The sequence below is a fragment of the Massilia aurea genome, assembly GCF_040790145.1.
GTDB lineage: Bacteria > Pseudomonadota > Gammaproteobacteria > Burkholderiales > Burkholderiaceae_D > Telluria > Telluria aurea_C.
The window spans coordinates 285687-342011 of sequence record NZ_JBFMMP010000002.1; the positions used below are offsets into that span (position 1 = coordinate 285687).

General features: G+C 65.5%; 55 protein-coding genes (1 of these 55 cut by a window edge). 34 read left to right on the forward strand and 21 right to left on the reverse strand.

Annotated elements, in window-relative coordinates; genetic code table 11:
- Positions 1–122: 122 nt before the first annotated feature.
- The 3 genes from trxA to hutC all read right to left on the reverse strand — a co-directional run bounded on the left by trxA (position 123) and on the right by hutC (position 1912).
- Positions 123–449 (reverse strand): thioredoxin TrxA, encoded by a 327-nt coding sequence (gene trxA, locus AB2N08_RS05825; RefSeq protein WP_367609686.1) that lies wholly within the window; start codon positions 447–449, stop codon positions 123–125.
- Between the two features lie 233 nt (positions 450–682).
- A complete protein-coding gene (locus tag AB2N08_RS05830) occupies positions 683–1078 on the reverse strand; it encodes a response regulator (protein ID WP_367609687.1) in 396 nt (131 codons plus the stop codon).
- 93 nt (positions 1079–1171) lie between these two features.
- Complete coding sequence (gene hutC, locus AB2N08_RS05835; RefSeq protein ID WP_367609688.1) at positions 1172–1912, reverse strand: histidine utilization repressor; 741 nt, start codon at positions 1910–1912, stop codon at positions 1172–1174.
- 129 nt (positions 1913–2041) lie between these two features.
- Between hutC and ada the strand changes: the two genes are divergently transcribed.
- From ada to hutI, 8 genes are all read left to right on the forward strand, one after another.
- On the forward strand, positions 2042–3145 hold the full coding sequence (gene ada, locus AB2N08_RS05840) for a bifunctional DNA-binding transcriptional regulator/O6-methylguanine-DNA methyltransferase Ada (RefSeq protein ID WP_370662398.1): 1104 nt from the start codon (positions 2042–2044) through the stop codon (positions 3143–3145).
- Between the two features lie 97 nt (positions 3146–3242).
- A complete protein-coding gene (locus AB2N08_RS05845) occupies positions 3243–4910 on the forward strand; it encodes an amidohydrolase (protein ID WP_367609689.1) in 1668 nt (555 codons plus the stop codon).
- 92 nt (positions 4911–5002) lie between these two features.
- Positions 5003–6724 carry a urocanate hydratase gene (hutU, locus tag AB2N08_RS05850; protein ID WP_367609690.1) on the forward strand — a complete coding sequence of 574 codons (1722 nt, stop codon included), beginning with the start codon at positions 5003–5005 and terminating at the stop codon, positions 6722–6724.
- A 4-nt stretch (positions 6725–6728) separates the two neighbouring features.
- Positions 6729–8261 (forward strand): histidine ammonia-lyase, encoded by a 1533-nt coding sequence (gene hutH / locus AB2N08_RS05855; protein ID WP_367609691.1) that lies wholly within the window; start codon positions 6729–6731, stop codon positions 8259–8261.
- 16 nt (positions 8262–8277) lie between these two features.
- Positions 8278–9066: an N-formylglutamate deformylase gene (hutG, locus tag AB2N08_RS05860; RefSeq protein ID WP_367609692.1), complete on the forward strand. Its 789-nt coding sequence runs from the start codon at positions 8278–8280 to the stop codon at positions 9064–9066.
- 2 nt (positions 9067–9068) lie between these two features.
- The gene (locus tag AB2N08_RS05865; protein ID WP_367609858.1) at positions 9069–10433 is read left to right on the forward strand and encodes a formimidoylglutamate deiminase; all 1365 of its coding nucleotides are present in this window, start codon (positions 9069–9071) and stop codon (positions 10431–10433) included.
- Positions 10434–10444: 11 nt separating this feature from the next.
- Positions 10445–11050 carry a HutD/Ves family protein gene (locus AB2N08_RS05870; protein WP_367609693.1) on the forward strand — a complete coding sequence of 202 codons (606 nt, stop codon included), beginning with the start codon at positions 10445–10447 and terminating at the stop codon, positions 11048–11050.
- Positions 11043–12245, forward strand: a complete 1203-nt coding sequence (gene hutI / locus AB2N08_RS05875; RefSeq protein WP_367609694.1) for an imidazolonepropionase — start codon at positions 11043–11045, stop codon at positions 12243–12245. Before AB2N08_RS05870 ends, hutI begins: the two co-directional genes overlap by 8 nt.
- Before the next feature lie 328 nt (positions 12246–12573).
- On the opposite strand, the gene AB2N08_RS05880 is transcribed toward hutI, so the two are convergent.
- The 4 genes from AB2N08_RS05880 to AB2N08_RS05895 form a co-directional block, all read right to left on the reverse strand.
- Positions 12574–13068, reverse strand: coding sequence for a GNAT family N-acetyltransferase (locus tag AB2N08_RS05880; protein ID WP_367609695.1), 495 nt, complete (start codon positions 13066–13068; stop codon positions 12574–12576).
- On the reverse strand, positions 13065–14003 hold the full coding sequence (locus AB2N08_RS05885) for a DMT family transporter (RefSeq protein WP_367609696.1): 939 nt from the start codon (positions 14001–14003) through the stop codon (positions 13065–13067). Before AB2N08_RS05885 ends, AB2N08_RS05880 begins: the two co-directional genes overlap by 4 nt.
- An 81-nt stretch (positions 14004–14084) precedes the next feature.
- The gene (locus AB2N08_RS05890) at positions 14085–14531 is read right to left on the reverse strand and encodes an Mpo1 family 2-hydroxy fatty acid dioxygenase (protein ID WP_367609697.1); all 447 of its coding nucleotides are present in this window, start codon (positions 14529–14531) and stop codon (positions 14085–14087) included.
- Positions 14532–14590: 59 nt separating this feature from the next.
- Entirely contained in the window at positions 14591–15547 is a 957-nt protein-coding gene (locus tag AB2N08_RS05895; protein WP_367609698.1) for a LysR substrate-binding domain-containing protein, read from the reverse strand.
- Positions 15548–15687: 140 nt separating this feature from the next.
- On the opposite strand from AB2N08_RS05895, the gene AB2N08_RS05900 reads away from it, so the two are divergent.
- The 6 genes from AB2N08_RS05900 to AB2N08_RS05925 all read left to right on the forward strand — a co-directional run bounded on the left by AB2N08_RS05900 (position 15688) and on the right by AB2N08_RS05925 (position 23621).
- Positions 15688–15906 (forward strand): hypothetical protein, encoded by a 219-nt coding sequence (locus AB2N08_RS05900; RefSeq protein WP_367609699.1) that lies wholly within the window; start codon positions 15688–15690, stop codon positions 15904–15906.
- Complete coding sequence (locus AB2N08_RS05905) at positions 15903–16748, forward strand: alpha/beta hydrolase (protein WP_367609700.1); 846 nt, start codon at positions 15903–15905, stop codon at positions 16746–16748. The genes AB2N08_RS05900 and AB2N08_RS05905 overlap by 4 nt, the downstream gene beginning before the upstream one ends.
- 381 nt (positions 16749–17129) lie before the next feature.
- Complete coding sequence (locus AB2N08_RS05910; RefSeq protein ID WP_367609701.1) at positions 17130–18317, forward strand: efflux RND transporter periplasmic adaptor subunit; 1188 nt, start codon at positions 17130–17132, stop codon at positions 18315–18317.
- Between the two features lie 6 nt (positions 18318–18323).
- The gene (locus tag AB2N08_RS05915; protein ID WP_367609702.1) at positions 18324–21506 is read left to right on the forward strand and encodes an efflux RND transporter permease subunit; all 3183 of its coding nucleotides are present in this window, start codon (positions 18324–18326) and stop codon (positions 21504–21506) included.
- Positions 21506–22999, forward strand: a complete 1494-nt coding sequence (locus AB2N08_RS05920) for an efflux transporter outer membrane subunit (protein WP_367609703.1) — start codon at positions 21506–21508, stop codon at positions 22997–22999. Before AB2N08_RS05915 ends, AB2N08_RS05920 begins: the two co-directional genes overlap by 1 nt.
- A 100-nt stretch (positions 23000–23099) precedes the next feature.
- Positions 23100–23621, forward strand: a complete 522-nt coding sequence (locus tag AB2N08_RS05925) for a DNA-deoxyinosine glycosylase (RefSeq protein ID WP_367609704.1) — start codon at positions 23100–23102, stop codon at positions 23619–23621.
- A 384-nt stretch (positions 23622–24005) separates the two neighbouring features.
- Here the strand turns inward: AB2N08_RS05925 and AB2N08_RS05930 are convergent, their stop codons facing one another.
- Positions 24006–24758, reverse strand: coding sequence for a glucose 1-dehydrogenase (locus tag AB2N08_RS05930; RefSeq protein ID WP_367609705.1), 753 nt, complete (start codon positions 24756–24758; stop codon positions 24006–24008).
- Positions 24759–24981: 223 nt separating this feature from the next.
- Complete coding sequence (locus AB2N08_RS05935) at positions 24982–25839, reverse strand: HDOD domain-containing protein (RefSeq protein WP_367609706.1); 858 nt, start codon at positions 25837–25839, stop codon at positions 24982–24984.
- Between the two features lie 161 nt (positions 25840–26000).
- Between AB2N08_RS05935 and AB2N08_RS05940 the strand changes: the two genes are divergently transcribed.
- Complete coding sequence (locus tag AB2N08_RS05940) at positions 26001–26573, forward strand: DNA-3-methyladenine glycosylase (protein WP_367609707.1); 573 nt, start codon at positions 26001–26003, stop codon at positions 26571–26573.
- 9 nt (positions 26574–26582) lie between these two features.
- Here AB2N08_RS05940 and AB2N08_RS05945 read toward each other — a convergent pair whose 3' ends face one another.
- Entirely contained in the window at positions 26583–28283 is a 1701-nt protein-coding gene (locus tag AB2N08_RS05945) for a methyl-accepting chemotaxis protein (protein WP_367609708.1), read from the reverse strand.
- Between the two features lie 83 nt (positions 28284–28366).
- Positions 28367–28822 carry a cache domain-containing protein gene (locus AB2N08_RS05950; RefSeq protein ID WP_367609709.1) on the reverse strand — a complete coding sequence of 152 codons (456 nt, stop codon included), beginning with the start codon at positions 28820–28822 and terminating at the stop codon, positions 28367–28369.
- A 289-nt stretch (positions 28823–29111) separates the two neighbouring features.
- On the opposite strand from AB2N08_RS05950, the gene AB2N08_RS05955 reads away from it, so the two are divergent.
- The 3 genes from AB2N08_RS05955 (at position 29112) to AB2N08_RS05965 (ending at position 33167) form a co-directional block, all read left to right on the forward strand.
- Complete coding sequence (locus tag AB2N08_RS05955; protein WP_367609710.1) at positions 29112–30488, forward strand: KamA family radical SAM protein; 1377 nt, start codon at positions 29112–29114, stop codon at positions 30486–30488.
- Between the two features lie 21 nt (positions 30489–30509).
- On the forward strand, positions 30510–31772 hold the full coding sequence (locus AB2N08_RS05960) for an MFS transporter (protein ID WP_367609711.1): 1263 nt from the start codon (positions 30510–30512) through the stop codon (positions 31770–31772).
- Positions 31773–31850: 78 nt separating this feature from the next.
- Positions 31851–33167, forward strand: a complete 1317-nt coding sequence (locus AB2N08_RS05965; protein WP_367609712.1) for a PQQ-dependent sugar dehydrogenase — start codon at positions 31851–31853, stop codon at positions 33165–33167.
- 74 nt (positions 33168–33241) lie between these two features.
- On the opposite strand, the gene AB2N08_RS05970 is transcribed toward AB2N08_RS05965, so the two are convergent.
- Genes AB2N08_RS05970 through AB2N08_RS05985 form a run of 4 tightly spaced genes read right to left on the reverse strand, consistent with a single transcriptional unit; the run spans position 33242 to position 37421 of the window.
- Positions 33242–33568, reverse strand: coding sequence for a hypothetical protein (locus AB2N08_RS05970; RefSeq protein WP_367609713.1), 327 nt, complete (start codon positions 33566–33568; stop codon positions 33242–33244).
- Between the two features lie 4 nt (positions 33569–33572).
- Entirely contained in the window at positions 33573–36077 is a 2505-nt protein-coding gene (gene ctaD, locus AB2N08_RS05975) for a cytochrome c oxidase subunit I (RefSeq protein ID WP_367609714.1), read from the reverse strand.
- On the reverse strand, positions 36074–37036 hold the full coding sequence (gene coxB / locus AB2N08_RS05980) for a cytochrome c oxidase subunit II (protein ID WP_367609715.1): 963 nt from the start codon (positions 37034–37036) through the stop codon (positions 36074–36076). Before coxB ends, ctaD begins: the two co-directional genes overlap by 4 nt.
- A gap of 10 nt (positions 37037–37046) precedes the next feature.
- Positions 37047–37421: a c-type cytochrome gene (locus AB2N08_RS05985; RefSeq protein WP_367609716.1), complete on the reverse strand. Its 375-nt coding sequence runs from the start codon at positions 37419–37421 to the stop codon at positions 37047–37049.
- 156 nt (positions 37422–37577) lie between these two features.
- Between AB2N08_RS05985 and AB2N08_RS05990 the strand changes: the two genes are divergently transcribed.
- From AB2N08_RS05990 to AB2N08_RS06000, 3 genes are all read left to right on the forward strand, one after another.
- Positions 37578–38144, forward strand: a complete 567-nt coding sequence (locus AB2N08_RS05990; RefSeq protein WP_367609717.1) for a c-type cytochrome — start codon at positions 37578–37580, stop codon at positions 38142–38144.
- Positions 38141–38497: a c-type cytochrome gene (locus AB2N08_RS05995; RefSeq protein WP_367609718.1), complete on the forward strand. Its 357-nt coding sequence runs from the start codon at positions 38141–38143 to the stop codon at positions 38495–38497. Before AB2N08_RS05990 ends, AB2N08_RS05995 begins: the two co-directional genes overlap by 4 nt.
- A gap of 78 nt (positions 38498–38575) precedes the next feature.
- Positions 38576–39427, forward strand: a complete 852-nt coding sequence (locus AB2N08_RS06000) for a fumarylacetoacetate hydrolase family protein (protein WP_367609719.1) — start codon at positions 38576–38578, stop codon at positions 39425–39427.
- A 117-nt stretch (positions 39428–39544) separates the two neighbouring features.
- Here the strand turns inward: AB2N08_RS06000 and AB2N08_RS06005 are convergent, their stop codons facing one another.
- On the reverse strand, positions 39545–40132 hold the full coding sequence (locus tag AB2N08_RS06005; RefSeq protein WP_367609859.1) for a carboxymuconolactone decarboxylase family protein: 588 nt from the start codon (positions 40130–40132) through the stop codon (positions 39545–39547).
- A 142-nt stretch (positions 40133–40274) separates the two neighbouring features.
- On the opposite strand from AB2N08_RS06005, the gene AB2N08_RS06010 reads away from it, so the two are divergent.
- Positions 40275–41600 carry an aspartate aminotransferase family protein gene (locus AB2N08_RS06010; protein ID WP_367609720.1) on the forward strand — a complete coding sequence of 442 codons (1326 nt, stop codon included), beginning with the start codon at positions 40275–40277 and terminating at the stop codon, positions 41598–41600.
- A gap of 159 nt (positions 41601–41759) precedes the next feature.
- On the opposite strand, the gene AB2N08_RS06015 is transcribed toward AB2N08_RS06010, so the two are convergent.
- The 3 genes from AB2N08_RS06015 to yjgA are packed head-to-tail and all read right to left on the reverse strand — an operon-like array spanning position 41760 to position 43637.
- Positions 41760–42428, reverse strand: coding sequence for an alpha/beta hydrolase (locus AB2N08_RS06015; protein WP_367609721.1), 669 nt, complete (start codon positions 42426–42428; stop codon positions 41760–41762).
- Complete coding sequence (mog, locus tag AB2N08_RS06020; protein WP_367609722.1) at positions 42425–43054, reverse strand: molybdopterin adenylyltransferase; 630 nt, start codon at positions 43052–43054, stop codon at positions 42425–42427. Before mog ends, AB2N08_RS06015 begins: the two co-directional genes overlap by 4 nt.
- A complete protein-coding gene (gene yjgA / locus AB2N08_RS06025; protein WP_367609723.1) occupies positions 43032–43637 on the reverse strand; it encodes a ribosome biogenesis factor YjgA in 606 nt (201 codons plus the stop codon). The genes mog and yjgA overlap by 23 nt, the downstream gene beginning before the upstream one ends.
- A gap of 93 nt (positions 43638–43730) precedes the next feature.
- Between yjgA and pmbA the strand changes: the two genes are divergently transcribed.
- Genes pmbA through AB2N08_RS06040 form a run of 3 tightly spaced genes read left to right on the forward strand, consistent with a single transcriptional unit; the run spans position 43731 to position 46247 of the window.
- Positions 43731–45083 (forward strand): metalloprotease PmbA, encoded by a 1353-nt coding sequence (gene pmbA / locus AB2N08_RS06030; protein ID WP_367609724.1) that lies wholly within the window; start codon positions 43731–43733, stop codon positions 45081–45083.
- 9 nt (positions 45084–45092) lie between these two features.
- On the forward strand, positions 45093–45332 hold the full coding sequence (locus AB2N08_RS06035; protein WP_367609725.1) for a hypothetical protein: 240 nt from the start codon (positions 45093–45095) through the stop codon (positions 45330–45332).
- Between the two features lie 18 nt (positions 45333–45350).
- On the forward strand, positions 45351–46247 hold the full coding sequence (locus tag AB2N08_RS06040; protein WP_367609726.1) for a DUF4214 domain-containing protein: 897 nt from the start codon (positions 45351–45353) through the stop codon (positions 46245–46247).
- 77 nt (positions 46248–46324) lie between these two features.
- Here the strand turns inward: AB2N08_RS06040 and AB2N08_RS06045 are convergent, their stop codons facing one another.
- Positions 46325–47458 carry a M14 family metallopeptidase gene (locus tag AB2N08_RS06045; protein WP_367609727.1) on the reverse strand — a complete coding sequence of 378 codons (1134 nt, stop codon included), beginning with the start codon at positions 47456–47458 and terminating at the stop codon, positions 46325–46327.
- Between the two features lie 57 nt (positions 47459–47515).
- A complete protein-coding gene (paaX, locus tag AB2N08_RS06050) occupies positions 47516–48436 on the reverse strand; it encodes a phenylacetic acid degradation operon negative regulatory protein PaaX (RefSeq protein WP_367609728.1) in 921 nt (306 codons plus the stop codon).
- A gap of 90 nt (positions 48437–48526) precedes the next feature.
- On the opposite strand from paaX, the gene paaA reads away from it, so the two are divergent.
- The 9 genes from paaA to paaK form a co-directional block, all read left to right on the forward strand.
- The gene (gene paaA / locus AB2N08_RS06055) at positions 48527–49513 is read left to right on the forward strand and encodes a 1,2-phenylacetyl-CoA epoxidase subunit PaaA (protein ID WP_367609729.1); all 987 of its coding nucleotides are present in this window, start codon (positions 48527–48529) and stop codon (positions 49511–49513) included.
- Positions 49514–49592: 79 nt separating this feature from the next.
- Positions 49593–49877, forward strand: a complete 285-nt coding sequence (paaB, locus tag AB2N08_RS06060) for a 1,2-phenylacetyl-CoA epoxidase subunit PaaB (protein ID WP_258835708.1) — start codon at positions 49593–49595, stop codon at positions 49875–49877.
- A 20-nt stretch (positions 49878–49897) separates the two neighbouring features.
- Positions 49898–50650, forward strand: a complete 753-nt coding sequence (gene paaC, locus AB2N08_RS06065) for a 1,2-phenylacetyl-CoA epoxidase subunit PaaC (protein ID WP_367609730.1) — start codon at positions 49898–49900, stop codon at positions 50648–50650.
- On the forward strand, positions 50647–51162 hold the full coding sequence (paaD, locus tag AB2N08_RS06070; protein WP_367609731.1) for a 1,2-phenylacetyl-CoA epoxidase subunit PaaD: 516 nt from the start codon (positions 50647–50649) through the stop codon (positions 51160–51162). Before paaC ends, paaD begins: the two co-directional genes overlap by 4 nt.
- Positions 51163–51167: 5 nt before the next feature.
- On the forward strand, positions 51168–52244 hold the full coding sequence (paaE, locus tag AB2N08_RS06075) for a 1,2-phenylacetyl-CoA epoxidase subunit PaaE (protein WP_367609732.1): 1077 nt from the start codon (positions 51168–51170) through the stop codon (positions 52242–52244).
- A 152-nt stretch (positions 52245–52396) separates the two neighbouring features.
- Positions 52397–53194: a 2-(1,2-epoxy-1,2-dihydrophenyl)acetyl-CoA isomerase PaaG gene (gene paaG, locus AB2N08_RS06080; protein WP_367609733.1), complete on the forward strand. Its 798-nt coding sequence runs from the start codon at positions 52397–52399 to the stop codon at positions 53192–53194.
- 2 nt (positions 53195–53196) lie between these two features.
- The gene (paaH, locus tag AB2N08_RS06085) at positions 53197–54723 is read left to right on the forward strand and encodes a 3-hydroxyacyl-CoA dehydrogenase PaaH (protein WP_367609734.1); all 1527 of its coding nucleotides are present in this window, start codon (positions 53197–53199) and stop codon (positions 54721–54723) included.
- Positions 54716–55144 carry a hydroxyphenylacetyl-CoA thioesterase PaaI gene (paaI, locus tag AB2N08_RS06090; RefSeq protein WP_367609735.1) on the forward strand — a complete coding sequence of 143 codons (429 nt, stop codon included), beginning with the start codon at positions 54716–54718 and terminating at the stop codon, positions 55142–55144. Before paaH ends, paaI begins: the two co-directional genes overlap by 8 nt.
- Before the next feature lie 19 nt (positions 55145–55163).
- Positions 55164–56325, forward strand: partial view of a phenylacetate--CoA ligase PaaK gene (paaK, locus tag AB2N08_RS06095; protein ID WP_367609736.1) — the 5' portion only. 152 nt of this gene lie beyond the right edge of the window; the window shows 1162 of its 1314 coding nt (coding positions 1–1162); the start codon lies at positions 55164–55166; its stop codon lies beyond the right edge, outside the window.

A 56325-nucleotide genomic window follows, 5' to 3' on the forward strand; every position in this document is an offset into this window, starting at 1 on the left:
AAAAGGTAGGGGAGGGAACTGCGTGGGTTAATCAAGGCGGGAAGGTGGCGATGGGCCGTGGGCCCTCCCGGCCGGGAGGCGACAACGCGGGCGCGTCGTCGCCGCTTATTGTATCAGGTGAATCAGATGTTGCCGTCGATGAAAGCGGTCAGTTGGCCTTTTGCCAGTGCGCCGACTTTCTGCGCAGCGACTTCGCCATTCTTGAACAGGATCAGGGTCGGGATGCCGCGGATGCCGAACTGGGCTGGAACAGCCTGGTTGGCGTCGACGTCCATCTTGGCGATCGTGATCTTGCCGCCGTATTCCTTGGCTACTTCTTCCAGGATTGGGGCAATCATCTTGCAAGGACCGCACCACTCGGCCCAGAAATCGACCAGCACCGGCAGCTCGGATTTGAGCACGTCGGAGTCAAAGGATGCGTCACTGATGTGTTTGATGTTTTCGCTCATGGTTTCCTCAATGAGAGGTAGTAACTGTGATTAACGCCTGGAGACAGGACATGCGGAACGTCTCGACCGGCTACCGGGTTTCTTCCTGTGTTGCTAAATATTGTTACTACACAATGGTGGAGGCACTGTGTGCGAAATTCAATATTGGAAGAACGGCTAGAGGGTGTCAGGCGGGGAATGAGCCGAATAATACCGCATTTTTTTAAAAAGTGTTTAGCCGCTTGTACAAAATCTTAACAAGCCAGCGCCGTACTCAATTGGTTTTGTTCGAGGGGCTTGCGAAATGAGCCGACCACTTGCAATCCCAGAGCGCGCGCCAGTTCGCCGGCCGCTTCACGCACGCCGTCTTCCAGCGCCGAGATCAGGATCACCTTGCCCTGATACCCTTGCGCCGCTGCAGCCTGCAGGAATTCGATGCCATCCATTTCAGGCAGCATCAGGTCGCAGATCAAGACGTCGGGCAAGGCCTCGTCAAGCCGTGCCAGCGCCTGGCGCGCTTCGGTTTCAAGGACGATCTTGCATGGCCCGCAAGCAAGCAGCATTTCTTGCATCATTTCGAGCAACAGCGGGTCGTCGTCCAGGACCAGGACGTTCAGGAGCGTGCTGTCAGCGTGCGAAGATGAGGGCATGTGGGTCGCTGATGGTAAATGTGCTGGCGACGAGTCGCTCGGCATGACCGTCTCAGTGTGACATGGATTATTGTCTTTACGCATAGTTATTCTCTAAACGCTGCCGGTGAAGCGCGCCAGATGGCCCGGATGCCACATGGTGGCCACCGAGGCAATCCGGCCGGCCGACGTGGTGCGCCGGTGCAGCACCAGACACGGCGCGCCTGGCGCGATGCCCAGGCGCCCGGCGGTGTCGCCCGATGCCGGCAGGGCTTCGATGGTATAGGTGGCGCCTTGCAGCGGGGCGCTCGCCATCAGGTGTTCATTGGGCGTGATGCTGGAAAAATCCTGTTCCAGGTAGGCCGGGGCGCAGGCCGGATTGACCCAGCGGGCTTCGAGCTGGATCGGCACGTCGTTTTCGAAGTGGACGATCAGCGAGTGGTACAGCGTGCCGCCTGCCTCCAGCGCGAATTCGGCGGCCAGCATGTCGTCCGCCGCCTGGGCCTCGAGCACCAGCACACGGCTGGTGTGCTGCTTGCCGCGCTCACGGATTTCGTCGGCGATGTTGCGGATCTCGACCAGCGTGGCCTGGTACTTCTGCGGCGCGACATAGGTGCCCGAGCCCTGGCGCCGCACCAGTATCTGCTCGGTGGTCAGTTCGCGCACGGCGCGGTTGACTGTCATCCGCGAGACGCCGAACAGCCGCACAAGGGCCTGTTCGGACGGCACCAGGTCGCCTTCCTTCCAGCGCCCAGCCGCGATTTCGCCAACCAGGTACTCCTTGATTTGCCGGAAAATGGGCGCTTTATCCGGGGCGGTCTGTTGCAACTGGTCGTGTGCGGTCCGTGCTTCCAAGCTTCTCTCCGAAGTGCCTGGCCTGTCTGACCAGCCCAGATTCTAGCACTGCGATTCGAAAGCAAGACCCGGAGTGCATAGCGTGAGCCATGGGACTACGATACATTGCCAACGACGAAGGAGACGATTGTGACCTGCATTGCCCCGGATTTTGAACAACGCCCCGACAGCACCCACACCAACACCGACGATCTGCGCTGGGCCGCCGTGCAGCGGCGCGACCCGGCCTTCGACGGCCGCTTCGTCTACTCGGTGCGCACTACCGGCGTGTATTGCCGGCCGTCGTGCCCGTCGCGCGCCGCCGGCCGGGCCAACGTCGCCTTCCATGCCAGCACCGGGGATGCCGAAGCGGCCGGCTTTCGGCCTTGCCTGCGCTGCGCGCCGCACCTGCCGCCGCTGGCGCAGCGCCAGCGCGAAGCGGTCGCGCGCGTCTGCCGCCTGATCGACGCCGCCGCCGAAGCGCCGGACCTGGACAGCCTGGCGCAGGCCGCCGGCATGAGCCGCTTTCACTTTCACCGCGTGTTCAAGGCGCATACCGGGATCACGCCCAAAGCCTATGCGGCGGCGAGGCGCGGCGAGCGCGTACGCCACGAATTGGCGCAGGGCGCGCCGGTGCTCGACGCGATCTTTGACGCCGGCTACGGCTCCAGCGCGCGCTTCTATGCGGGCTCGAACGCGGTGCTGGGCATGCAGCCGACGCACTACCGCGCTGGCGGGCGCGGTGAGACGATCCGCTTCGCAGTGGGCCAGTGCTCGCTGGGCGCGATCCTGGTCGCGGCGACCGCGCGCGGTATCTGCGCGATCCTGATCGGCGATGCGCCGGCGCCGCTGCTGGACGATCTGCAGGCGCGCTTTCCGCAGGCGGTGCTGGAAGGCGCCGACAGCGACTTCGAGCGAACCGTGGCGCAGGTGGTCGGCCTGGTCGAAGCGCCGCGCATTGGCCTCGATTTACCACTCGACGTGCGCGGCACCGCATTCCAGCAGCGCGTGTGGCAGGCGCTGCGCAGCATCCCGGCCGGGCGCACCGTGAGTTACGCCGAACTGGCCGACATCGTCGGCGTGGCCGGCGGTGCGCGCGCCGTCGCGGGGGCCTGCGCCGCCAATCCGGTGGCGGTGGCGATTCCGTGTCACCGCGTGGTGCGCACGGGCGGGGCGCTGTCGGGCTATCGCTGGGGGATCGAGCGCAAGCGCACGTTGCTGGCGCGCGAACAGGAACAATCCGCGCCGGGTTGAACGCGCTCCGGAGCTATGCCGGGCATGCGAATTTCTATACACTCTCCCGAGCCGCGCCCACGATGCGCGGGCCCCCAACCGACGGAGAAAACCACGCATGCGCGCACGCTTGACCCCCCTGTGTTCCCTGTTCGTCCTGGCCTGTGCCGGCAGCCTGTCGGCCCATGCCGCCACCTTGATCGACAACGCCAACGGCTACACCCTCAACACGCGGGGCGACCTGGTGCAGTTCAGCGCCATTGCATTTGACGACGCGGGCCGCATCATCGCGGTGGGCGCCAGCGCGGACGTCGCGGCCAAGGCGCCGCAGGCCAAGCGCATCGACATGGGAGGGCGCACGCTGCTGCCTGGCCTGATCGACGCCCACGGCCACGTGTTCGGCCTGGGCCAGCAACTGACGCAGCTCGACCTGTTCAACAGCACCTCGCTGGCCGGCGCGCTCAAGTCCATCGGCGACTACGCGCGCGCCAACCCGGGGCACCCATGGCTGCGCGGGCGCGGCTGGAACCAGGAGAACTGGAAGCTCGGGCGCTTTCCCACCGCGGCCGAACTCGACGCCGTCGTGAGCGATCGCCCGGTGTGGCTCGAACGCGTCGACGGCCACGCCGGCTGGGCCAACAGCCGCGCACTCGCGCTGGCCGGCATCACGAAAGCCACGCCGGATCCAGTGGGCGGCAAGATCGTGCGCGACGCCAATGGCGAAGCCACCGGCGTCCTGGTCGACACCGCGCAGGAGCTGCTGACGAAAGTGCTGCCGGCGCAGACCGAGGCTGAAGCGCGCACGATGTTGGACCGCGCGCTGGGCGAGCTGGCGCGCGTGGGCCTGACCAGCGTGCACGACGCCGGCGTGGACGTCACCCAGGACCGCCTGTACCGCGCCTACGCCGATGCCGGCAAGCTGACCACGCGCGTATACGGCATGATCGGCGGCGCTGGCGACGATTTCGATACCCTGGCCAAGAACGGGCCATTGAAAGACTACGGCAACGGCATGTACGCGCTGCGCGCCGTGAAGCTGTATTCAGACGGCGCGTTGGGCAGCCGCGGCGCGGCGCTGATCAAACCGTATAGCGACGACACGCACTCGCACGGCCTGCTGTTCTTCAAGAGCGCGCAGATGGACGCCATGATGACCAAGGCGATGCGGCGCGGCTACCAGGTCAATGTGCACGCCATTGGCGACGCCGGCAACAAGCAGATCCTCGACATCTATCAGAAGGAAGTGGGCGCAACGAAGAGTGGCGCACAGCGGCACCGCATCGAGCACGCGCAGGTCGTGCAGCTGGCCGATATCCCGCGCTTCAAAGCGATCGGCATCATCCCGTCGATGCAGCCGACCCACGCGACATCGGACAAGAACATGGCCGAGACCCGCGTCGGGCCGGAGCGCATCAAGGGCGCGTATGCCTGGCGCACGTTCCTGCAGCAGGGATCAAGCATTGCCTGTGGCTCGGACTTCCCGGTCGAAGCGCCCAACCCGTTCTTCGGCCTGCACGCCGCCGTCACGCGCCAGGATGCGCAGGGCCAGCCGATCGCCGGGTGGTATCCGAACCAGGCGATGTCACTGAAGGAAGCGTTCCGCTGCTTCACGTTGGACGCCGCCTATGCCGGGCACCGCGAAGACAGCCTCGGTTCGCTCGAGGCGGGCAAGCAGGCCGACTTCATCGTGATCAACCAGGACCTGTTCAAGATGCCGACCTACGACATCCACAAGACGGGCGTACTCGAGACGTGGGTGGCGGGCAAGCAGGTCTTCAAGAAATGATTTGACGAAGTTGTATAGACAACCTAGACTTCAGAGCAGCTAACGGCGCGCCTTTCTTGGGCGCGCCGTATCCCTTACCCGAAGGAGCCGCCATGTCTCAAGATGCCCGTCTTATCGACGAATCTCGCGTCGATCCACGATTCGACCCCTCGCGCGTGATCCGGGCGCCGCGTGGTACAGCCCTCAGCTGCAAGAGCTGGCTGACCGAAGCGGCCTACCGCATGATCCAGAATAATCTCGACGCCGAAGTCGCGGAAAACCCGCAGCGGCTCGTCGTCTATGGCGGCATCGGCCGCGCCGCCCGTAACTGGGCCTGCTACGACCAGATCCTGGCCTCGTTGCGCGACCTGGAAGACGACCAGACCCTCCTGATCCAGTCCGGCAAACCGGTGGGCGTGTTCCAGACCCACCCGGACGCGCCGCGCGTGCTGCTGGCGAACTCCAACCTGGTACCCAAGTGGGCCGACTGGGAGCATTTCAACGAACTCGATCGCAAGGGTCTTTTCATGTACGGCCAGATGACGGCCGGCAGCTGGATCTATATCGGCACCCAGGGCATCGTGCAGGGTACCTACGAAACCTTTGCCGAAGCAGGGCGCCAGCACTTTGGCGGCGACATGCTCGGGCGCTGGATCCTGACGGCGGGCCTGGGCGGCATGGGCGGCGCGCAGCCGCTGGCGGCAAGCTTCGCCGGCGCAGTATCGCTTACCGTCGAATGCCAGCAAAGCAGCATCGATTTTCGCCTGCGCACGCGCTACCTCGACAAGCAGGCGCGCGATATCGACGAGGCGCTGGCGCTGGTCGCGCATCACACTGAACGGCGCGAAGCCGTCTCCATTGGCTTGCTCGGCAACGCGGCCGACGTGCTGCCCGAACTGGTGCGACGCGCCCGCGCGGGCGGCATCAAGCCCGATCTGGTCACCGACCAGACCTCGGCCCATGACCTGATCAACGGCTACCTGCCGCTCGGCTGGAGCGTCGAACAGTGGCAGGCCGCGCAGCATGACCCGGCGCAGCACGCGCGCCTGAAGGCCGAGGCGGCGGCATCGTGCGCGCAGCACGTGCGCGCCATCCTCGACTTCAAGGCCATGGGCTGCCACGCGGTCGACTACGGCAACAATATCCGCCAGGTGGCCAAGGATGAGGGCGTGCAGGATGCCTTTGATTTCCCGGGCTTCGTGCCGGCGTATATCCGGCCGCAGTTCTGCGAAGGGCGCGGCCCGTTCCGCTGGGTGGCGCTGTCGGGCGACCCGGAAGACATTTATAAAACGGACGCCAAGATCAAGGAACTGTTCCCGATGGATGCGCGCGTGCACCGCTGGCTCGACATGGCGCGCGATCGCATCGCGTTCCAGGGCCTGCCGGCACGCATCTGCTGGCTGGGCCTGGGCGAGCGCCACCTGGCCGGCCTGGCGTTCAACGAGATGGTACGCACGGGCGAACTGAAGGCGCCGATCGTGATCGGGCGCGACCATCTGGACACCGGCTCGGTCGCCAGCCCGAATCGCGAAACGGAAGCGATGCGCGACGGGACCGACGCGGTGTCCGACTGGCCGCTGCTGAACGCGTTACTTAATACCGCCGGCGGCGCGACCTGGGTCTCGCTGCATCACGGTGGCGGCGTGGGCATGGGTTATTCGCAGCACTCCGGGGTGGTGATCGTTGCCGACGGCACCGACGCCGCCGCCAAGCGCCTGGCGCGCGTGCTGGTCAACGACAGCGGCTCGGGCGTGATGCGCCACGCCGACGCCGGCTACGACACCGCCATCGACTGCGCCCGGCGCAATGGCCTCAACCTTCCCATGATCAAGTAAACACATGAACGAATTCACATTGCAACCGGGCCAGCTGGCCTTGAGCGACCTGCGCGCCGCCTGGGCCGCACACGCACCGTTGTCCCTCGCTGTAGATGCCTGGGCCGGCATCGAAGCCTCGAACGCCGCCGTCGAAGCCATCGTCGCCAAGGGCGACCCGGCATACGGCATCAACACGGGTTTCGGCATCCTGGCCAAGGCCCACATCCCGGTCGAGCAACTGGCGACGCTGCAGCGCAACCTGATCCTGTCGCATGCGGTGGGCACGGGCCCGCTGATCGACGACCACATCGTGCGGCTGATTTTACTGACCAAGATCGGCAGCCTGGCGCGCGGCTACTCGGGCGTGCGGACGCTGATTATCAAGACCTTGCTTGCCCTGTACAACGCCAACATCATGCCGGCCATTCCCGTGCAAGGGTCGGTGGGTGCGTCGGGCGACCTGGCGCCGCTGGCGCACATGACGCTGGCGATGCTGGGCGTGGGCCAGGTGCGCCACAACGGCGTGCTGGTCGATGCCGTCGATGCGCTGGCGGCGGCCGGCATCGCGCCGGTCGTGCTGGGCGCGAAAGAAGGGCTGGCGCTGATCAACGGCACGCAGGTGTCCACTGCGCTGGCGCTGCACGGTCTGTTCATGGCCGAGCGCCTGCTCGAAGCGGCAATGGTCACCGGCGCGCTGTCGGTCGACGCCGCACGCGGCAGCGATGCGCCGTTCGACGCCCGCATCCACGCGGTGCGCGGCCAGCCGGGCCAGATCGCGGCGGCCGCCATCTACCGCGAACTGGTGGCCGGCAGCGCGATCCGCGCCTCGCACCTGGTCGGCGACGAACGCGTGCAAGACCCGTACAGCCTGCGCTGCCAGCCGCAGGTGATGGGCGCCGTGATGGACCTGATCGCCAACGCGGGGCGCACGCTGCTCATCGAAGCCAATGCCGTCACCGACAACCCGCTGCTATTCGACGGCGGCGTGATCCTGTCAGGCGGGAATTTCCACGCCGAGCCGGTGGCGTTTGCCGCCGACTCGCTGGCGCTGGCCATTGCCGAAATCGGCGCGCTGGCCGAGCGCCGCATCGCGCTGCTGATCGACGCCAACCTGTCCGGCCTGCCGGCGTTCCTCGTGCGCGAGCCGGGCCTGAATTCCGGCTTCATGATCGCCCACGTGACGGCGGCGGCGCTGGCGTCCGAGAACAAGTCGCTGGCCCATCCGGCCAGCGTCGACAGCCTGCCGACGTCGGCCAACCAGGAAGACCATGTCAGCATGGCCACCTTCGCGGCGCGCCGTCTTCATCAGATGGCGCACAATACCTGTGTAATCGTCGGCATCGAGTTGCTGGCCGCGTGCCAGGGCATCGAGTTCCACCGTCCGCTGCGCAGTTCGCCCACGCTCGAAACCGTCCACGCGCAGTTGCGCGAGCAGGTCGCGGCGTACGACGCCGACCGCTTCTTCGCGCCGGACATCGAGGCGGCGCGCGCGATGGTGTGGCAGGGCGCACTGTCGGCGTCGTGCAAGGCGCTGTTCGCGGTGCTGCACCCATAACATTCAAGGAGTAGCGATGGCGTTCCGGTTCAAGGCAGGCAGGCTTCCCATGCTGGTATCGATGCCGCATGCGGGCACCGATATCCCCGATGACGTGGCGGGCAGCCTGGCGCCGTGCGCCGCGGCGCGCGCCGACACCGACTGGCACTTGCCGGAGCTGTACGATTTTCTCGCCGAGATGGGCATCTCGACCATCTCGGCGCGCTGGTCGCGCTACCTGATCGACCTGAATCGCCCACCCGAAAACACCAACCTGTATCCGGGCCTGGACACGACGGGCCTGTGCCCGCTCGATACCTTCGGGCGCGAACGCCTGTACCGGGCCGGGATGGAGCCCGATGAAGCCGAGGTGCAGCGGCGCCTGGCGCTGTACTGGCAGCCGTATCACACGCAGCTGCGCGCGGAGCTCACGCGCTTGAAAGCTGAACATGGGCGCGTGGTGCTGTGGGAAGCGCATTCCATCGCCTCGATCGTGCCGCGCTTTTTCGAGGGCAAGCTGCCCGACCTGAACTTCGGCACGGCCGAAGGCACATCGTGCGATCCGGGCCTGGAGGCTGCCGTGCTGGGCGTGGCGCGGGCACAAGACCGCTTCTCGATTGCCCTGAACGGCCGCTTCAAGGGCGGCCACATCACGCGCCATTACGGCGAACCGGCACTGGGCGTGCACGCGATCCAGCTCGAGAAATGCCAGTACCTGTACATGAACGAGGCGCCCCCGTTCGAATACCGCCCCGAGGTTGCCGCTACGCTGCAGCCGCTGCTGCGCGACATGATAGGCGCCGCTGTCGACTGGGCGCGGCCATGAGCATGAACAACGGCGCGCTGTTCGCGCGCCATGCGCTGCTGCCGCAGGGCTGGCAGCGCGACGTGCTGCTCGAATGGGACAGCCACGGCGACCTGACGCAGGTCGCGCCCGGTGTGCGCCCGCCCTTGAACGTGGCGCGCGCCGAGTACGTGCTGCCGGGGATGATCAACCTGCACTCGCATGCGTTCCAGCGCGCGCTGGGCGGCTTGACCGAGCAGGGCAGCGAAGGCCCGGACAGCTTCTGGACCTGGCGCGACCTGATGTACCGCTTCGCCGCGCGCATCACGCCGGACCAGATCGAAGCCATCGCCGCGCAGCTGTTCGCCGAGTGCCTGCGCCATGGCTACACGTCGGTGTGCGAATTTCATTACCTGCAGCGCGACATCGATGGCGCCAGCTATGCGCGGCCAGCCGAAACCGCCGAACGCGTGGCCGCCGCCGGGCAACTGGCCGGCATGGGCGTGACGCTGCTGCCGGTGCTGTACAGCCACGCCGGTTTCGGCGCGCAGCCGCTCACGCCCGGCCAGGCGCGCTTTCGCACGAACGTCGACGACGTGCTGGCCATCGCCGATGCACTGGCGCCGCTGCGGAGTGGCCAGCTCGAAGTGGGCGCCGCGCCACATTCGCTGCGCGCGGCCGGCATCGATGCGATCCGCGCGCTGGCCGCCGGCTTGCCCGCCGAACGGCCGTTGCACATCCACATCGCCGAACAACAGGCCGAGGTGACGCAGTGTCTCGCGCACACGGGCCAGCGCCCCGTCGCCTGCCTGTTCGACCAGATCGCGCTCGATCCACGCTGGTGCCTCGTGCACGCAACGCACCTGGACGAGCATGAAGTGACGGCGCTGGCCGCCAGCGGCGCGGTCGCCGGCCTGTGCCCGACCACCGAAGCCAATCTGGGCGACGGCCTGTTTCCGCTGGCGCCGTACATCGCCGCCGGCGGGCGCTTCGGCATCGGCAGCGACAGCCATGTATCGCAGAGTCCCGTCGAAGAATTGCGCTGGCTCGAATACGGCCAGCGCCTGCAGCACCGGCAGCGCAATGTGGCGCACGTGCCAGCGCAGCGCAGCGTCGGCGACTTTTTGTGGCAAGCTGCGTTAGCCGGCGGTGCGCAGGCGACCGGCCGGCGCGTTGGCGCATTGGCGCCAGGGCGGCGCGCCGACCTCCTGGTGCTGGATGCGAACCATCCGAACCTCGATGGCGTCGACCACGCCGAAGTGCTGAGCCGCCTGGTATTTTGCGGTAACGACAATCTCGTGCGCGACGTGCTGTGCGGCGGGCGCTGGGTGGTGCAGGCCGGCCGCCACCGTGCGCAGGAGGCGATTGCGCTGCGCTACCGCCAGGCGCTCCGGGATTTGCGCTCTTAAAAGGTGACCACATGACTGTCTTGATTCCGTTTGCAGGCCTGGCCCCGGTACCGTGGAAGAACGGCGGCGGCAACACGACCGAGATCGCGATCGGCCCGCTCGACGCCGGCTTCGACAACTTCGACTGGCGCGTCAGCCTGGCGACCATCGCCGAAGACGGCGCGTTCTCGCAGTTCGAGGGCGTCGACCGCACGCTGGCGCTGGTCGAGGGCCATGGCATGACCTTGCAGATCGACGGCGAGCCCACCCTGATCACGGCCGCCGAACCGGTGGTGGCGTTCGACGGCAGCTCGGAGGTGCGGGCCAGGCTCAATCGCGGGCCGACGACCGACTTCAATGTGATGTCGCGCAGCGAGCGCTGTTATCACCAGTTCGGCCGGCGGCGCCTGAGCGGTGACTCGACCTTCATTGCGCGCGCCGAGGTCACGGTGCTGTTTCTGGCCGAAGGCGACAGCCTGCAGCTGGCCAGCGACAGCGAGCGCATTGGCCTGGTGCGCTACGACGCCGTGGTGCTCGACCAGGGCACCGTATGGACGCTCGAAGCGGGGCAGGCCACCATCTATATCGTCGACGTCCATTATTATTCCGAGGACGACGACGAAGCGATGTATGACTGACCTGCTGCTGTCCAACGTGCGCCTGGCCACGATGGAACACGGCTACGGCGAATTGCACGACGCCGCGCTGGCCGTCAAGGATGGCCGCATCGCCTGGATCGGCGCACGGCGCGACGCGCCAACGGCCGCGCACGAACACGATTGCGGCGGCGCCTGGATGACGCCCGGCCTGGTCGACTGCCACACGCACATCGTGTATGGCGGCAACCGCAGCAATGAATGGGAAGCGCGCCTGAACGGCGCCACCTACGAAGACATCGCGCGCCAGGGCGGCGGCATCATGGCCACGGTGCGCGCCACGCGCGCGCTCGACGTCGATGCATTGGTCGCGGCCAGCCTGCCGCGTGTAAAAGCCTTGCTGGCCGAGGGCGTGACGACGCTCGAGATCAAATCGGGCTACGGCCTGGCATTCGATGGCGAAGAGCGCATGCTGCGCGCGGCGCGCCGGATCGGCGAATTGTTGCCGGTGCGGGTCGTCACCACCTTCCTTGGCGCGCACGCGCTGCCGCCCGAATTCGCGGGGCGCCAGAACGATTACGTGACCGAAGTGTGCGAGGTCATGCTGCCAGCGCTGGCGGGGCAGGGCCTGGTCGACGCGGTCGACGCGTTTTGTGAGCGCATTGGTTTTACACCGGCGCAGACCGAGCGCGTGTTCGCGAAAGCACGCGCGCTGGGCTTGCCAGTCAAGCTGCATGCAGAGCAGCTGTCCGACCAGGGCGGGGCCGAACTCGTGGCGCGCTACGGCGGCTTGTCGGCCGATCATCTGGAACACCTGAGCGAGCAGGGCATCGCCGCGATGGCGCGCGCCGGCACCGTTGCCGTGCTGCTGCCCGGCGCGTATTACTATCTGCGTGAAACGACGATGCCGCCGATCGCAGGATTGCGCGCCGCCGGCGTGCCGCTGGCCGTGGCCACCGATTGCAATCCCGGCACGTCGCCAATGACGTCGTTGCTGCTGGCGATGAATATGGCGTGCACGCTGTGGCGCCTGACGCCGCAAGAAGCGTTGCTGGGCGTGACCGCGCACGCGGCGCGCGCGCTGGGTTTGCAAGACGAGCTCGGTACGTTAAAGGTCGGCAAGCGCGCCGACCTGGCGCTGTGGAACATCGCGCGCCCCGCCGACCTCGCCTACGCGATCGGCTTCAATCCCTGCCAGGCCGTCATCCAGGGCGGCATCCTGCGTACCATCGGTTGAGCCTGCAGCTGCTGTCCCGCGCACGCAACACGCGTGTACACAGTGGGTATGCGATTGATCGCCCTCAAGCCCGTTATTTCCGCGTCAGGGAAGATGAATCTCGCGATTTGTACTTACCGACGTAACGGCGACGCCGACTACCGTAAGCAAATGTAAAGCTTAATGGATCGTTAAGAATCGCTGGCTATAGTCCATCTCGTGATTCAACTTCTCCCCTCCCCATTTGCCAAAATGGGTTTGCCCACGGCGCCAACGCGTCGTGGGTTTTTCTTTGTCGGTCGGGTTTAGCGCGCAGCCGCGCTTTCAGCCGCGTTTTTCAGTCCCACTATCAGCCGCGCTCTGCCAGCGCCGTCAGGCTGTCGCCCGTCACGCGGCAGATACGCCAATCGGGCATCACATCCGCGCCCATCGCCTTGTAAAAATTGATCGCAGGCTCGTTCCAATCCAGCACCGACCATTCGAAGCGCCCGCAGCCGCGTTCGACCGCCAGCTGTGCCAGGCGCTGCAGCATGCGCGTGCCGATATTCTTGCCGCGATGCGCCTGCTTCACATACAGGTCTTCAAGGTACAGACCTTTCTTGGTGAGGAAGGTCGAGAAGTTATGGAAGAACAGGGCGAAGGTGACCACTTCGCCGTTCTCTTCGCCGACGATCGCCTCGCACGACGGCTGCGCGCCGAACAGGCCTTCGTGCAGCAGCGCTTCGGTGGCCACCACCAGGTGTTCGAGTTTTTCAAAGACGGCCAGTTCCACGATCATGGCGTGGATGTGCGTGACGTCATCGGGACGGGCAGGGCGGATGGAAAACGTGGTGTCAGGTTTCATGGGGATTCGATGGGATTGTTCAGGTTAGCCGATTGCACGCTCCTGAAAGCAGGGGCGCGCACGGCCCAGGCGACGCTCGCCAGGCACACGAGCATGCCCAGAAATTCGAGCGCGCCGGGCCGGTAGTCTTCCAGCAGTACCGACAGCAGCACGGACAGTACGGGCGTGACGACGCCGATGTACACGGCCTTGTTGGCGCCAATGCGGGCGATCAGCGTGAAGTAGGCGAAGAAGGCGATGACCGAGCCGAAGATCGACAGGTAAAACAGGCCCGCCCAGTAGGTGCCGCTGTCGGGCAAGGTAAAGGCGTCGCCGGTGGCGAGCGACCATACGGCCACCATCGACGCGCCCCACAGCATCGACCATGCCATCGTCAACGGCAGGTTCGATGATTGTTCCTTTACTTTGGCGACGACGATGCTGCCGGCCGAGCTGGCCATGGTGGCAGCCAGCGCCAGCACGACGCCGGCGATGAAGTGGTCGTTGCCGCCGGCCTGGATCGCGGCCCAGGCGTCGCCGATGGCGTGCCAGAACAGCAGTGCGACGCCCACCGTGGCGGCCGCGCCGCAAGCCCAGGTGCGGCGGTTGATGGCGGTGCCGAAGAAGATGCGGCTCCAGATCGGCGTCCAGAACACCATCAGCGCGAACATCACGGCCACCAGGCCGGACACCACGTGCTGCTCGGAATGATAGGTGCAGATGTACGAGATGCCGAAGGTCAGGCCGCCCTGCAGCGCCATCCAGCGGTGCGTGCGCCATGGCAGGCTCAGGCGCTCGCGGCGCGCCAGGCACACGGCGAACAGCGCAGCGGCGGCGAGGAAGAACCGGTAGGCCACCGACACGGCCGGCGCGGTGTGCCCCAGTTGCAACGTGATGGCCCAGAAGGTCGAGCCCCAGATCAGGGACGCGATGATGAAGAGGACGGGAGAAGACATCGCGGGAGTATAGATGGCCCGCCTGGTTCCTGCCGGCATCGATTGCTTGAACGGCTCAGCCGATGTAGTAGAAAAGCAACATCACCAGGCGACCCGGATACGCCGGTACAGAATGCTCAGCACGAACAGTGGCCCGATCAGCAGAAAGCGCAGATCGTCGAAGAACGATGGCTTCTTGCCCTCGATATGGTGCCCGATGAACTGGCCGATCCAGGCGGCGACGAACACGCCGATCGATGTCGGCAGCACGGTGCCATCCGGCAGCATGGCCAGCAGTACCAGCATGGCACCGGCCATGACGCCCATGCCCAGTGCGAACGGGCGCGACAGGGTGACGTAATACGCCAGCGCTCCCGCCACGACCAGCAGCGCCACGGCCGGATGGACCGCCCACAGGATGCCCAGCAGACTGAACACGATCGCCGGAATGCAGACGATGTGGATCAGCTCATTGACGGGATTGCGGTGACTCTCGCCATAGCGCGCCAGCAAGTCATCGATGGCGCGGGGCGTGGATGCGGTGTGCATGGGCGTCTCCTCTTTATTGTAAAGACGATTCTACCGCCGCTTTCAACCGGCTGGCTGGCTCATCGCGTCCCTGGCAGCGCCGGCGTGGGCGCCGTGGTATCGGCGGGCTGCACCCGCAGATGGGGATTGTTCGCGAACAGCTCGGACACCCATTCGACGAACACGCGCACCTTGGCCGACAAATGGCGGTTGTGCGGGTACACCACGTGCACGGGAATCGGATCGCAGCGCCATTCCGGCAGCAGTCGCACCATCTGTCCGGTAGCGAGTTGCTCGGACAAAAGGTAGTCGGTCATATTGATCACGCCCAGACCCGCCAGGCCTGCCTTCACATAGGCGTTCGAGTCGTTGAGCGCGATGGCGCCGGGCAGCATGACCTCGATCCGTTCCCCGTCGCGGGTGAAATCCCACCCGCTGACCTTGCCCGACTTGGACGAAAAATAATTGACACAGCGATGTCGCTCCAGATCGTTCGGATGCAGCGGCATGCCGAAGCGCTCGATATACGATGGCGCCGCGCACGTGACGAAATTGATCACGCCGACGCGGCGCGCGATCAGGTTGCTGTCGATCAGGTCGCCGCCGCGCACGGCGCAGTCGACGCCTTCCTCGATCAGGTCGACCGGCCGATCGGTGCTGCCCATCTCGAGGGTAATATCAGGATAGCGCTCGAAGAAGTCGGGCAACGCCGGAATCAGGATTTCGCAGGTCAGGCCCGTCGGTGCGTCCACGCGCAGCCGGCCGCTGGGGCTGAAGCGGTGGCGCGTGAGCGATTCTTCGGCGTCGCGTACGTCCGACAGGATCCGCACGCAGCGCTCGTAATAGGCGGCGCCGTCCGATGTGACGGACACATGGCGCGTCGTGCGATGCAGCAGGCGCGAGGCGAGGGACGTTTCCAGCGATTGGATCAGCGTGGACACCGTCGCCTTTGGCATTTGCAGGCTGTCGGCGGCGCGCGTAAAGCTGCCGGCATCGACTACTTGCACGAACACTTCCATGGCTTGCAGCTTGTTCATCGAGCTTTCAGATCAAAAATCGCGTCATTGTTCAGGAATCTGAACAATCAATTCGGTATTGCCATCTTTATCTGATTGTAGATGAAGACTATTATGTGTGCATCGCAACAAAGTAATTACTTGAGAAGACGGAGCAGGCCATGAGTATTCGAGACGGCATTTTTACCACGGTTGCAGTTGCGCTTAGCGGCGTCGCGCTGGCGGGATTGCTGTGCACGGATGCTTATTCCCGCGCCGCCGGTGCCGAAGCGCGCGGCGTGCGGGCGCTGTCGATGCAGATGCAGATGAGCTGCATCGGCGATTGCGCCGTCGTCGACGAACGCATCGTCGAGCTCCAGGTCGGGCAGGTCGCGCCATGAATACTGTCAGCGATATCCCGGACCGCGCGCTGAAGGTGCGTGACCTGGAAGTCGTCGGCGCGGCCGGTCCGCTGCCTGCGCGCCTGTACGCCGCCGGCCCGCCCACCAAGCGCGACATGCTGGTCGTGTTCTACCACGGCGGCGGCTTCGACAGCGGCGACCTCGACGAGGCAGATGACTTTTTGCGCTCGCTGGCCGAATGCGACCATCTGCCGCTGGTGCTGGCGCCAAGCTACACGCTGGCCACCGTCAGCCCGTTCCCGGCCGCCGTCGAGGATGCGCATGCGGTCTTGCAATGGGCCAAGAAGAACAAGACCAAGCTCGGCTGGAACGGCAAGTTGCTGGTGACCGCCGGCATCGAAGCCGGCGCCAATCTGGCGGCCGTGTGCGCGCTGATGTCGCGCGACCGTGGCGGCCCGGCGCTGGCCGGCCAGATCCTGGTCATGCCGATGCTCGATCCGGCCCTCAGCACCTGCTCGATGCGCCAGCTGACACAATGCTCCAACCGCGAAAAGGCCGCCACGATCTGCGCCGAAGCCTATCGCGGCTACCTGCCCCATGCGGCCGACCGCTCGCATCCGTATGCGGCGCCGCTGCATTCGAGCCGCCTGAAGAACCTGGCGCCGGCGCTGATCCTGTCGGCCGAAGACGATCCGCTGCGCGACGAAGCCGAGCTGTATGGCGCAAAACTGATCAATGCCGGCATCTGCACCACCGTGCGGCGCATGGCGCCAGCCGATCTGGAAGACCCGAACGGCCGCAATGAATGCGCCTGCAAGTGGCAGGCGATGGGTGAAATCGCCAACTTCCTGGCACGCCTGGAGGGGCGCCAGGTCACCTGACCGGGTAACGCCAAGGTCTATCGATCACGAATAATCGCAAGAGAGACACCGTGCCACACGCACGGCGGGGGACCGGCTGTCTCTGCATTTTTGCCGGCACAAGGGTAAGTAAGAGTCGATCATCAAGCGGGAGTGCTCATGAATCACGGCGCCCAGGCGCAGCACCGGCCTTGCCGGTAACGCGCAGCCGCCTGCCGGGATAAGCCACCCGGCACTGTGCGGCTCCACATCAGATAACGGGAATTCTTTCCTCGCTCCGGCGCGGAAGGGGATTCGTTTTGCCTGCGTTTCGTCCGGTCCGACATGCCAGCGACGCGGGACGGGGTTTTATTGTCTTTTTTTATCGTTGTCTTTTATCGTTTTTAATAAGAAAGGTTAATCATGAATAACCAATTAGGGATGGGCAAACTGCGCGTCATCATCGCCGCGCTGGCAATCGCAGGTCTCGCGGGCGCCGGTTTGACCGGCTGCGCCGACGCCAACAGTGACGACGCACCGGCAGCGGCCGCACCGGCCGCGCCGCCGGTCACGAGCGCCGTCGTCGTCCAGCGGGCCGTGACGGAAACGCAGGAATTCTCCGGTCGCCTGGAAGCGATCGAGGTCGTCTCGATCCGGCCGCGCGTGTCGGGTTACATCACCGCCGTGAACTTCAAGCCGGGCGCCGAAGTGAAAAAGGGCGACGTGCTGTTCGTGATCGATCCACGGCCCTACCAGGCCGAAGCCGACCGCACAAAAGCCGTTGCCGCCGCCGCGCAGGCGCGCGCCGACCTGGCCCGCCTGGAACTGCAGCGCGCCGAGCGCCTGGTGGCCGACAAGGCCATCGCCCAGCGCGAGCTCGACGAACGTTCGGCCGGCCAGAAAGAACTGGACGCCAGCGTGCGCGCAGCGCAAGCCGAGCATGAAACGGCGCGCCTGAACCTGGCCTACACCCGTGTCACGTCGCCGATCGACGGGCGCGTGTCGAAGGCCGAAATCACCCTCGGCAACCTGGTCGACGCCACCGCAGTGTTGACGTCCGTCGTCTCGCTCGAGCGCATCTACGCCAGCTTCGACGGCGATGAGTCGACCTATCTGCGCGTTTCGCGCCGCACCCACGCCGGCCAGCCGGTCGACGTGAAAGTGGGCCTGGCCGGCGAACCGGGCTTCCCGCACAGCGGCAAGCTCGAATTCGTCGACAACCAGCTCGATAGCCGCAGCGGCAGCGTGCGCATGCGCGCCACGCTGGCCAATGCCGACCGCGCGCTGGCGCCGGGCCTCTTCGCCCGCGTGCAGATCGCTGGCGGCGCGCCGACCCAGCAGATCCTGATCGTCGACCGCGCCATCAACACCGACCAGGACCGCAAGTTCGTGTACGTGGTCGACAAGGACGGCAAGGCCGAATACCGCAGCGTCAAACTGGGCCCGCTCGACGATGGCTTGCGCATCGTGCGCGAAGGCCTGAAGCCGGGCGAGAAGGTCGTCGTGAGCGGTCTGCAGCGCGTGCGCCCCGGCGCACCGATCGCCGCCCAGGTCGTGCCGATGGTGGCCAAGGCCGCACCGGCTACCCCAGCGGCCGCAACTGGAGCATAAATCGCCATGAACTTCCCTAAATTCTTTGTCGATAAACCGATCTTCGCGGTCGTGCTGTCGGTGATCATTTTTGTCGCCGGCCTGATCTCGATTTTCATGCTGCCGATTTCCGAGTACCCGGAAGTCACGCCGCCATCCGTGGTGGTGCGCGCCCAGTATCCGGGCGCGAACCCCAAGGTCATCGCCGAAACCGTGGCCACGCCGTTGGAGGAACAGATCAACGGCGTCGAAGACATGCTGTACATGTCGTCGCAAAACACGTCCGACGGCGCGCTGGCGCTGACCGTCACCTTCAAGATCGGCACCGATGTCGAGCAAGCCGAGACCGCGGTGCAGAACCGCGTGCAACGCGCGCTGCCACGGCTGCCCGAAGAAGTGCGCCAGATCGGCGTGACAACCGTGAAGTCGTCGCCCAACCTGACGATGGTGGTCCACCTGAATTCACCGGACGGCCGCTACGACGACCTGTACCTGCGCAACTACGCGGTGCTCAACGTGAAGGACCAGCTGGCCCGGATCAAGGGCATGGGCGAGGTCCAGCTGTTCGGCTCGGGCGACTACGCGATGCGTGTCTGGCTCGATCCACAAAAAGTCGCTGCGCGCGGCCTGACTGCTGGTGACGTGATCGATTCGATCCGCGAGCAGAACGTGCAGGTCGCGGCCGGCGTGATCGGCCAGGGCCCGGCGAAGGACGCCGACTTCCAGCTGACGGTCAATACCCAGGGCCGTCTGCAAAGCACCGACGAATTCGGCGACATCGTCCTGAAGACCAACGCCGAGGGTGGCACCACGCTGCTCAAGGACGTCGCGCGCATGGAGCTTGGCTCAAGTTCCTATGCACTGCGCTCGCTGCTGAACAACAAGTCGGCCGTGGCGATCCCGATCTTCGCCGCACCTGGCGCGAACGACCTGCAATTGTCGGCCGACGTGCGCACGACCATGGAAGCGCTGTCGGGCGACTTCCCGGAAGGCGTGAAGTACTCGATCGTGTATGACCCGACCCAGTTCGTGCGCGAGTCGATCAACTCGGTCATCGTGACGCTGTTCGAAGCAGTGGTGCTGGTCGCCCTGGTGGTGATCATCTTCCTGCAGACCTGGCGCGCCTCGATCATTCCGCTGCTGGCCGTGCCGGTGTCGGTGGTCGGTACCTTTGCCGTGATGCTGGCGTTTGGCTTCTCGATCAATACGCTGTCGCTGTTTGGCCTCGTGCTGGCCATCGGTATCGTGGTCGACGATGCGATCGTGGTGGTGGAAAACGTCGAGCGCAATATCGCCGATGGCTTGAACCCGCGCGACGCCACCATCCAGGCGATGAAAGAGGTCAGCGGTCCGATCATCGCCATCGCACTGGTGCTGTGCGCCGTGTTCGTGCCGATTGCATTCGTATCGGGCCTGACCGGCCAGTTCTATCGCCAGTTCGCACTGACGATCGCGATTTCGACGGTGATCTCGGCCTTTGCGTCGCTGACGCTGGCCCCGGCCCTGTCGGCCGCGCTGCTCAAGCCGCACAACGCGCCGAAAGACCGCCTGACGCGCATGATCGACGCCGTGCTGGGCCGCTTCTTCGGCGCCTTCAACCGCTTCTTCGGCCGCTCGTCCGAGCGCTATGAACACGGCGTGAAGGGTGTCTTGCGCCGCAAGACAGCTGCGATCGGCGTCTACCTGGCGCTGGCCGTGGCTGCGGTGTTCATGTTCAAGGCAGTGCCGCCGGGCTTCGTGCCGCCGCAAGACAAGGCCTACCTGATCGGCTTCGCGCAACTGCCCGACGCCGCCTCGCTCGACCGCACCGACGCCGTGATCCGCCAGATGTCGAAGATCGCCCAGGAGATTCCCGGTGTCGAATCGTCGATCGCCTTCCCGGGCCTGTCGATCAACGGATTTACCAATGCACCGAACGCCGGCATCGTGTTCGTCGGCCTGAAATCGTTCGACCAGCGCAAGGACAAGGCGCAAAGCGCCGAGGCCATCGCCGCCGAGATCAACAAGCGCATGGGCGCAGTCGAGGATGCGTTCGTGATGGTGCTCTCGCCACCGCCGGTCAATGGCCTGGGCACGACGGGCGGCTTCAAGATGATGATCGAAGATCGCGGCAACGTCGGCTACGAAGAACTGAACAAGGCCGTGCAGGCGCTGACGGCGCGCGCCGCGCAGACGCCGGAACTGGCGGGCGTGTTCTCGGGCTTCCAGATCAACGTGCCGCAGTTGTACGCCGACATCGACCGGGTAAAAGCCAAGCAGCTGGGCGTGCCGCTGGCGAGCATCAACCAGACCTTGCAGGTGAATCTCGGTTCGCTGTACGTGAACGACTTCAACCAGTTTGGTCGTACCTACCAGGTGCGGGTGCAGGCCGACGCGCCGTTCCGTTCGCAGCGCGAGCAGATCGAGCAGTTCAAGGTGCGCAGCAATACCGGCGAGATGATTCCGCTGTCGTCGATGATGCGCGTGAAGGACACGTATGGTCCCGACCGCGTCACGCGCTACAACGGTTATGTGTCGGCCGAGATGAATGGCGGCGGCGCGCCCGGCGTGTCGTCCGGCCAGGCCCAGGCGGCGATGGAACGCATCGCGAAAGAAGTGCTGCCGAAGGGCGTGTCGTACGAATGGACCGAGCTGACCTACCAGGACGTCCTGTCGGGTAACACGATGATCTATGTGTTCCCGCTGTGCGTGCTGCTGGTATTCCTGGTGCTGGCCGCCCAGTACGAAAGCTGGACGCTGCCGCTGTCGGTCATCCTGATCGTGCCGATGTCGATCCTGTGCGCGCTCATCGGCGTCAAGCTCACCGGTGGCGACAACAATGTCTTCACGCAGATCGCGCTGTTCGTGCTGGTGGGGCTGGCGTCGAAGAACGCGATCCTGATCGTGGAATTCGCCCGCGAACTGGAAGACCATGGCCGCGGTGTCGTCGACGCCGCGCTGGAAGCGAGCCGCCTGCGTCTGCGGCCGATCCTGATGACGTCGATCGCGTTCATCGCCGGCGTGGTGCCGCTGGTGTTCTCGAGCGGCGCGGGCGCCGAGATGCGCCATGCCATCGGTGTCGCCGTGTTCTGGGGCATGCTGGGCGTGACCTTCTTCGGCCTGTTCCTCACGCCGCTGTTCTACGTCTTGCTGCGTTTGCTGGCAAAACGATTTGAAAAACCTGTACACGCCACACCCGTGGTGGCGCACAGCGCAGAAGGAGTGCACTGATGAATACGATGATTGCAAAAGGCGTCGCGCCTTTGCTGGCAGCCCTGCTGCTCACGGCCTGCGCCACGCCCGATTTCGTGCAGCCGCACGTGGCCACGCCCGGTGCGTTTCGCGAGTCGCAGGCGCCCGCCGCGGCGGTTGAAGTGTCCGGCATCGACGGCGCGCGCTGGAAGCCGGCGCAGCCGGCCGAACAGCAGCCGCGCGGCCAGTGGTGGCTCGCCTTCAACGATCCGGCGCTGACTTCCCTGATCGAGGAGGCTGCCGCCAATAACGCCAACCTGTCGGTCGCGGCCAGCCGCGTCAAGCAGGCGCGCGCGATTGCCGGCATCGCCGAAGCCGATCGCATCCCGCAGGTGGGCATCGGGATCGGCGCCCAGCGTGCGCGCCTGTCGCCGTTCGAATCGAACCTGCCGCAGGGCACCGACACGTCGGCCTACACCAGCTACAGCGCGCGCCTGTCGGCCAGCTACGAGGTCGACCTGTTCGGCCGCGTGGCGGCCGGCGTGTCGGCGGCGCGGGGCGACGCGGCGACGTCCGAAGCAAACTTCCGCTCGGTGCTGCTGGCGCTGCAGGCCGACGTGGCGCAGACCTATTTCAGGCTGCGCGCGCTGGACGCCGAACTGGTGACGCTGGCCGACACGGTGCGGCTGCGCGAGGAGAGCATCAAGTTGACGCAGCGTCGCTTCGACCTGGGCGACATCGGCGAGTTCGACCTGTCGCGCGCCCGCACCGAGCTGGCCACGGCGCGTTCGGAAGCCATCGGCGTGCAGCGCCAGCGCGCCACCACCGAACATGCGCTGGCGGTCTTGCTGGGCAAGCCGGCAGCCGATTACGTGGCCGGCCCGAGCCCGCTGCTTGACGCCAGCCTGATGCCAGCGATTCCTGCCGGCCTGCCGTCGTCACTGCTCGAGCGCCGGCCCGACATCGTCGCCGCACAGCGGGCGATGGAAGCGTCGAACGCCCGCATCGGCGTGGCGCGCGGCGCCATGTTCCCGGCCTTGACCATCAATGCCGATGGCGGCGGCGTGGGCGGCGTGTTCTCGGAAGTGTTCAAGTGGAGCAGCCGTTCGTGGGTGCTCGGCGCGCTGGCCTCGATGCCGATCATCGACGGTGGCCGCAACCGCAACAACGTCGTGCGCAGCGAAGCGGTGCTCGAGGAATCGGTGGGCACCTATCGCCAGAGCGTGCTGACGGCGTTCGCCGAGGTCGAGGACAACCTGGCTGGCCTGCGCATCCTGGCGGGCCAGGCCGAGCAGATCGACGCGGCCGTGGTGTCGGCGCGCCGTTCGGCCGACCTGGCGCAAAAACTGTACGACGCGGGCCGCTCGGGCTATCTGGAACTGCTGGACGCGCAGCGCGCCCTGGCGACCGTTGAGCGCACCGCAGTGCAGTTGCGCGGCGACCGCGCGCTGACGACCGTGGCGTTGATACGTTCGCTGGGCGGTGGTTGGGATGCCGCGCAGCCGGTCAATGCGGCGGTGGCGCTGCGCTGATCTACAGGTAAAAGAGTTGTTTGCCCTTTGCGGCGGTGCGTGTGAGCGTACCGCCGCTTTTTTGTCAGGGCCGCGCTAGAATGCGGCGATGAGCCATGCCATGATTTCTTCGGAAGTATCCCATGCGAGCCGCAAGCGCTGCTTCGACCCGATCGTCGACGCGGCTACCCGCATCCTCGTGCTCGGTAGTTTGCCAGGCGCCAAGTCGCTGGCACAGCAGGAGTACTACGGCAACAAGCAGAACCGGTTCTGGATGCTGATGTCGGAAGTGATCGGGCGCGATCTGGTGGCGCTCACCTATACGGCGCGTCTGCAAACGTTGCTGGAGAACGGTGTGGGCCTGTGGGACGTGGTGGCCGAGGCCGAGCGGGACGGCAGTCTCGATAGCAAAATCCGCGATCACACGGGCAATGACCTGCTTGCGCTGATCGCGGGGTTGCCGCACCTAAAGACGATTGCGTTCAATGGCGGCACGGCGGCGCGGCTGGGCGTCAAGACGCTGGGCGAGCACGCGCAGCGTTATCGCATCGTATGTTTGCCGTCGAGTAGCCCGGCGTACACGTTGCGGTATGCGGACAAGTTGGCCGTGTGGCTGACCTTGCGCGGCGCATCGCACCTGTAGGCCGCTTGGCGCTGAGCAGTCTGCGTTGTGCAATCGAGTACTGGCGTCCTCGACACTGGTGCCCATATTGACACCGACGCGCAAATCAGAAGGCGCGCCATTCCTGAAGTGCCAGGCCGTCCTTTTCTATGGCTCGGTTGTAGCCGGCGACAAAATCGGCATGTTGCGCATGCCACTACTGCGCCCTGCGACTCTGCAATTCTTCATGGCGTCGTCGTTCGGTGATGTGAGAAGTATCGAGGTTGGTGTTGCGGGACGACGGCTCTGCTGCGTCTAATGAATGGTCTGCTGTTTTCATATTGAGCGCCGGCTCGCGTTATGCGTTGCCAAAAATGAACGTAGTGTCTCAGCGCGCGAACTGCATCCCGCGCTGAGGGGTGACGCTCAGCGTGCCAGCAAGCCACCATCGACCGCGTAGTACGAGGCCGTGACGAACGACGCCTTGTCGGAACTGAGCCACACCACCAGCTCGGCCACTTCTTCCGACGTGCCCAGGCGCCCGATCGGATGTTGCGCGATCAGCGGCGCGCGCGCTTCTTCCGACATGGTCTGCAGCAGCGGCGTGTCGATGTAGCCGGGACCGACGGCGTTGATGCGGATGCCGCGCGTGGCGTATTCGATGGCGGCCGCCTTGGTCAGCCCGACCACGCCGTGCTTGGCCGCGACGTAGGCGCTGTTCTGGGCAGTGGCCACCTGGCCCAGGATCGACGCCATATTGATGATCGCGCCGCCGCCTGAGGCCAGCAGCGCCGGCAACTGGTAGCGCATGCCATAGAACACGCCGGACAGGTTGACGCCGATGACCTTGTCCCAGTTCGCGATCTCGTAGTCGCCCAGATCGGCCGGTGGCGCGCCCACGCCGGCATTGTTGCAGGCGATGTGCAGCGCGCCGTAGTGCTTGATGGTGGCGCCGACCAGCGCCTCGTTGTCTTCGGGCAGCGAGGTATTGGCCAGCACGAAGAAGGCGTCGCCGCCGGCCTTTTTGATGGCCGCGACCACGGCTTCGCCGCCATCGCGGTTGATGTCCGAGACGATGACCTTGGCGCCTTCGGCAGCGTAGGCGATCGCGACGGCGCGACCGATACCCGAGCCTGCGCCCGTAACCAGCGCGACTTTTCCTTGCAAAATCGATGACATGACGTGCCTTCCTGCGTTGTTGATGGAGAGGCAGAAGTTTCAACACTTCGGCAAGTAATCGTACTGGTTAGTACAGAGATGTGTCGCCAGCCTGGATGACCACCTCACGACGAGATGCTGGTTCCCGGCATTTTGCGACTCATTCACAAAAAACCAACTTCACGCTGATGTCGAATTGCCAGGACGAGAATGGCCCGGACTGGCGCAGCCGGCCAGTCAAAACTCAGTCTTCGTGAAACGCTTCAAGCAGCTCGTCCAGGATCTCGGCGGTTTCTTCGTCCGACAGGCCCAGGTAGGCGCAGGCCAGGGCGCCGCCCTTGTTCCATTCGTTCGACTCGGCGTGGCCCTGGTAGCGGCAGATCACGTTCTCGGCCAGCAGCGACAGGGCGATCAGCGAACGCACCGGCGCGGCGGTGGCGGGATCGTCGATCACGGCGTAGTCGTGATGGTGCAGGATGGCCCAGGCGACGTTCTCCGACAGCCCCCAGTTACGGGCCAGCAGGCAGCCCAGCGTGGCGTGGCTGGTCGAGTGGCGTTCGTTTTCAAGTGCGGTGAACGGGCGATGGGCATCCATCGACGCCGCGCCCCAGGTCACGTTGTAATCCTTGAAACGGTCCATCAGCAGTGGCACGCCGGTGTCGCAGAACAGGCCGAAGGTGTGGGCCACGTCCGGCTCGCCCATGCGCAGGCGGCGCGTCAGGAACACCATCGCGTGCGCGCGGCGGGTGGAGATGTCCCAGAAGCTGGCCAGCGCGGCGCTGTTGACCGGAATCGCCTGCCGCGCCAGCAGCCCCGTCATCAGCGCCGCCACCTGGTTAATGCCGAGGAACAGGATGGCCTGCTCGATCGACTTGGCCTTGTGCCGGCCGCCGTAGACAGCCGAATTGGCCAGCTTGAGCAGGGCGCCGGACATGCCGACGTCGCTCGCCACGATCTTGCCGATGGCGTCGGGCGACGGGTCTTCGCACCCCAGTTCGCGCTGCAGGTCGGCGAGCAGGCTCGGCCGCGGCGGAATGCGGATCGACTTGATCAGGGCATCGACCTGGTCGACTTCGGGGGCGGACTCGACGACGGTATTCATGAAGTAACGGGGCGCGAGAGGGCATCTCGGCGATTGCGGAGGACCCGTTCACTATACCGGAGTCGCCTGGATATTGCACCAAGGCAATGTGGGATTTTGCCGGTTGCTGTGTCAATTTCACCATAGCGCCGGGCGCCGGGCGAGCGCGCTAGAATCGCTCCATGAGCTTGTCGACCATTGCAGGGATTGATTTTTCAGCCGATGCCGCCGTCGTGGCGCGCCAGCTGATCGGCGTGACGGTGCTGGTCAACGGCGTCGGCGGCCGTATCGTCGAGACCGAGGCGTATGACCGCGCAGACCCGGCTTCGCACGCGTTTTCAGGCGAGACCGAGCGCAATGCGTCGATGTTCGGGCCGCCCGGCCATGCCTACGTGTATCGCTCGTACGGCATCCACTGGTGCCTGAACTTCGTGTGCCGCGAGCCCGGGCATGGCGCCGGGGTCTTGATCCGCGCGCTGGAACCCGTGGCGGGGCTGGACATCATGCGCGCGCGGCGCGATGCGCTGGACGCACGCGCGCTGTGTTCGGGCCCGGGCAAATTGTGTCAGGCGCTGGGCGTGACGCGTGCGCACGATGGCATGGCGCTGGCCGGCGCGTCGTTCACATTGCTGCCGGCCGAAGCCGGACTGCTGGTCGTGGAAGGCATCCGCATCGGCATCTCGAAAGCGATCGAGGTACCGTGGCGCTTCGGGCTGGCCGGCTCGCGCTTTTTGAGCCGGCCGATGCGCGGTTAAGCCCCGACCTCAGGCGCGCCGCCGCGCCGTCACCGGCGGCAGGGCCGGCACCGGTTTGGCGCGCATCGTGCTGGCGGGAACGCGGCGCTCTGGCACGCCTTGGAAATCCACGTCGATCGCGTCGTCGTCCTGCGCGCCCATCCCCGCTGCCTCGCCGTCGCCAGGGGCGATGCGGAAGATCGCCACCGCCTTGGCCAGGTTGACGGTCTGCTCGTGCAGGCTTTCGGCCGCTGCGGCCGCTTCTTCGACCAGCGCCGCGTTCTGCTGCGTCATGCTGTCCATCTGCCCGACCGCGCGATTGACTTCGGCGATGCCGTCGGCCTGCTCGGTGCTGGCGATGCTGATGCGGCCAATGATGTCGTTCACCTGGCGCACCGACGAGACGATGTCGCCCATGCTGGCGCCGGCTTCGCTGACCGATGCGTTGCCGCGTTCGATGATGCTGACCGAGTCGGCGATCAGCCCCTTGATTTCCTTGGCCGCCGCTGCCGAACGCTGGGCCAGCGTGCGCACTTCGGACGCCACGACCGCGAAGCCGCGGCCCTGCTCGCCGGCGCGCGCCGCTTCCACCGCCGCGTTCAGGGCCAGGATATTGGTCTGGAACGAGATGCCGTCGATGACGCCGATGATCTCGACGATCTTGCGCGAGCTGGCCTGGATCGATTCCATCGTCGTCACCGCGCCTTGCACTGCCTGGCCGCCGCGCGCGGCCAGTTGCGCCGCTTCGGCCGCAAGCTCGGAGGCCTGGCGCGCATTGGTGGCGTTGTCTTTCACGGCCGTGGTCAGGGTCTCCATCGTGCTGGCCGTCTGCTCGAGCGAGCCGGCCTGCAGTTCGGTGCGGCTCGACAGGTCCATATTGCCGCTGGCGATTTCCTGCGACGCCGTGTCGATCGAGCGTACCGCCGTCATCACGCTGCGCAGCGCCGAGTTGAGGCGCGCGATGGTGTGATCGAGCGCGCGCCCGGTATCGGCGATTTCGTCGCGGCCTTCTGCGCCCACCGGCGGGGCATCGAGCCGGCCTTCGGCCAGTTCGCCGACCGTGTGCGCGATCGAGTGGATCCCGGCCAGCATCGCGCGCCGCACCAGCATCGTCACTGACAACGACAACGCGATCGACAGCAGCACCAGGCCGGCCATGGTCCAGCCGAGGGTGCGAAATTCGGCCTTGGCGGCGGCGTACGCATCCTGGCTCATTTTCTTTTCGATCTGGGCCAGGTGGGTCAGCTCGGCGTCGAGCGCGCCGAACTGCTGCTCGGCCTTCTGCATCGAGTTGGTGGCAATCGACTGGTCTACCGCCGCCATTTCAATGGTCTCGCCGACCGCCTTGCGGTAGCGCGCCAGCGCCGCCTGCGATGCCTCGACCGGCGCGCGTTCTTCAACCCCGGCGGCCTGCGCGAACTTGCCCAGCTTGTCGCCGATGGCGGCGTGGCGGCGGCCGATGTCGGCCGTCAGCGCGCTCAAGCGGTTCTGGGCGAAGCTGCCGTTGGTCCAGGCCAGCAGCTGATAGGCGTTGGCGTGGGCGAAGCGGGCCTCGCCGGCGACATCGGCCACCGCCTGCAGGCGCGCCGCGCGTACCTGCACCATGTTTTCCAGCGAGGCGTTCTGGCGCACCATGCCGTACCAGGCGGCGCCCGACAGCATGGTCAGCAGCACGAGCACGAGGCCCGGGGCCAGCAGTAGTTTCTGGCCAATCCGCAGTTTGTTCAGCATGGGTCACTCCACAAAAAAAGCTGCCATCGCGGGTAGGAGCGCGACGGCAGCGACAGCAGGGGATACACGGCGGCAGGGCAGACTTATTTCTTGTAGATGCCGGCTTCCAGCACCACACCGTCGACCAGCAGGATGTACGTCGTTTTCGGCTCGATCTTGCCGGTGGTCGGGTTCTTGTACTGGTAATCGACCCAGCCCTTGCCCTTGGCGGCGGCCAGCTCGATGATCTCGCGCCGGTACTTCTTGCCGTTCGCATCGGGCACGTCGGTCAGGTCCTTGCCGACGATCGACGGGTTGTAGGGGTGGGCCAGCACGATGCCGGTCTTGACGTCGCGCAGGTCGACATACAGCGGGCCCTGGACGAATTCCGGGTCCTTGGCGTTAATGCGTTTCATCATTTCATCCTTGCCCTTGGCTTTGATCAGGGCGGCGCCGCGCTCGGCCATCGCGATGGCGTCTTTCTCGGTCGGCTCATTGGCCAGGGCGGCGGTCGAGGCCAGCCCCAGGCACAGGGCGGCGGCGGTGGCGATCAGTTTCATGGCGGTACTTCCTTTCGCGGTGTATTCCTAAGAAATATTGCTTGAGTGCATTCACTACTCTAACGATGCGTGTTGTTACTGGATTGCGCTCGCACAAACCCACGAAAATCGCACTGGCGCCGTTGTGCCGAAGCGTCATTTTTTCCTACGCTGACCCGCATTTGTCCTATTCCCGACGTCAGAAACAATCTCATTGATTGTTGGCAATCTCAGCGCATGCGGCCTCCCTAAGATGGATTCTTTCCGGCAATTTGCCGGCTTTCCCCCTTGTCTTCTTCTGGAGATTTTCGTGAACACGACTGAAACGACGCCCACCAAGTTCAAGCCTTTTACGCGCCAGTCGATCGTGACCGCGCGCCAATGGGAATGGCTCACACCCGAGCTGCAGGAAGCAGTGCAGGTGGTGTCTCATGTGCTGCCGTTTCGCACCAATGCGTATGTGATGGATAACCTGATCGACTGGTCGCGCGTGCCGGACGATCCGATCTACCGCCTGACCTTCCCGCACCGCGACATGCTCCCGAGCGCCGAATACGAGCAGTTGCGCGACCTGGTGCTGTACAAGAAGGACGACACCGCGATCGCGCGCCTGGTGCACGCGATCCGCATGCGCATGAACCCGCACCCGGCCGGCCAGATGACGCACAACGTGCCTCGCGTGAACGACGCGCCGCTCAAGGGCCTGCAGCACAAGTACAAAGAGACGGTGCTGTTCTTCCCCAGCGCCGGCCAGACCTGCCACGCCTATTGCACCTTCTGCTTCCGCTGGCCGCAGTTCGTCGGCATGGACGAGATGAAGTTCGATGCGCGCGAATGCGGCGAACTGGTGGACTACCTGAAGGTGCATCCCGATGTCACCGACGTGTTGATCACCGGGGGCGATCCGATGATCATGAATACGCGCTCGCTGGCCGAATTCCTCGAGCCGCTGTTGATCCCCGAGCTGGCCCACATCCAGAACATCCGCATCGGCACCAAGTCGGTCGCGTATTGGCCGCAGCGCTTCGTGTCGGACAAGGACAGCGACGACCTGCTGCGCCTGTTCGAAAAGGTGGTCGACAGCGGCAAGAACCTGGCAATCATGGGCCACTACAACCACGCGGTCGAACTGCGCGCGCCGATTGCGCAGCAGGCGGTCAAGCGCATCGTCGGCACCGGCGCCACGCTGCGCATGCAGGGCCCGCTGATCCGCCACATCAACGAAGACCCGAAAAGCTGGGCCGAGCTGTGGACCACCGGCGTGCGCCTGGGCGCGATTCCCTACTATATGTTCGTCGAGCGCGACACCGGCCCGAGCGACTACTTCGCGCTGCCGCTGGCGCGCGCCCACGCCATCTTCCAGGAAGCCTATTCAATGGTCTCGGGCCTGTCGCGCACCGTGCGCGGCCCGTCGATGAGCGCCTTTCCCGGCAAGGTCGTGATCGACGGCGTGGTCACGATCAACGGCGAAAAGCTGTTTGCGCTGCAGTTCCTGCAAGCGCGCAATCCGGCGTGGGTGCGGCGGCCGTTCTTCGCCAAGTACGACGCCGAAGCCACCTGGCTCGATCACCTGAAACCCGCGTTCGGGCGCGACCGCTTCTTCTTCGAGGAAGAGAGCGGCGGCGGGCGCGTGATCCCGCTGGTGCTGGCCGGCCGGCGCGGGCAAGCGCAGCCTGACGCGGCCTGATGGTCACCGAGCGTATCGACGATGCAGCCCGCCGCCCTGGTGTCGCCCGCCCCCTCGCGCCTGTCCGGCGTGGCGGTGTTCGTGTATGTCTTCGTGCCGTTCGCGCTCGGGCATTACCTGTCTTCGCTGCTGCGCAACGTGAACGCGGTGCTGGCGTCGCAACTGGCCGGCGCGCTCGCGCTCACCCCTGGCCAACTGGGACTGCTCACCAGCGCGTTCTTCTTCGCCTTCGCACTGGTCCAGCTGCCGGTCGGGATGGCGCTGGATCGCTACGGGCCGCGCCGGGTGCAGGTGGCGATGCTGCTGGTGGCGTCCTGCGGCGCGTTGCTGTTCGCGCATGGCGGCGGATTCTGGAGTCTGCTGGCGGCGCGCGCCGTCATGGGCTGTGGCCTGGGCGGCTGCTTCATGGCAGCGGTCAAGGCGGTGTCGACGTGGATCGCACCGAACCGGTTGCCGTCGGTGCACGGCTACCTGATCGCCGTCGGCGGCATGGGCGCGGCCAGCGCCACCATGCCGGTGCGCGCGATGCTCGAGTACACCGACTGGCGCGGCCTGTTCGTGCTGCTGGCGGGGCTGGTCGCCTGCACCGGCCTGTTGATCGGGCTGCTGTACCCGAAGACCGATGATGCGCCGGCCAGCCGCAGCCCGCTGCTGCCGGCGCTGCGCGACGTCTGGCGCGCGCCGGGCTTTCGCGCGGTGGTCTCGCTGGTGCTGATCCCGCACGCGGTGTTCTTCGGCGTGCAGGGCCTGTGGATCGGGCGCTGGCTGGCCGACGTGGCGCTGTACCCGGAGGACGCTGTCGCCTACCTGCTGTACCTGGGCATGGCGGCCGTGGTGTTCGGCGCGATCGCGGTGGGCATGATCACCGAATGGGCCGGCCGGCGCGGCATGCCGCCGCTCGACGTGGCCGCCGCCGGCATCACGATGTTCGTGCTGATCCAGGCGGCGTTCGTGATCGGCTACCGGCCCAGTTTCCAGTGGCTGTCGGTGATGTTCACGCTGGCGGGCACGGTCACCGGCATCGAGTACGCGATCGTGGCCCAGTCGATGCCGCGCGAACTGACCGGCCGCGCGGCGACGTTCCTGAATCTGCTGATCTTCATCGGCGCCTTCCTGGTGCAGGCCGGGTTTGGCCTGGTGATCGGCTTGTGGAAGCCCGACTTGCTGGGCCATGCGCCGGCGGCGGCCTATCAGAATGCGTTCGCGTTGCTGGTACTGATCCAGGTGCCCGGGCTATGGAACTATGCGCGCCGGCGCAGGAGCGCGCCCCTGCCGGCCACTTGAGGTTGCTTGCACGTAACGAACGTGGCGTGATGTTTTGTCAATATAAGATTTCCCCACGATGTATTTTGGGGGAACACCATGCGACACCATCTGCCGCGCCTGTGCGCTGGCGCCACCATCCTGCTGCTGGCCGCGTGCGGCGACAAATCGACGCTGCCGCAAGGCGCCGACGTCGGGCCGCAGCCCGAGCTCAAGGAACCAAATAAATCCCTGATCCCGACGGTGCACATCGCCAAGGCCACCGGCTGGCCCGCGGGCGTGACGCCAACGGCGGCGGCCGGGCTGGACGTGAACGCCTTCGCCACGGCGCTCGACCATCCGCGCTGGGTGTACGTGCTGCCGAACGGCGACGTGCTGGTGGCCGAGTCGAACAAACCAGCCAAGCCTGACGCCGGCGGGATTCGCAAGTGGGTGCAGGACAAGGTGATGGCCAGAGCTGGTGGCGGTGTGCCGAGCGCGAACCGCATCACGCTGCTGCGCGATGCCGACGGCGACGGCGTGGCTGAACTGAAAAGCGTCTTTCTGAAGAACCTGCACTCGCCGTTCGGCATGGCGCTGGTGGGCGACATGCTGTACGTGGCCAATACCGACGCGATCGTGCGCTTCAGGTACAAGGAAGGCGTCACCGAAATCACCGAGGCGGCGCAGCCGGTCGCGCCGCTGCCGGGCGGGCCGCTCAACCATCACTGGACCAAGAACATCATCGCCAGCCAGGACGGCACGAAGCTGTACGCCACCACCGGCTCGAACAGCAACGTCGCCGAAAACGGCATGGACGCCGAAAAGGACCGCGCCGCGATCCTCGAAATCGACATCGCCAGCGGCACCACGCGCGTGTTCGCGTCGGGCCTGCGCAATCCGAACGGCATGGCGTGGAACCCGGAAACCGGCGCGCTGTGGACGGTCGTGAACGAGCGCGACGAGATCGGCAGCGACCTGGTGCCCGATTACCTGACGTCGGTGAAAGAGGGCGGCTTCTATGGCTGGCCATACAGCTACTATGGCAAGAACGTCGACGCACGCGTCAAGCCGCAGCGCCCGGATCTGGTCGACAAGGCGATCGTGCCCGATTACGCCCTGGGCGCGCACGTGGCGGCGCTGGGCCTGACGTTCTATGAAGGCTCGCTCCTGCCGGCGCAGTATAAAAACGGCGCGATCGTCGGCAACCACGGATCCTGGAACCGCAAGCCGCGCTCGGGCTACAACGTCGTGTTCATTCCGTTCAAGGATGGCATGCCGAACGGGAAGCCGGTCGACATCCTCAGTGACTTCGTCAACAAGGACGGCGAGGCGCAGGGCAGGCCGGTGGGTGTGGCGGTGGACAAGAAGGGCGCGGTACTGGTGGCCGATGACGTAGGTAACGTCATCTGGCGCGTGGTGCCTGACGCGGGGTAACACACCCCACGCCAGCACGTCGTTCCCACCTCCGCGGGAACGACGTGCAGAAGTTAACAATCCGGGATGCACGGTCAAGCGCATCCCGTCACCAGCAACACCGGAATCCCCGTCCACGCCACCGCCACGGTGGCCAGTACCGCGCTGGCCGCTGCCACGTAATCCACAAACTCTTCCGATCCCTGGCGCAGTCGCTTGCCGGCCAGCGCGCCTACCCACGCGCAGGCCGCCATCGACAGCAAGGTCGCGCCGCCCAGCAGCCACGGATTGGGCCCCGCCGCGCGAAACGCACCCGGCGTGCATTGGCTGGCCGCGACGATGTACGCGAACGCGAAGTGCGCTGCCCAGATCAGGAACGGGAGCGAGGCGCGCGTGGCGCGCCCGAAGAAATGGTCGTTCATCGCATCACTCCATTACCAGCAGCAGGCCGCGGATCACCAGGAAACCGGTGAAGCCCTGCAGCGTCACGTAGTGCCAGATCAGCGCGATATTGTCGCGCGTGGCGCGGTTCTGCGGCACGATCATGCCGCGCCAGGCGCGCACGCACAGGTACGGACCGGCCAGCAGCAGCACGAACAGCATGATGCCCTGGAAGCCGAGCAGGATCGAGATCGACGCGCTCCACGCATCGCGGGTGCCGTCGAGGTGCACGAGGCGCCAGCTGTAGACGTCCACGCCGAAGGCGGCCGCAGTCGAGGCAAGAGCCAGCAAGAGCACCCACGGCGTGAGCTTGTTCGACACCCGGTCGCTCAGCCACACCAGCACCGAACCGCCCAGCAGCAGGCCGGCCGACAGCAGCGTCCACGCCGCCGCAGGCAGCGATGCGCCCGGCGGCGGGCAGATCTGCAGCCGCATCGACGTATGGATGTAGACATACGCGAACGAGCAGTAAATCAGGAACAGCACGATCAGCATGATGAACGTGCCCCACCACGAATGCGAGGCCGTGCCGCGCGCGCCAATCGGCAGCGTGATGCCCCCGCCGATGGCTGCTTCGCGCAAGCCTGTTTTCTGGTCCGACTGCCACAGCCAGGCGATGATCGACGCGATGGCGATGACGGCGCAGATGCCCGCCAGCAGATTGGCCTTGACGGTCAGCAGCAGGAAGAAGCCGGCGGTGCCGAAGGCGCCCAGCACGGTCAGCCAGCTGTCGCCCGGCAGGATCATCAGGTAAGTCGGCTTGGCGCTCACCGGGCTGGTGGCGATGGTTTCGCGGCGGCCGGTGGCGGTATTGGGCAGGTAATGGCGGCCTTCGGCCACTTCTTGCGACAGCGTCGGCTGGTCCCACAGCGGGTCATCCGACGTAACGATCGGGATGCTGCGGTTGCCGTAGTCCTCCGACGGCAGCCATTCGAGCGTGGCCGCGTTCCACGGGTTGCCCACGTCTTTGGTCGGGCGGCGCAGCGTGCGCGTGGCGTCGACGATCATGAGCAGGATGCCAGTGGCGAACATGAACGAGCCGAGGGTCGAGATCATGTTCAGCGCATCCCAGCCCATCTCGCTCGAATAGGTGTAGACCCGGCGCGGCATGCCGAACAGGCCCGTGATGTGCATCGGGAAGAAGCTGACGTTGAAGCCGCCGAACAGCAGCCAGAAGATCCACTTGGCCCAGCTCTCGGACATCGTGTTGCCGTTGATGAGCGGGATCCAGTAATAGATCGCGGCGAACACCGGGAACACCATGCCGCCGATGAGCACATAGTGCAGGTGGGCGACGATGAAATAGGTGTCGTGCACCTGCCAGTCGAACGGAATCACGGCCACCATCACGCCGGTGAGCCCCCCGAGCACGAAGATGAACATGAAGCCGAGCATGAATAGCGTCGGGGCGTTCATCCTGATGCGGCCACTCCACAGCGTGGCGATCCAGCCGAATACCTGGATGCCGGTGGGGATGGCCACCGCCATGCTGGCGGCCGAGATCAGGCTCATTTCAATGACGCCCAAGCCGGCCGTGAACATATGGTGCGCCCACAGGCCGAAGCTGAAGATGCCCACGCCCACCAGCGCGACGACGATCGCGCGGCGGCCCACCAGGCGGTTGCCGGCAATCGTCGGGATCATCGTCGAGATCATGCCGGCGGCCGGCAAGAAGATGATGTAGACCTCGGGGTGGCCGAAGAACCAGAACAGGTGCTGCCAGATGATCGGGTCGCCGCCGCGTTCGGGGTCGAAGATCGGCATGTTCAGGGCGCGCTCGAGTTCGAGCAGCGCGGTGCCGGCGATCACGGCCGGGAAGGCGATCACGATCATCACGCCCACGACCAGCATGGCCCACGCATACACGGGCATGCGGCGCAGTGTCATCCCCGGCGCACGCGTAAACAGGATGCCGACGATCAGTTCGATGGCGCCGGCAATGGCCGAGATCTCGATGAAGCCGATCCCCAGCAGCCAGAAGTCGGCGTTCAGGCCGGGCGAATACTTCATGCCGGTCAGCGGCGGATACATGAACCAGCCGCCGTCCGGCGCCAGGCCCCAGAACAGCGTGCAGAAGAACGCCAGGCCGCCGAAGGCGTAGCACCAGAAGGCGTAGGCCGACAGGCGCGGGAACGGCAGATCGCGCGCGCCGAGCATGTTCGGCAGCAAGTACACCGCGATGGCCTCGACGATGGGAATCGCGAACAGGAACATCATCACGGTGCCGTGCATCGTGAAGATCTGGTTGTAGGTGCCGGCCGAGACCAGGTCGTTGTCGGGCACCGACAACTGCACCCGCATGATCAGGGCCAGGATGCCGGCCAGGATGAAGAACAGGATCGCGGTGCCGATGTACAGCAGGCCGATATTGGTGTTGTTGACCGACTTGAAGAAGCCCAGGCCGGATGGCGTCTTCCACACGGCGGTCAGTTTTTCCAGCTCCTCTGGCGGGCGAGGGGCAGAGTTGGGTAAGGTTGCGTCGCGCGTCATTTCAGGTGCTCGAGGTAGGTGGCCAGTGCGCGCAGGGTCTCGCCGTCCAGGTCCGGGGAAGGCGGCATGAAGACGCCCGTTTTGATGGCTTGCGGGTCGGCGATCCAGCCGGCCAGCGTACCGCGGTGGTTGCGCAGCGTGCCGGCGGCGATGTGCCGGCGGCTGCCGATGTGCGTCAGGTCGGGGCCGAGCCGCGACGTGTCGGCGATGCGGTTCGCGTCCAGGTGCGGCGCGACGTCGGTCACGCCGCGAATGGTGTGACAGGCCTGGCATTGCTGCGCCAAAAAGGCGTCGCGGCCGCGCTGCAGCACCGTGGTGTCGGCCGGCGCCGCAGGCTGGCCCTGGCGCGCGAGCCAGGCATCGAATTCGGGGCGCGGCAGCGCGATCACGTGGAACGCCATGCGCGCATGCTGCTCGCCGCAGTATTCGGCGCACTGGCCGCGGTAGGTACCCGGCTTGTCGGCGCGCAGGTTCAGGCCCGTCACGCGGCCCGGGATCATGTCGCGCTTGCCCGCCAGCGACGGCACCCACAGGCTGTGGATCACGTCCGACGAGGTTAATCCCAGGTACACCGATTCACCGACCGGGATGACAATTTCATTGGCGCTGATGATGTCGCGGTTGCTGGCCGGATCGCGGTAGCGCACTTCCCACCACCACATCTTGCCGGTCACCGAAATGCTCAACGCCTTGTGCGACGTTTGTGGCGCCAGTTGGCCGCTGCGCCAGGTGCTCCAGGTGAGCAGCGCCGTGAGCACGACCACCGGGAACGCAATGCCGGCGCCCAGGATCCAGACGCCAGGCGTGATCGGGCGCGCCTGGCGCCGCATTGCCAGCGCGAGCAGGCCCATGACGATGGCGAAGATCACGGCGCCGCCGACGAACAGGACCCACGTGAACTGGTAGATGATGGCCGCGTCGGCGCCGGCCGGATGCATGACGGATTGAATATCGTTCATCGGGATGTATTCATTTGAGCGAATACATGAAGGCGGCCATGTGGCGCGCCTCGTCATTGGTGATGCCGAGCGCCGGCATCAGGGTGCCGGGTTTCACGGCGGGGGGATTCTGGAGGAAGCGGATCATGTTCTCGGGCTGGTTCGGGATGCTGCCGGCGATGTAGCTGAGGCGGCCCATATACTCGAGCGACGGGCCGGCATCGCCGCCCACGCCTTGTACTTCGGGGATGAAGTGGCACGCGGCGCACTGGTATTGCTGCACCAGCAGGCGGCCGCGTTCGGGGTTGCCGCCAACGACGCGCGAGGCAGGTTCGTCCCTGGCGCAGCCGCTTGCCAGTGCTGCACAGACGAGCAGCGCACTGGCACTGAGGCAAGTCCTCAGCATTGGAAACAAGCGTTCGTATTGACGATGTGGGTTGCGCACGTTTGATTTTTCGTGAAAAAGCTGTGGCTTTTATAATACAAGGAAATTAGATGTCATTCTTTCAACTGGACGCCCTAGGCTATGCTATCGAATCGCGCACGACTTATTGTCAAGACCATGGTGCTGACCCTGCTCGGCGCAGGCACGATCGGCGCTGTTGGCGGCCTGGTCGTCCTGCGCGGCGGATTCTATGACCTGAGCGCGATCACGCAGCATTATGCGCTGGTCTACAAGGTGCTCGGCGAGGGCATGCAGTACTCGGTGCAGAACCACGCGCGCGAGGTCGTGGTGCCGCAGGGCCTGGGCACGCCGGCGCAGCTGCAGCGCGGCGCGCTTGTCTACCAGGCCAATTGCGTGCAGTGCCATGGCGGCCCGGGCGTCGCGCCCAACAGCATCGGCATGAGCATGCAGCCGGCCCCGGGCCCGCTGGTCGATGCGGACGTCAACTGGAAGACGCGCGAGCTGTACTGGATCACCCGCAACGGCATCAAGATGAGCGGCATGCCGGCCTGGGAATACCATCTGAGCGAACCGGATCTGTGGGCGGTCGTGGCCTTCGTCGGCGCCATGCCGGGCATGACGAGCCAGGATTTCAAGCGCATGACGGCCGGCGGCGCCGTGCCAGCACATGTCAAGCAGACGGCGACCGGCCGCGCGCAACAAGGGCAGGAGGGCCAGCCATGAAAGCCACAATGACCGTTGTCCTCGCATTGTCGGCACTGCTGGCCGGCTGCGCGCCGAAACTCGCGCCGGGCATCGTGGGCGACCCGATGCGCGGCAAGATCGCCGCAGCGCAGTATGCCTGCCATTCTTGCCACGTGGTGCCGGGCGTGCCGGGCTCCGATGTGCGCGTGGGCCGGCCGCTCGACGAACTGGCGCAGCAGCGCTATATCGCCGGCAAGCTGCCGAACAACCAGGCCAACCTGGTGCGCTGGATCCGCGATCCGCAGGCGATCGATCCGGGCAACGCAATGCCGGACATGGGCGTGAGCGAGCGCGATGCGATCGACATCAGCGCCTATCTGCTGAGCCACTAAGGAGATCCTTGGTATCATTCCCGGTTCTGCGCGGACCGATGGCGGTCCGCACTCACTATAGGGATGAGGGATGAAATCATGAGATTGGTGCGCTATGGCCGCCCGGGCAAGGAAAAGCCGGGCCTGTTCGATGAAGAGGGGCGCCTGCGCGACCTGTCCGGGATCATCGACGACATCGATCCGTCGCAGCTGTCCGACAAGGCGCTGCGCAAGCTGGCAAAGCTCGACCAGAAAACGCTGCCTCTCGTGCGCGGTAATCCGCGCCTGGGCGTGCCGGTCAAGGGCATCGGCAAATTCATCGGCGTGGGCATGAACTACCTCGATCACGTGCGCGAAACCGGGGCCGCCGTGCCGGCCGAACCGATTTTCTTCACCAAGGCGATCAGTTCCCTGAACGGTCCGGACGATCCGATCCAGCTGCCCAAGGGCTCGAAGAAAACCGACTGGGAAGTCGAACTCGGGGTCATCATCGGCACGCGCGCGCAGTACGTGAGCGAAGAAGACGCGCACAAGTTCGTGGCCGGGTATTGCGTCGTCAATGACCTGTCCGAGCGCGCCTTCCAGTTCGAGATGGGTTCGCAGTGGGACAAGGGCAAGGGCTGCGACACGTTCGGCCCGGTCGGCCCGTTCCTCGTCACGCGCGACGACGTCCTCGACGTGCAAGACCTCGACCTGTACCTGGAACTGAACGGCAAGCGCATGCAGACCGGGAACACGGGCAGCATGATCTTCAGCGTGGCGCAACTGGTGAGCTACGTGTCGCGCTTCATGACGCTCGAACCGGGCGACATCATCACCACCGGCACGCCGCCGGGCGTGGGCATGGGCCGCACGCCGCAGCGCTTCCTGAAAAAGGGCGACCAGCTGCGCCTGGGGATTGCGGGCCTGGGCGAGCAGCAGGCGGATGTGGTGGCGTATCCGAAGGGGTGATTTTCGCGTTGGTTGTATGCGACGGACTTGGGTTCCCGCCTCCGCGGGAACGACGTTGGTTTAGGATGTAGGGTGAGTATGAGTTTCGACTTTGCGTAAGCCCATACCCTTCGCACGTCATTCCCGGCCTCGTCGGCCACCTTGGCGGGAATCCAAGTGTGCCAGCGCCCCCCCAACCTGCGGCACGCTCGTTTGCGCCGTATTCATCACCATCGCCAGCAGCGTGTAGTAGCCGCAAATCCCCATCAGGTCGACCGCGCCCTGTTCGCCGAACAGCGCCAGCGCGTCCGCGTACACGCGGTCCGATACCGCCTTCGTCTCGTGCAGCTCGATACAGAAGTCGTGCACCACCGCCTCGTCGACCAGCATGTCGGCGGGCCGTTCACGCGCCGCGATCGCCGCGATCACCGATGCCGGAATGCCCACCTGGGCCGCGATCGGCGCATGGATCGCCCATTCCACTTGCTGGTTCCACTGGCGCGCCGTGACCAGGATCGCCAGCTCCGACAGGCGCGCCCCAATGGCGCTGCGATAGCGCAGGTATTCGCCCATGCGCTGCGCATGCAGCATCAGCTCGGGGCTGCGCAGCAGCGGCACGAACGGGCCATACACGGCGCCGCGCGGGCCGTCGATGATCTCTTGCGCGGCGGCGCGCTGGGCCGAGGTCAATGCGTGATCCGGGATGGGGCCGAGGCGTTCATTCATACGGTTCATTCATGTGAAATATCCGTCTGTTGTATCGAAATTGAATGCAGGAAAATATTCGCACGCCCTGCGTCAAAAATCAAAAGAAGTGCTTCGGCGCGCGCTTATCGTCAAGCGTCACATCCATCGCGAGGACGCCTTCATGACCCACATCATCCACCGCAACCTGCGCCATATGCCGCCCACGGCGGTCGGCGGCGAGGGCATCGTGCTGCGCGACAGCAACGGGAGAACCTACCTCGACGCCAGCAGCGGTGCGGCCGTGTCGTCGCTGGGCCACGGCCACCCGGACGTGATCGCGGCCATGCACCGCCAGATCGACCGCTGCGCCTATGCCCACACCGCATTCTTCACCACCGAAGTGGCCGAGCAACTGGCCGATCGCCTGATCGACGGCGCGCCGCAAGGCATGGGCGGCGTGTATTTCGTCTCGGGCGGTTCGGAAGCGATGGAGACCGCGCTCAAGCTGGCGCGCCAGTACTGGGTCGAGGTGGGCGAGCCGCAGCGCACGCAATTCATCGCGCGTCGCCAGAGCTACCACGGCAACACGCTCGGCGCGCTGGGCGTGGGTGGCAACGAGTGGCGCAAGCGCGCCTTCGCGCCGCTGCTGAAAGATGCATTGCGGGTCGCGCCCTGTTACGAATACCGGGGCCGCACCGGGGACTTGAGTCTCGACGATTACACCGCCGGCCTGCTCGACGAACTGGAAACGACGGTCATCAAGGCCGGCCCCGACACCATCATCGCCTTCGTCGCCGAGCCGTTAGTCGGCGCCACCGGCGGCGCGATCCCGCCCACGCCCGGCTACTTTCGCGGCGTGCGCGATATCTGCGACCGCCACCGGATCCTGTTCATCGCCGATGAAGTCATGTGCGGCATGGGCCGCACCGGCAGCATGTACGCGATCGGGCAAGAAGGCGTGGCGCCCGACATCGTGGCCATGGCCAAGGGCCTGGGCGCCGGCTATCAGCCAATCGGCGCGGTGCTGGCGCACGAGGCGATCGTCGACACGCTGCGCCAGCGCAGCGGCATATTCCAGCATGGGCACACGTATATCGGCCATCCGGTGGCGGCGGCGGCGGCGCTGGCGGTGCAGCAGGTGATCGAACGCGACGATCTGCTGGCGCAGGTGCGCAGCCGAGGCGCGCTGCTGCGCCGGATGCTGGGCGATGCGTTTGGCGCGCATGAACACGTGGGCGATATCCGCGGGCGCGGGCTGTTTCTGGCGCTGGAGTTCGTGCGCGATCGGGCGACGCAGGCGCCGTTCGCGCCGGAGCGCAAGCTGCACGCGGCGCTCAAGGCCGAGGCGATGGCGCGCGGTTTGCTGGTGTATCCGATGGGCGGGACGATCGATGGGCAGCACGGCGACCACGTGTTGCTGGCGCCGCCGTTCATCGTGAGCGAGGGGGAGTTGGGGGAGATCGTGTCGCGGCTGGTCGACGCGGTGAAGGCGGCGATCGCAGGGTGATGTGGCGTTTGTGGTACGCGGCGGACTTGGGTTCCCGCCTCCGCGGGAACGACGTGCATAAGTAGCGGACTACGGGTACAACATCTTGGTCACGTGCCTGAAAACGTCATTCCCGCGGAGGCGGGAATCCAAGTCAGCCCGCACACCAATCAGGTCACATCAAGCCACGACCTTGCGAATCCACTTCGCGATGTCCTGCACCTCTTCCAGGCACAAGGTGTGCTGCATCTGGTACGCATGCCACTCCACCTGATACCCGAGCGCCTCGACGATCTTGCGCGACTCTTCGGCGCGCGCGAACGGCACCACCGGGTCCTGCACGCCATGCGCCATGAAGATCGGCGTGCCCAGGCTCGCCTCATGGCGTTCGGCGCCGGCGACGCTCGCCAGCGGCAGATAACCCGACAGGCACAGCATGCCCGCCAGTTTCTCGGGATGGCGCAAGCCCGTTTGCAGCGTCATCGCGCAGCCCTGCGAAAAGCCGGCCAGGATGATGCGCGAGGCAGGAATGCCACGCGCTTTTTCGCGCGCGATCAGCGCTTCGACCTGCAGTTGCGAGGCACGCAGGCCGCCTTCGTCTTCGCGTCGCGTGAGGTCGGTAGCGACGATGTCGTACCACGAGCGCATCACATAGCCGCCGTTGATCGTCACCGGCATCGTGTTCGCATGCGGGAACACGAAGCGGATGCCCGGCAAGCCGGCCAGGTCGAGTTCGCGCACGAGCGGCACGAAGTCGTTGCCGTCGGCGCCCAGGCCGTGCAGCCAGACGATGGCGATTTCCGGGTTCGGGGCGGTCTCGATCTCGATATTGTCCAGCAGCTGGGTCATGGTGTCTTTCGCAATGCCGATTTGGGGCGGAAGGTGGTGCTCACCGCCGGATTGGTTTCCATGTACGGGCCGCCAATCAGGTCGATGCAGTAGGGGACGGCCGCGAAGATGCCGCCGACGACCGTGTTGCCGGCATCGTCCTTGAGGCCTTCGAGCGTTTCCTTGATCGACTTGGGCTGGCCCGGCAGGTTCATGATGAGGGCCGCATGGTCGGCAGACTCGCGGATCACCGCCGTCTGGCGCGACAGGATCGCGGTCGGCACGAAGCGCAGGCTGATCTGGCGCATCTGCTCGCCGAAGCCCGGCATCTCCTTGGTGGCGACGGCCAACGTGGCCTCGGGCGTGACGTCGCGCCGCGCCGGGCCGGTGCCACCGGTGGTGAGCACCAGGTGGCAGCGGGCCGTGTCGACCAGGTCGGTCAGCGTGGCTTCGATGGCCGCGCGCTCGTCCGGGATCAGGCGCGTCTCGAGACGGTAAGGCGTCGTGATCGCACTGGCCAGCCAGTCGTTCAGCGCCGGGATGCCCTTGTCTTCGTAGACCCCGCCGCTGGCGCGGTCGGAGACGGAGACAAGGCCGATCACCAGCATGTCGTCAGCGACAGCGTTACTCGTCGTCGGACTCGTCATCATTCGCTTCGTCGTCGGCAGCGGCAGCGGCGTCGGCTTTCTTTTTCTTTTGCAGGTCCTTGAGGATCTGGAAGATTTCGCGGAAGGCCTTTGGCGGCTTGGATTCGGCCACTTCCTTGCGCGCGTTGCGAATCAGGGTGCGCAGGTGCTGGACGTCGAGTTCCGGGTTTTCTTCGAGCAGCACGGTCAGCGCGGCGTCGTCCGACAGCAGCTTGTCGCGGCGACGTTCGAGCGCGTGCAGCGACGCCGTTTCGGCTTTCGACGCGCCTTTCCAGCTGTCGATCGTGCGCTGGATGACGGCGACTTCTTCTTCGTTCAGCGTGCGCATCTTCTTGCCCACGAACTGCAGCGCGCGACGGCGGCCTTCGTGGTTGGTGATGGTCTGGCACGTGAGGATGGCCTCGCGCACGTCCTCCGGCATCTCGACGCGCTTGACGCGATCGCGCGCTGCTTCGACGAGCTGCTCGCCGAGCTTTTGCAGCTCGTTCGACTGGCGCTTGAGCTCAGACTTGGAAGGACGGTCGTACTCTGGTTCGAACTCGTTGGACTGGAAGCCCACCGAGCCGCGATTTGGATTAGGCATGATTTGGATGATTTGATTGGCGCTGGGCCGATCAGTGAAAACAGTAAACGGCTGCTATGATAACTGTTTTAGGGCCGGCCACGAAAAACACCCATGAACGACACCCCTTTTACCCACACTCAAGATCAGCTGAAACAGCTGGCGCGTGACATGCTGGCGCTCGCGCGCGAACAGGGCGCGTCCGACGCGGCGGTCGAAATCAGTGAAGGAAGCGGGTTGTCGGTTTCTGTGCGTAAAGGCAACATCGAGACGATCGAGCAAAACAAGGACAAGGGCCTGGGCATCACGGTGTACTTCGGCCAGCGTCGCGGCAACGCCAGCACGTCCGATTTTTCCACCGACTCGCTCAAGGCCACCGTCGAAGCAGCGTCCAATATCGCCCGTTTCACGGCCGAAGACGACTGCGCCGGCCTGCCCGACGCCGACCTGATAGAAACCGCCCCGCGCGATTTGCGCCTGTTCTACCCGTGGCAGATCGCCACCGAAGAAGCCGTCGAGCTGGCGCGGCGCTGCGAAGCGGCCGCGTTCGCCGTCGACAAGCGCATCACCAATAGCGAAGGCGCCAGTGTCTACGTGCAGCAGTCGCACTTCGTCGCCGGCAATTCGCGCGGTTTTCTGGCCGGCTACCCGTTCTCGCGCCACACGATCTCGGTCGCGCCCATTGCCGGCAAAGGCAACGGGATGCAGCGCGACGACTGGTACACCTCGTCGCGCGACCCCAAACAATTGGCCCAGCCCGAAAAAGTCGGCCGCTACGCCGCCGAGCGCGCCCTGGCGCGCCTGAATGCACGCAAGCTCAGCACCCGCACCTGCCCGGTGCTGTTCGAGGCGCCGCTGGCGGCCGGCCTGCTGGGCGCGTTCGTGCAAGCCGTCTCGGGCGGTGCGCTGTACCGCAAGTCCACGTTCTTGCTCGACATGCTTGGCAAACAAGTGTTCCCGTCCCACATCCAGGTGGTGGAAGACCCGCACCTGATCGGCGGCGTCGGCTCGGCCCCGTTCGATGACGAAGGTGTCAAGACCGTGCGCCGCAAGGTCATCAAGGATGGCGTGTTGCAAGGTTATTTCTTGTCGTCGTATTCGGCGCGCAAGATGGGCATGCAAACCACGGGCAATGCCGGCGGCTCGCACAACCTCGAGATCGTTTCGACCGACACTCGCCGCACCGATGACTTCGAAGGCATGCTGCGCACGCTCGGCACGGGCCTGCTGGTTACCGAACTGATGGGGCAGGGCGTCAATTACGTCACCGGCGATTATTCGCGCGGCGCCTCCGGTTACTGGGTCGAGAACGGCGTGATCCAGTACCCGGTCGAAGAAATCACGATCGCCGGCAATATGCGCGATATGTTCCAGCAGATCGTTGCCGTCGGCACCGACACGCTGGTGCGCGGCAACAAGACCACCGGCTCGATCCTGATCGAGAAGATGGTCATTGCCGGCAACTAAGGAAACCGCATGACCCGCTTCGTTCGTATCGACAAGGAAAGCAGCCTGAAGACCGTGCTGCTCAACCTCGACCTGGTAGCCACCATCGAGCTCGCCCCCCAATCCGATCTGCTCAGTTCGAGCGGGGACGGCCGCAAGGTGTATGCCACCTTCCTGGCGCCGGATAAAACCGCGATCGCCAGCCTGCATTTCGACAGCAGCAGCGACGCCAGCGCCTGGGTCAAGGCACATCTGGGCGTCGATCTCTAATCTCTGAAAGGATCGCGCATGGCCAGCATCCAACTGTATCGAGCATTTGACTTCCGTACTGCCCAGGACTGGGACTGGACCATCACCGAGGCGGTTACAAGCCGCATCACGATCGAGGGCGGGGGCTTCAAGCAAACCTTCAGCGGCGCGTTCACCTATGTCGGCATCGACCGCGTGACCGGCACGGTCACCGGCTCATCCTTCTTCGAGAACAACGCCGAGGTCTACCGCGTCTCGGATGCGCTGCTCGATGCCGGCCGCATCGCACAATTTGCGCGCAACGAACTCGATACCCAGCAAACCTACGCCTACGTGCTTGGGGGCGCCGACACCATCACCGGCAGCGCAGGCAACGACTTCATCAACGGCTACGGTGGCATCGATACCGCGATGTACGCCGGCAGCGCCGCGAGCTACACGTTGCGGGGCAGCGACAGCTCGTTTGCCGTGACCGGCGCGGCCGGCAGCGATACCCTGGTCAACGTCGAGCGCCTGAAATTCGCCGACAAAAGTATCGCGATCGACGTCGGCGCCAACGACAATGGCGGCACCATCTACCGCCTGTACGAGGCCGCGCTCGACCGCGCGCCCGACCTGATCGGCCTGGGCTTCTGGATCGACCGCCTGGACGATGGCGCGAACATCGTCGACATCGCGGCGGATTTCATTCGCAGCGCCGAATACACCACGATGTATGGCAGCGTCACCAGCAATACCGAACTGGTGACGAAGTACTACACGAATATCCTGGACCGCGCGCCCGATGCCGGCGGCCTGGCCTATTGGTCCGGCCTGCTCGACACCGGCAAGGCAACCACCGCGCAGGTGCTCGAAGCGATCAGCGACAGCACGGAAAACATCGCGGCGGTCGCGCCCCTGATCGCCAACGGTTTCGAGTACGTGTCGTACGGCTGATTGTATCGGCCGTCTTGCGATAAAAAAGCGCCGTCGATATCGACGGCGCTTTGCATTTCAACGTTCGCTGTTACGTGTTACTTGCGCGCGCGGATCGCATTGAGTACCGGCTGCAGCACCGCAGCACCGAGGCGCGCGCTGCGTGCGCCATCCCAGCCGACCAGCGGATCCGGATCGTTGGCATTGTCCTTGAACGGCAACTCCAGCGTGAGCGACAGCGCGCCGAAGGTGTGCGTGACGTGCGGCGAACCCATGGTCAGGGTCTGGTCGGTGTACGGCGACTTGCCGTAGCCGTAGACATCCTGGAAATCCGGGCTGGCGATCTTGAAGTCGGCGATGAAGCGGTCTTGCGCCGCGCCTTGCTCCGGCGTGAAGTTCGGCAGCGACTCGCTGCCGGCCACGAACACGTACGGCAAGCCTTCGTCGCCGTGCACGTCCAGGCACACGTCCACGCCCGTCTCGTGCATCTTCTGGCGCACCAGGAACACCTCGGGGCTGCGCTCCATGCTTGGATTGAGCCACTCGCGGTTCAGGTTCGCGCCGGCCGCATTGGTGCGCAGGTTGCCGCGCACCGAGCCGTCCGGGTTCATGTTCGGCACCACGTAGAACACCGACTCTTTCAGCAGCTGGCGGCCGAACGGGTGGGCCGGGTCGAGCAGGGCGTCGAGCATGCCTTCGACGAACCATTCGGCCATCGTCTCGCCCGGGTGCTGGCGCGCGATGACCCAGACCTTCTTTTTACCTTCGGCCGGCTCGCCGACCACCAGCATGTTCAGGTCGCGGCCATCGACGGTAGAACCCAGGTCGAGCATGCGCACGTTTTCGGCCATCTGGGCGCGGTCGAGCAGCTCGAGGTGACGTTCGAACGAATACGGCTCGAAGTAGGCGTAGTACACGCTGTCCATGCCCGGCGTGTGCTCGATCGACAGCACGCTGCCGTCGAACGACGTCGGCACGCGGAACCAGTTCACGCGGTCGTAGCTCGCCATCGCCTGGTAGCCTTCCCAGCCGGCCGGATAGGCCGCCTGGCCGGCATTGAGCAGGCGAATGGTGCAGGCTTGCCCTTGCGCGCCCTGCAGGCGGAAATAGAACCACTGGATGATGTCGGCGTGCGAATCCTTGCGGATGTTCAGGTCGATGGCGTTCGCGCTCGTGGCGTTCACGACCTCGATGGCGCCAGCGTCGAATTGGCTGCTGATCTTGATAGACATGGTGTCGTCCTGTGTTGGGAATACGTCAAAGAAGAAATGATACCCGCTTTCACCGTGCTACCGCGCCCTCAGCCCGCCGAAGCGGCCGCGGTAGGCGTCGTCCGCCTCGGGCGTGGCCGCATCCTCGACGCGCAGCATGGCCAGCACGTGTTCTTCGGCGCGCTCGTGACTGAGCTGATAGATCGCGCGCGCCAGCGCATACGCATTGGCGCCCGGCCACGGATCGGGCAGCAGCGACAGCGGCAGCATCGGGTCGTGCAACTGCACGCGGCGATAGGCGTGGATCATCAGGGTGCGGATCGCGAACGCGTCTTGCGCACTCGCGTCACCTTCCGCCAGCAGGGCCGGCAGCGGCGCGAATGTCTCGATGAAGCCGCGGTACCCGAGCACCACCGCGTCGAGGTTCCAGCAGTCTTTCACCAGTTCGGGTAATGGCCGCGAGCCGGCCTCCGGCAATTCATCGGCCTGGCACACGAACACGCGGCCCTCGGCGCCTGTGCGCAGCAGGATGTCGCGCAGCAGGTCGCGATCGGGCGCCGGATGCGCCATCACGCCGGTGGCGAGCATCGCAAAACCTTCCCATTCGAGTTCCTTGCGCACCAGCGCCCGCAGGTCGCTGTCGATGCTGCCGTTCGTGGCCAGCACGAACGTCCAGCGCCCATCCCACGCCTGGCCGGGCGCCGCGTAGATGCGCCGGTTGGCGCGCTCGAAACGCGGCAGCGCGCCCGGCTCGAGCGCATAGCGGCTGCGCCGGCCTTCGCGGCTGGCCGTCAGCCAGCCTTCCTGCACCAGCCGAAACACGCTGGTGCGCACCAGCCGGTCATTCACGCCCAGGGGCGCGAGCAGCTCGATCATGCTGCCGAGCCAGAAGGCGCCGCCGTGCGGTGCGATGGCGTCGCCGCACAGCGTCATCACCAGCGACTTGTGGCGGGGCGGATCGGTGGCCAGGTGGTGGGCAATCCACGCGGTGCTCGTCATAGTGGGCTCGATATGATTCAAAATTATTGTGTACTTCCGATTTTTTGTATCGTATTATGATTCGCACAGGTTTTGCAACGGGAGAGATCCATGTACGCACAAATGGTGGAGACAGGCCTCAACAAAGTCCGCACAGAACAGGACATGAGCGCCGAAGAGGGGGCATTCCAGGCGCGCATCGACGCCGGGATCAAGATCGAACCGAAGGACTGGATGCCGGAAGCATACCGCAAGACGCTCATCCGGCAGATCTCGCAGCACGCCCATTCCGAGATCGTCGGCCAGCTGCCAGAGGGTAACTGGGTCACGCGCGCACCGACCCTGCAGCGCAAGTCGGTCCTGCTGGCCAAGATCCAGGACGAGGCCGGCCACGGCCTGTACCTGTACAGCGCCGCCGAGACCCTCGGCGTGTCGCGCGACGAGCTCCTGGCCGCGCTGCACTCGGGCAAGGCCAAATATTCGAGCATCTTCAATTACCCCACCCTGAGCTGGGCCGACATGGGTGCGATCGGCTGGCTGGTCGACGGCTCGGCGATCATCAACCAGATCCCGCTGTGCCGCTGTTCGTACGGCCCGTATGCGCGCGCCATGGTCCGCGTCTGCAAGGAAGAATCGTTCCATGCGCGCCAGGGCTACGACATCATGATGGCGCTGGCCAGGGGCACGCCGGAACAGAAGGCGATGGCGCAGGATGCCCTGAATCGCTGGTGGTGGCCGTCGCTGATGATGTTCGGCCCGTCCGATGCCGAGTCGGTCAACAGCGCGCAATCGAGCGCCTGGCGCATCAAGCTGTTCTCGAACGACGAACTGCGCCAGCGCATGGTCGACCAGACCGTGCCGCAGGCCGAGTACCTTGGGCTGACGGTGCCCGACCCCGACCTCAAATGGAATGCCGAACGCGGTTCGTATGACTTCGGCGCGATCGACTGGGCCGAGTTCTACGATGTCTTGAAAGGCAACGGCCCGTGCAACCGCGAGCGCCTGCGCACGCGCGTAAAGGCCTGGGACGATGGCGCGTGGTTCCGCGACGCCCTGGTGGCGCACGCCGACAAGCAAGCGGCAAAAAAAGCCGCCTGATCGTTGCACGTAGGGTTGGCAGCTCCGCTGCCGACGCGTCCAACACACGCCGACATACCGAAAATACGGAGACACGACAATGAGCAAAGAATGGCCCCTGTGGGAAGTCTTCATCCGCAGCCAGCACGGCCTCGCCCACAAGCACGTCGGCAGCCTGCACGCCCCTGACGCCGGGATGGCCGTCAACAATGCGCGCGACGTCTACACGCGCCGCAACGAAGGCGTCTCGATCTGGGTCGTGCGCGCTGCCGACATCGTCGCCAGCAGCCCGCATGACAAGGCGTCGTTGTTCGAGCCGGCCAACAGCAAGGTCTATCGCCACCCGACCTTCTTCCCGATGCCCGAAGAAGTCAAGAACCTGTAGGTTCAGGGAGGAGCAATCAGATGGACGCAAAGATCGACTACCTGCTGCGCCAGGGCGACAACGCCCTGATCCTGTCGCAGCAACTTTGCCAGTTGTGCGGCAAGGGCCCGGCGCTCGAAGAAGACATGGCGCTGTCGAACGTGGCGCTCGACCTGCTCGGCCAGACCCGCATGTGGTTGTCGTATGCCGGCGAACTCGAAGGCCGGGGGCGCGACGAAGACCGCCTGGCGTTCCTGCGCGACAGCGGCGAGTACCGCAACTGCCACTTGCTCGAGCAGCCCAATGGCAGTTACGCCGACGTCGTGATGCGCCAGTTTTTGTTCGATACCTGGCACTACTTCCTGATGGATGGCCTTACGCGATCAAGCGATGCGCGCATCGCCGAGATCGCGGCCAAGTCGCTCAAGGAAGTCACGTACCACCTGCGCCGCAGCGGCGACCTGGTAGTGCGCCTGGGCGACGGCACCGACACCAGCCACGCGCTGATGCAGACCGCGCTGGACGACCTGTGGATGTACAGCGGCGAAATGTTCATCTACGACGCGGTCGACGACGCGATGGTGGCAGAGGGCGTCGCGCCGGCCGCCGGGCTGCTGCGCGAACAATACCTTGCCCACCTGGCCGAGGTGTTCACGGAAGCGACGCTGGTCATGCCGTCGCCGGAGGCCTGGATGCAGCGCGGCGGCAAGGTGGGCCGCCACAGCGAGCGCCTCGGCTTCATCCTGGCCGAGATGCAGTTCCTGCAGCGCGCCTATCCGGGTGCAATGTGGTGACGATTGTGCACGACATCACGGTCGATCAGGTCTGGGCCTGGCTGGGCGAGGTCGCCGATCCGGAGATCCCCGTCATTTCCATTGTCGACCTGGGCATCGTGCGCGCCGTGGCGCTGGAAGGCGCCGCGTGCATGGTCACGATCACGCCCACGTACTCCGGCTGCCCTGCGATGACGGTGATCGCCGACAGCGTGGCCGACGCGCTGCGCGCACACGGCGTCGAGCACGTGCGCATCGTCACGCGCCTGGCGCCCGCCTGGACCACCGACTGGATGAGCGCCGCCGGCAAGGCCGCACTGACCGGCTACGGCATCGCCCCGCCCGTGCAACAGGCGATCGACATCAGCGGCCTGCACGCCGGCATCCGCCGCCGAGCCGCGCCAGACGTGCGCTGCCCTCACTGCGGTTCGGCCCACACCCAGCTGACCAGCGAATTCGGCTCGACCCCGTGCAAGGCGCTCTACAAATGCGGCGATTGCCGCGAGCCGTTCGATTACTTCAAGTGCCACTAGCCAGCATGAGCCAATTCCATCCACTCACCGTCAGCCAGGTGAAGCACGAAACGCGCGACGCGGTGTGCGTGACGTTCGCCGTGCCGCCGGCACTGAAAGCCACCTTCGCCTACCGCCAGGGCCAGCACCTGACGCTGCGCGCCACGATCGATGGCGACGATGTGCGCCGCTCGTATTCGATTTGCTCGGCGGTGCAGGATGACGTGCTGCGGGTGGCGATCAAGCGTACGCCGGGCGGGCAGTTTTCAACCTGGGCCAACGAGCACCTGCAGCCCGGGGCGCAGCTGGGCGTGATGCCCCCGAGCGGCAACTTCAACGTGCCGCTCGACGCGGCCAGCCATCGCCACTACCTGGCGTTTGCCGCCGGCAGCGGGATCACGCCGATCCTGTCGATCGTCAAGACCACCCTCTTGAGCGAACCGGGCAGCCGCTTCACCATTGTGTACGGCAACCGGGCCTCGTCGAGCGTGCTGTTTCGCGACGAGCTGACGGATCTGAAAGACCAGTACATGGACCGCCTGCGACTGGTGTATGTGATGAGCCGCGAGCAGCAGGACATCGAACTGTTCAACGGCCGCATCACCGAAGACAAGTGCACGCAGTTCCTGCGCCAGTGGATCGACATCAAGGCCATCGACGTCGCCTTCATCTGCGGGCCCGAAGACATGATGCATGGCGTCTCGCGTTCGCTGCAGGCGGCCGGGCTGGCGAAAGAGCAGATTCGCATCGAGCTGTTCGCGGCCGCTGTGCCAACGCGCGAGCGCACGCCACGCGCAACCGCAGTCGCCGCGCGGCACACGACGGAAGTGACCGTGATCATGGACGGCAGCGCGGCCAGCTTCACGATGGACAAGGACACCGAGTCGCTGCTCGAAGCCGGCCTGCGCGCCGGCATCGACATGCGCTACGCATGCAAGGGCGGCGTGTGCTCGACCTGCCGCTGCAAGGTGCTCGATGGCGAAGTGGAGATGGACGTGAACTATGCGCTGGAAGACTACGAGGTCGCGCGCGGGTTCGTGCTCAGTTGCCAGAGTTTTCCGGTGACGGACAGGGTGGTGGTGGACTTCGATATCGCGGAGTAGTAGCGGCGAACAGATTCTGGCCCGCCCCCCCCCCACACGTCGTTCCCGCGGAGGCGGGAACCTAAGTTGACTTTCGTGGCAGACCAGCGAACTTGGGTTCCCGCCTCCGCGGGAACGACGTGCAAATGACAACAATAAAATCGGAGACAACGATGAACGACGACTACGACACCATCCAGTTCAGGATCGACAGCGGCGTCGCGCTCCTGACCCTGAACCGCCCCGATCGCCTCAACAGCTTCACGCAGGCCATGCACCTGGACGTGCGCGACGCGCTCGCCCGCGTGCAGGCTGACCAGACCGTGCGCGTGCTGGTGCTGACCGGCGCCGGCCGCGGCTTTTGCGCCGGCCAGGATCTCGCTGACCGCGCCGTCGACCCCGGCGCCCCCAGCGTCGACCTGGGCGCCTCGGTCGAGCAGTTCTATGCCCCGCTCGTGCTGACGTTGAAGAATCTTCCAATGCCCGTCATCTGCGCCGTCAACGGCGTGGCCGCCGGCGCCGGCGCCAATCTGGCGCTGGCCTGCGACATCGTGCTGGCCGCGCAATCGGCCACCTTCATCGAAGCCTTCAGCAAACTGGGCCTGATCCCCGACACCGGCGGTACTTGGCACCTGCCACGCCTGATCGGCCCCGCGCGCGCGATGGGCCTGGCGATGCTCGGCGAAAAACTCAGCGCCGAGAAAGCCGAAGCCTGGGGCCTGATCTGGCGCTGCGTGCCCGACGAAGCGCTGATGGACGAAGCGCTGGCCATGGCCAAGCACTTCGCCACGGCCCCGACCAAGGGCCTGGCGTTCACCAAGCGCGCCTTTCAGGCCAGCTATGCCAACACGCTCGAAGCGCAGTTGCAGCTCGAGGCCGACATGATGCGCGAACTCGGTAACAGCCATGACTACCGCGAAGGTGTCGCCGCCTTCCTGGCCAAGCGCACGCCGCTTTTCAAGGGAGCGTGAGCATGCACCCCTTGCCACCAGAGTCGATCATCGCCGTCATCGGCAGCGGCGCGATGGGCGCCGGGATCGCCCAGGTCGCGGCCACTGCCGGCCACCAGGTGCTGCTGTTCGATACCCGGCCGGGCGCCGCCGACGAGGCGATCGCCCAGGTGGGCGCCACCTGGGCGCGCCTGGTCGCGAAAGGCCGCATGGGCGCTGTCGAATCCGACCTCGCGCGCGAGCGCCTGCGCTGCATCGACACCTTGCACGGCGCCGCCGGCGCGGCCCTCGTCATCGAGGCCATCGTCGAGAACCTCGAGGTGAAGCGGGCGCTGTTCGCCGAACTCGAAGACGTCGTCGCCAGCGACTGCGTCCTCGCGACCAACACGTCATCGATCTCGGTCACCGCCATCGGCGCGGAGCTGGCGCATCCCGAACGCCTGGTCGGCATGCACTTCTTCAATCCGGCGCCGCTGATGGCGCTGGTCGAAGTCGTGAGCGGCCTGGCGACCGATCAAACAATCGCAGACGTCGTGTATGCCACCGCAGAAAAATGGGGCAAGAGCCCCGTGCATGCGAAATCGACGCCCGGCTTCATCGTCAACCGCGTCGCCCGGCCGTTCTATGGCGAAGCCTTGCGCCTGCTGCTCGAACAAAGCGCCGACGTGGCCACGCTCGACGCAGTGATGCGCGACTGCGGCGGCTTTCGCATGGGTCCCTTCGAGCTGATGGACCTGATCGGCCACGACGTCAATTTTTCGGTCACCACATCAGTGTTCGCCGCGTACTTCGGCGACCCGCGTTTCACGCCCTCGGTGCTGCAGCAAGAACTGGTCAACGCGGGATTTTTAGGCCGCAAGACGGGGCGCGGCTTTTACCGGTATGGCGACGATGCGGCCAAGCCGGTCGCGCAAGCCGAAGCCCCCTGCGACCAGCCGGCGGCGGTGAAGTACGCGGGCGCACCGGGCAGTGTGGATGCCCTGGTCGCGCGCATGCAAGCCGCCGGCATCGCCATGACCGCGATCGAGGCCGCGCCGGGCCTGTACTGCGGCGGCGTGGCGATTTATCTGACCGATGGCCGCAGCGCCACCGAACGCGCGCAGGCGGACAACCACCGCGACACGATCGTGTTCGACCTGCTGTTCGATGCCGCCAGCGCGCCGCGCATCGCGCTCGCGCGTGCAGATCGATGCAGCGACGATGCATGGCGCGCCGCAGTGGGCCTGTTCCAGGCCGCCGGCTTCATCGTCACGCGCCTGGACGACGTGCCCGGCCTGGCCGTGATGCGTACGGTGGCGATGCTGGCCAACGAAGCAGCCGACGCCGTCCACCAGGGCGTGTGCAGCGCGCGCGCCGTGGACATCGCGATGCAGAAGGGCGTGAACTATCCGCGCGGCCCGCTGGGCTGGCTCGACGCGACCGGTATGGGGCAGGTCGTGACGGTGCTGACGAATCTGGCCGCCACATATGGCGAAGACCGCTACCGCGTCTCGCCGCTGCTGCGCCGCAAGCTGGCCGCCGATCCGCAAGGAGCGCGCTTTCATGATTAGCGATCCCCAGGCACTGGCCGAACTGGCTGGCCGCACGATGTTCGAGCGCGACCCGGCCAGCCAGGCGCTGGGCATGGCGCTGGCCGAGATCCGCCCCGGTTACGCGCGCATGACGATGACCGTGCGCGCCGACATGCTCAACGGGCACGCGACCTGCCACGGCGGCTACATCTTCATGCTGGCCGACAGCGCGTTTGCCTTCGCCTGCAATTCGCACAATCTGAGCACCGTGGGCGCCGGCTGCACCATCGACTATCTCGCGCCGGGCCGCGTGGGCGACGTGCTGGTGGCCGAAGCCGTCGAGCAGGCATTGCAGGGCAAGACTGGCATCTATGACGTTACGGTGAAGGCCGAAGACGGGCGCATGATCGCGCTGTTTCGCGGCAAATCACACCGTGTGAGCGGCACCGTGGCGGCCTGACACAATCAAGGAGTTGAAGATGGTCCAACGTATTCCCGCGCCAGACGAACTCGAACCGATCGAGCGCGCCAGCCGCGACGAGCTGCAGGCGCTGCAACTGCAACGCCTGCAATGGACGTTGCAGCACGCGTACGAGAACGTGCCGCACTACCGCGCCGCGTTCGATGCCGCGGGCGTACATCCGGCCGACCTGAGAACCCTGGCCGACCTGGCGAAATTTCCGTTCACCGAAAAGAAGGCCTTGCGCGACAACTACCCGTTCGGCCTGTTCGCCGTGCCGCGCGAGCAGGTCGTGCGCGTGCATGCATCGTCCGGCACCACCGGCAAGCCCACCGTGGTCGGCTACACGCAGAACGATATCGACACCTGGGCGACGGTGGTGGCGCGCTCGATCCGCGCCGCCGGCGGCCGCCGGGGCGACCTGGTGCACATCTCGTACGGCTACGGTCTGTTCACCGGCGGCCTCGGCGCCCACTATGGCGCCGAGCGCCTTGGCTGCACCGTGGTGCCGATGTCGGGCGGGCAGACCGAAAAGCAGGTGCAGCTGATCTGCGACTTCAAGCCGTCGATCATCATGGTCACGCCGTCGTACATGCTCAACATCATCGAGGAATTCACGCGCCAGGGACTCGACCCGGCGGCGTCGTCGCTGCAAGTGGGTATCTTCGGCGCCGAGCCGTGGACCGATGCGATGCGGCGCGAGATCGAGGCGCGCGCCGGTATCGATGCGGTGGACATCTACGGCCTGTCCGAAGTGATGGGCCCGGGCGTGGCCAGCGAATGCATCGAGAGCAAGGACGGCCCTGTGATCTGGGAAGACCATTTCTACCCCGAGATCATCGACCCCGATACGGGCGAGGTGCTGCCCGATGGCGCAGAAGGCGAACTGGTATTCACGTCGCTGACCAAGGAGGCGCTGCCGATCATCCGCTACCGCACGCGCGACCTCACGCGCCTGCTGCCGCCAACGTCGCGCGCGATGCGCCGCATGGACCGCATCACCGGGCGCTCGGACGACATGCTGATCATTCGCGGCGTGAACGTGTTCCCGAGCCAGATCGAAGAACTGGTGCTCAGGATGCCGGCGCTGGCGCCGCAATACCAGCTGGTCGTGGCGCGCGACGGCCACCTCGACACGCTCGACGTGCTGTGCGAACTGCGCGACACAACATTGACGCCAG

Bases quoted from the DNA above. Each gene is read 5' to 3' on its own strand.
- trxA (WP_367609686.1), bottom strand. From the start codon at position 449: ATGAGCGAAAACATCAAACACATCAGTGACGCATCCTTTGACTCCGAC.
- AB2N08_RS05830 (WP_367609687.1), bottom strand. From the start codon at position 1,078: ATGCCCTCATCTTCGCACGCTGACAGCACGCTCCTGAACGTCCTGGTC.
- AB2N08_RS05845 (WP_367609689.1), top strand. From the start codon at position 3,243: ATGCGCGCACGCTTGACCCCCCTGTGTTCCCTGTTCGTCCTGGCCTGT.
- hutU (WP_367609690.1), top strand. From the start codon at position 5,003: ATGTCTCAAGATGCCCGTCTTATCGACGAATCTCGCGTCGATCCACGA.
- hutH (WP_367609691.1), top strand. From the start codon at position 6,729: ATGAACGAATTCACATTGCAACCGGGCCAGCTGGCCTTGAGCGACCTG.
- hutG (WP_367609692.1), top strand. From the start codon at position 8,278: ATGGCGTTCCGGTTCAAGGCAGGCAGGCTTCCCATGCTGGTATCGATG.
- AB2N08_RS05865 (WP_367609858.1), top strand. From the start codon at position 9,069: ATGAACAACGGCGCGCTGTTCGCGCGCCATGCGCTGCTGCCGCAGGGC.
- AB2N08_RS05870 (WP_367609693.1), top strand. From the start codon at position 10,445: ATGACTGTCTTGATTCCGTTTGCAGGCCTGGCCCCGGTACCGTGGAAG.
- hutI (WP_367609694.1), top strand. From the start codon at position 11,043: ATGACTGACCTGCTGCTGTCCAACGTGCGCCTGGCCACGATGGAACAC.
- AB2N08_RS05880 (WP_367609695.1), bottom strand. From the start codon at position 13,068: ATGAAACCTGACACCACGTTTTCCATCCGCCCTGCCCGTCCCGATGAC.
- AB2N08_RS05885 (WP_367609696.1), bottom strand. From the start codon at position 14,003: ATGTCTTCTCCCGTCCTCTTCATCATCGCGTCCCTGATCTGGGGCTCG.
- AB2N08_RS05890 (WP_367609697.1), bottom strand. From the start codon at position 14,531: ATGCACACCGCATCCACGCCCCGCGCCATCGATGACTTGCTGGCGCGC.
- AB2N08_RS05895 (WP_367609698.1), bottom strand. From the start codon at position 15,547: ATGAACAAGCTGCAAGCCATGGAAGTGTTCGTGCAAGTAGTCGATGCC.
- AB2N08_RS05900 (WP_367609699.1), top strand. From the start codon at position 15,688: ATGAGTATTCGAGACGGCATTTTTACCACGGTTGCAGTTGCGCTTAGC.
- AB2N08_RS05905 (WP_367609700.1), top strand. From the start codon at position 15,903: ATGAATACTGTCAGCGATATCCCGGACCGCGCGCTGAAGGTGCGTGAC.
- AB2N08_RS05910 (WP_367609701.1), top strand. From the start codon at position 17,130: ATGAATAACCAATTAGGGATGGGCAAACTGCGCGTCATCATCGCCGCG.
- AB2N08_RS05915 (WP_367609702.1), top strand. From the start codon at position 18,324: ATGAACTTCCCTAAATTCTTTGTCGATAAACCGATCTTCGCGGTCGTG.
- AB2N08_RS05920 (WP_367609703.1), top strand. From the start codon at position 21,506: ATGAATACGATGATTGCAAAAGGCGTCGCGCCTTTGCTGGCAGCCCTG.
- AB2N08_RS05925 (WP_367609704.1), top strand. From the start codon at position 23,100: ATGATTTCTTCGGAAGTATCCCATGCGAGCCGCAAGCGCTGCTTCGAC.
- AB2N08_RS05930 (WP_367609705.1), bottom strand. From the start codon at position 24,758: ATGTCATCGATTTTGCAAGGAAAAGTCGCGCTGGTTACGGGCGCAGGC.
- AB2N08_RS05935 (WP_367609706.1), bottom strand. From the start codon at position 25,839: ATGAATACCGTCGTCGAGTCCGCCCCCGAAGTCGACCAGGTCGATGCC.
- AB2N08_RS05940 (WP_367609707.1), top strand. From the start codon at position 26,001: ATGAGCTTGTCGACCATTGCAGGGATTGATTTTTCAGCCGATGCCGCC.
- AB2N08_RS05945 (WP_367609708.1), bottom strand. From the start codon at position 28,283: ATGCTGAACAAACTGCGGATTGGCCAGAAACTACTGCTGGCCCCGGGC.
- AB2N08_RS05950 (WP_367609709.1), bottom strand. From the start codon at position 28,822: ATGAAACTGATCGCCACCGCCGCCGCCCTGTGCCTGGGGCTGGCCTCG.
- AB2N08_RS05960 (WP_367609711.1), top strand. From the start codon at position 30,510: ATGCAGCCCGCCGCCCTGGTGTCGCCCGCCCCCTCGCGCCTGTCCGGC.
- AB2N08_RS05965 (WP_367609712.1), top strand. From the start codon at position 31,851: ATGCGACACCATCTGCCGCGCCTGTGCGCTGGCGCCACCATCCTGCTG.
- AB2N08_RS05970 (WP_367609713.1), bottom strand. From the start codon at position 33,568: ATGAACGACCATTTCTTCGGGCGCGCCACGCGCGCCTCGCTCCCGTTC.
- ctaD (WP_367609714.1), bottom strand. From the start codon at position 36,077: ATGACGCGCGACGCAACCTTACCCAACTCTGCCCCTCGCCCGCCAGAG.
- coxB (WP_367609715.1), bottom strand. From the start codon at position 37,036: ATGAACGATATTCAATCCGTCATGCATCCGGCCGGCGCCGACGCGGCC.
- AB2N08_RS05985 (WP_367609716.1), bottom strand. From the start codon at position 37,421: ATGCTGAGGACTTGCCTCAGTGCCAGTGCGCTGCTCGTCTGTGCAGCA.
- AB2N08_RS05990 (WP_367609717.1), top strand. From the start codon at position 37,578: ATGGTGCTGACCCTGCTCGGCGCAGGCACGATCGGCGCTGTTGGCGGC.
- AB2N08_RS05995 (WP_367609718.1), top strand. From the start codon at position 38,141: ATGAAAGCCACAATGACCGTTGTCCTCGCATTGTCGGCACTGCTGGCC.
- AB2N08_RS06000 (WP_367609719.1), top strand. From the start codon at position 38,576: ATGAGATTGGTGCGCTATGGCCGCCCGGGCAAGGAAAAGCCGGGCCTG.
- AB2N08_RS06005 (WP_367609859.1), bottom strand. From the start codon at position 40,132: ATGAATGAACGCCTCGGCCCCATCCCGGATCACGCATTGACCTCGGCC.
- AB2N08_RS06010 (WP_367609720.1), top strand. From the start codon at position 40,275: ATGACCCACATCATCCACCGCAACCTGCGCCATATGCCGCCCACGGCG.
- AB2N08_RS06015 (WP_367609721.1), bottom strand. From the start codon at position 42,428: ATGACCCAGCTGCTGGACAATATCGAGATCGAGACCGCCCCGAACCCG.
- mog (WP_367609722.1), bottom strand. From the start codon at position 43,054: ATGACGAGTCCGACGACGAGTAACGCTGTCGCTGACGACATGCTGGTG.
- yjgA (WP_367609723.1), bottom strand. From the start codon at position 43,637: ATGCCTAATCCAAATCGCGGCTCGGTGGGCTTCCAGTCCAACGAGTTC.
- pmbA (WP_367609724.1), top strand. From the start codon at position 43,731: ATGAACGACACCCCTTTTACCCACACTCAAGATCAGCTGAAACAGCTG.
- AB2N08_RS06035 (WP_367609725.1), top strand. From the start codon at position 45,093: ATGACCCGCTTCGTTCGTATCGACAAGGAAAGCAGCCTGAAGACCGTG.
- AB2N08_RS06040 (WP_367609726.1), top strand. From the start codon at position 45,351: ATGGCCAGCATCCAACTGTATCGAGCATTTGACTTCCGTACTGCCCAG.
- AB2N08_RS06045 (WP_367609727.1), bottom strand. From the start codon at position 47,458: ATGTCTATCAAGATCAGCAGCCAATTCGACGCTGGCGCCATCGAGGTC.
- paaX (WP_367609728.1), bottom strand. From the start codon at position 48,436: ATGACGAGCACCGCGTGGATTGCCCACCACCTGGCCACCGATCCGCCC.
- paaA (WP_367609729.1), top strand. From the start codon at position 48,527: ATGTACGCACAAATGGTGGAGACAGGCCTCAACAAAGTCCGCACAGAA.
- paaB (WP_258835708.1), top strand. From the start codon at position 49,593: ATGAGCAAAGAATGGCCCCTGTGGGAAGTCTTCATCCGCAGCCAGCAC.
- paaC (WP_367609730.1), top strand. From the start codon at position 49,898: ATGGACGCAAAGATCGACTACCTGCTGCGCCAGGGCGACAACGCCCTG.
- paaE (WP_367609732.1), top strand. From the start codon at position 51,168: ATGAGCCAATTCCATCCACTCACCGTCAGCCAGGTGAAGCACGAAACG.
- paaG (WP_367609733.1), top strand. From the start codon at position 52,397: ATGAACGACGACTACGACACCATCCAGTTCAGGATCGACAGCGGCGTC.
- paaH (WP_367609734.1), top strand. From the start codon at position 53,197: ATGCACCCCTTGCCACCAGAGTCGATCATCGCCGTCATCGGCAGCGGC.
- paaI (WP_367609735.1), top strand. From the start codon at position 54,716: ATGATTAGCGATCCCCAGGCACTGGCCGAACTGGCTGGCCGCACGATG.